Here is a 55,242-nt window from a genome sequence, read left to right as displayed (position 1 = left end):
AAGTGGCTAAGTTTTTTTTTAAGATATAAAAATCATAAGAAAAATCTACCAACTTAATTTCTTCATTATAAAAGGTTCAAAGGTAAACGAAGTGTAAAAAACTTTGTCCCTTTGAACCTTTCTTGCTTCCTACCTTCAAAAAAACTTAGCCACTTAGAACCTTAGCCACTTTGTACCTCCAAAAAAAAAACTTAGCCACTTAGCACCTCAGTCCCTTAGATTTTACTAAATTTATAAAACCATACCAAAAACCTTTTTTACATCATTACCAAGTGTATCTTAAAATGTAATCACTAGAAAGTAAACCATAACCAATGTTTATACGATCGAAATTATTAATTTTAAAAATATAATCCATGAGTAAAATAGTTGCAGAACAATTAGTTGATATGTTGGTAGAGGCTGGAGTAAAACGCGTTTATGCGGTTACCGGTGATAGTTTAAATCATTTTAATGATGCGATACGCAGAAACGGAAAAATAAAATGGATTCATGTTCGCCATGAAGAAGTTGGTGCTTATGCGGCAGCGGCAGAAGCTGAATTGGACGGTTTTGCCGTTTGTGCCGGAAGTTGCGGACCGGGACACGTACATTTAATCAACGGATTATATGATGCGCATAAGTCACATGTGCCTTTATTAGCAATTGCTTCTACCATAAATACAGGCGAAATGGGAATGGATTATTTTCAGGAAACCAACACCATCAAACTTTTTGATGATTGCAGTTGTTATAATCAGATGATTATGACTGCTGAGCAAGCTCCCCGAATTATACAAACGGCGATACAACATGCTTTAGGCAAAAAAGGTGTTGCGGTAATTGGTTTACCCGGTGATGTATCTGAATTGAAAGCGGTTGAAAGCAATATCTCGACCCAATATTTTCATTGCAATCCGGTTATCAGACCTTCTGATACTGAATTACAACATTTAGCGAAAGCTATCAATGAGAGTACCAAAATCACTTTATTCTGCGGAATTGGCGCCGAAAAAGCACACGATCAGGTGGTACAATTATCCCAACATATCAAAGCTCCCGTAGGATACTCGTTTAGAGGAAAAATGAGTATACAACCCAATAATCCTAACGAAATAGGGATGACGGGTTTGCTTGGACAACCTTCTGCTTATCATAGTATGCACGAATCACATCTGGTTTTATTGTTGGGAACTGATTTTCCGTATGATAAATTTATGCCTACAGCTAATAAAATCATTCAGATCGATACCAGTACAGAACGTTTAGGCCGAAGAGCCAATCTCTATATGGGCTTATGCGGTGATGTTGCCAACACGATAGAAGCTCTACTACCGCTGCTAGAAACAAAAACAGATGATAGTTTTTTTACAGGCACAACTTAAATTTTATGCCAGTGTAAAAGAAAACATGAACATCTATATCAAGGATAACGGCAGCGAAGACACTATACAGCCTGAATATCTGGCACATATCATCGATAAATTGGCCAATAAAGACGCCATTTTTACGGTAGATACGGGAATGACCTGTGTTTGGGGAGCACGTTTTATCAAGGGAACAGGCGAACGAAAAATGCTGGGTTCTTTTAATCACGGATCTATGGCAAATGCAATGCCAATGGCTATTGGAGCGGCTCTGGCACATCCTGAACGTCAGGTTATTGCCCTGTGTGGCGATGGTGGTCTGTCGATGCTTTTAGGCGATTTGGCGACTATTAATCAATACAATATTCCTATCAAAATTATTGTTTTTAATAATCGTGCTTTGGGGATGGTAAAACTGGAAATGGAAGTGAATGGTTTGCCGGATAACGAAACAGATATGGTAAATCCAGACTTTGGTTTAATCGCACAGGCAATGGGTTTTCAGGGCGTAAACGTTCATAAACCTGAAGAAGTTGAAGGAGCAATTGAAAATGCATTCCGCCATAATGGTCCCGTTTTACTCAATGTATTTACGAACCCAAATGCTCTTGCAATGCCCCCAAAAGTAGAATGGGAACAAGTGCTGGGTATGGCAAAATCAATGACCAGATTAATGCTTGGCGGAAAAATGGAAGAGGTTTTAGACACTGTCAAATCTAATTACAAACATCTAAAGGAAGGTATCTAAAAACAAACACGAATTGCACGAATTTGCACAAATTCTTTCGTGAAATTAATTTCGCAAACTAAAATACTCCTTAAAAATTTGTGCTAATTCGTGTAATTGGTGTTACTGTAATTTAAGCTCAATTAAACAACAACCTTATGGATATAAACAGTAATAAATCGTATACCAAATACTATGTGATCGCATGGGTATTTGGTTTGATTTTCTATTTTTTGGATTATGTTATACGTTCTGCTCCGGCAGTAATGTTTCCGGAACTTTCACAAAGTTTTTCTGTAAACGAAATCAGACTGGTAGAGATTGTGGGCATGTATTATTATACCTACTCAACCTGTAGTTTAATTGCGGGAATTGCCCTGGATCGGTTTGGTGCAAAATACTCACTCTTTACCGGAGCCCTCATTTTAGGAATTGGCTGTTTATTCTTTATGGTTTCCAGTCAGTTTAGCGGAGTTTTTGGCAGGCTGTTTCAAGGTGCCGGATGTGCCTTTGCGTTTCCGGGTTGCGTATATCTTGCCAGTAAAGGATTTTCGGCAAAATCATTGGCAACAGCAATAGGATTCACACAATGTCTTGGAATGCTTGGCGGTTCTGCCGGACAATTTATTGTAGGTCCATTAATCGAAAAAGGAATGGATATCAATACCTTTTGGTTGTTTATTGGAATTTTTACTATAATCGTTGCTTTTGGGCTTTGGTTTATAACTCCGGCAAACATCGTTGGTAAAAAAGCCGAAAGTATCGAAAAGAAACAAAGTTTGCTCAATCCTTATAAAATCGTTTTTAGCAACCCGCAATCATGGTTGTGTGGTATTGTTTCGGGATTATTATTTGCCCCAACAACTATATTTGCTATGACATGGGCGGTTGACTTTTTCCAGAAAGATCGTGCTTTCGATTTTCATACCGCAACCATTTCGAGTGCAATGGTCGCTTTTGGCTGGGTATTTGGATGTCCGCTTTTAGGATATTTTACAGACAAAATAAAAAAACGAAAACCTGTTCTTATATTAGGTGCAGCGTTGATGATTGTAGCCTTAATTCAATTGTTGTACTTTCCGGATCTCCTGCCTACTAAATTTAGCATGTTTTTATTAGGTGTAGCTTCCGGAGCAGCTATGATTCCATATTCAATAATAAAAGAAGCAAATCCGGATAATGTAAAAGGAAGCGCAACCGGAGCAATTAATTTTATAACTTTTGGAGTAACAACGCTTTTAAGTCCTTTATTTAGTAATTTATTTGGAAAAACGCTTCAAGATACTACTGATAAAGCACTGCATTTTCAGCAAGCGGGTTTATTTTGGATTATCGGAATTTCGATTGCTATTCTGATAAGTTTAATGCTCAAAGAAACAGGTCAGGAAAAAGTAAGTAATTTGGAAAACTAACCCTAACATACTTTAAAATCCAGTATGTAATTTTCCAACACATAGAAACATAGCTTTTGATGGCACAAAAAAGGTGTTTCACTTATTAATAAAACACATAGCTATGTTAAGAAACGTATTTTTTTCCATCTCCTTTTTACACATAAAACCTATGTTTCTATATGTTAAATATTTTTTTTTTACAATCCGGAGTAGATTAAGTAAAACAATATTCGAAGTTACCTCTATTCTTCTTTAGTAACAATAATAGAAGCTTTGAATCCTGCTGCAAGATTATCCCAATAATCATTGGTAACTAATTGCCCTTTATCATCGTAAACCTGAATTTCGGCAGTATTACCTCCCAAAGTACCAATATTTAAGGCTTCAAAATCTAATTTATTAAAGCCATTTGCAAGGTCAATTTTTACATCTTTAAAATTAGCTTCCAAAAGCAATTGATCGCGTATCACTTTATCATTGGAAGATACTTTTACCAAATCGCCATCGATTGCACCAAAATCGCGAAATTTTACAATAAAATATTTAGATTTTGTTCTAAAGTCACCTAACGAAATATTATGTTTTACCAGAGGACCGCGACCTTCTTTTAGTCCGGCATCTTTTAGGGCTTTGTCCAGATCTTTCTCCATTTTAGGCACATAACGATCACCGGGATTCGCAAAATCAGTCTCGGTAGACATGGTAAATTTGCTTTTTTCGACCCCTATTTGCAGCTGTGATTTTGGTGTGATACTCGTATTGTCAAAAACATTTGGTGTTTTTATACTTGGCATATCCATATTATCAGCCTGTGGGTCTTTTACTTCAGGAAGTGGCGTCTTTTTGGGTTTTGCGCCAAACTTTGGTGCTGGAATACTCTTGAATTTAGTACCAAATTCAGTTTGAGCTGATGCAGTTACAGCTGTAAAAAGTAATATGAAAAATAAAATGTGCTTCATTGAAAAAGTATTAACGAATCGGCTTTTATAATTTTTATAAAATCAGAGTATAGCATCACAAAAATAGCATAATTTAGTTAGGCGCTACAACTTTAAGACTATTATAACAATATATTAGGCTAATTTTTGGAATCAAAAAACCTGCCAATTATAATCATTTCATCAAAAATAAATTCCAAAAACAATCCCGAAGCTTTGGGATCAAATTCTACGACAATCTAAATCATACGTTATTTTTTTGTTTAAAAAAGATACACCATTTTGATAATTAGCAACTTATTCCTAACTTCAGTATTTTAATTTACCTTTATTAAAAATACAAGCAAATGGACTACATTGACTATTATAAAGTATTAGAAATTACAAAATCAGCCACAGAAGCTGAAATCAAAAAAGCATATCGAAAATTAGCGCGAAAGTATCATCCTGACCTGAATCCGAATGATAAAGAATCGGAGAAAAAATTCAAGGAAATCAATGAAGCCAATGAAGTTTTAAGCAATCCTGATAATCGCAAAAAATACGATAAATACGGAAAAGACTGGAAACATGCAGATGAGTTCGAAAAAGCTGGTTATGATCCTAACCAGCAACAAAACCAGAGACAACAACAAAACAATCAAGGGTATTCTGATTTTAACGGAGGGGATTTTGCAGGAAGTGATTTCTCTGATTTCTTTAATTCTATGTACGGCTCCGCAGGAAGAAGCTCCAGAAGTCAGGCTAAATACAGAGGACAGGATTTTAATGCCGAGTTGCAACTTGATCTCGCCTCAGCCTACACTACTCACAAGCAAAATCTGACTGTAAACGGGAAAAATATTCGAATTACAATTCCAGCAGGAGTCGAAAACGGACAGATTATAAAAATCCCAAATCATGGTGCACCAGGAGCAAACGGTGGTCCAAATGGTGATTTGTATATTACTTTTTTAATCGATAACAACTCCGATTTTAAACGTGAAGGCAATAATCTATATGCCAATGTTGATCTTGATTTATATACCGCAATCTTGGGAGGAGAAATTTATGTGAATACTTTTGACGGAAAAGTAAAGATAAAAGTACCTGCCGAAACACAACCCGGAACAAAAGTAAAACTAAAAGGCAAAGGCTTCCCTGTTTATAAAAAAGACAATCAGTTTGGTGATTTGTACATTGCCTACACTTTAAAAGTTCCGACAAAATTATCTGCAAAAGAAAAAGAATTATTCGAAGAATTAGCTAAATTAAGAAATCATGAATAGCAAAAACTTAATTCAAATAAAACAGTTTTGTTTGTATCACGAAATTGAAAATACTTTTATAACAGAGTTGCACAATTATGGTTTGGTAGAAATTATTATCCTCGAAGAAGATGAATTTTTGCAACCCGAACAATTGCCAACGGTCGAAAAAATGATACGCCTGCATTATGATCTAAAAATTAATATGGAAGGTATCGATGTCATTGCAAACCTATTAGACAAAATCGAAGTCTTGCAACAAAATCTTACGACAACTCAGAATAAACTCAGACTTTATGAACACCATCAAATTGAATAAAGTTTTTTTTGCCACAGATTAAAGTGATTTTAATGATTATTTAATTGTTGCCACGAATTACACTAATTCGCACTAATTTTAATTGCTTAATTTGTAAAATTCATAGTAAAAAAACATCTACAGCATTAATCATTTTAATCCGTGAATCCCGATAGCTATCGGGAGTGGCAAAAAAAAAATCTACTCCTAAAAATATCACAAAAAAGAAAATTTAGCCAAATGATTTCAATCAAATTCTATTCGTTTTCATTTGCATATTTTATAAATTGCAACGAAATTAACGAACCCGAATTTGATTTTAAACTGAAGAACCAAATTCAATAAAATATAAAGTAATGAAAAGAGAAAACATCTTAACAGGATCTCCTTGGGAAGACAAAATGGGATATTGTCGTGCCGTACGAATTGGCAATATCATCGAAGTTTCAGGAACTGTAGCAATTGTTGATGGCGAAAAAGTAAAAGCTGATGACGCTTATGCCCAAACCAACAACATTCTGGAACGTGTCGAAAAAGTTTTGGAAGATCTGAATGTTGGAATGAAAGATGTGATCAGAACCCGTATTTTTACGACTGACATTACTTCTTTTGAAGAAGTTGCAAGAGCACATTCTGCTTTTTTTAAAGATGTAAAGCCTACAACGGGTTTTTATGAAATCAGTAAACTTGTTGCTCCTGAATATTTGGTCGAAATTGAATTTACGGCTGTAGTGCAGTAATATTTTATAGCCCCAAATATTTTTTGCCACTAATTACACGAATTTTCTCGAATTATTTTTTTTTAGCCACTCCCGATAGCGATCGGGATTCACGGATTTTTGCTGATTTTTTTGCCACAGATTAAAAGGATTAAAAAAGATTATTTTTGATGAAGATTTTTTAATCCGAATAATGGTTTAAAATTCGTGTAAATTCGTGAAATTTGTGGCAACCTTTTTTTTAATGACTCAAAACCCAAAACAAATACTTTTTACAATACTCAAATGGATTTTCATTTGCGTTTTGATTGGTATTTTGTCCGGATCTGCGTCTGCATTTTTCCTGGTTGCTCTGGAATTTGTTACAAAATACAGAATTCAGCACGACTGGATCATCTGGCTTTTGCCTTTTGGAGGTTTATTAGTAGGATTGAGTTACTATTATTGGGGAGAATCGGTCGTGAAAGGCAATAATTTATTACTCGAAGAATACGAAAACCCAAGTAAAGTCATTCCGCTTAAAATGGCCCCTTTAGTTCTTTTAGGAACCTTACTTACCCATTTATTTGGCGGTTCTGCCGGTCGCGAAGGTACAGCTGTACAAATGGGCGGCGCAATTGCAGATCAATTTACAAAGCTCTTTAACTTAGATAATAGTGAACGTAAAATTTTAATTATCCTGGGAATCAGTGCAGGTTTTGCATCGGTTTTTGGAACTCCGCTCGCAGGTGCTATTTTTGCTCTGGAAGTTTTATATTTTAGCAAAATTAATCTCAAAAGTGTCCTTCTTTCTTTTTTGGTCGCCTATGTTGCTTATTTTACGGTAGAATTCTGGCAGGTAAAACACACACCTTACAGTATTCCTGTTGTTCCAGAAATTAGTATTCGAACCTTATTTTATGTTTTTGTAATCGGAATTCTATCCGGTTTTGCTGCTTTACTATTTTCGAGAAGTACACATTTCTGGGGTTCCGTTTTTTCAAAAATTAAATACCCTCCTTTACGTCCTTTTTTGGGCGGAATCGTTCTGGCGATTGCACTTGCAGGATTTGGCTTAACAAAGTTCTCCGGATTAGGTGTTCCTGTAATTGTAGATTCCTTTTCGAATGCAAACGCCTGGTATGATTTTTTGATTAAAATTTTGTTTACCGGTTTTACCTTAGGAGCAGGTTTTAAAGGCGGCGAAGTAACTCCGTTATTTTTTGTTGGTGCAACTTTAGGAAGTGCATTGTCTCTAATAATTCCGTTGCCAATTGCCTTTCTGGCAGGTTTAGGATTTGTAGCGGTATTTTCGGGTGCTACCCACACCCCTATTGCCTGTACTATTATGGGTATGGAACTTTTTGGAATTCAATCCGGTATTTTTATCGCAATCGCCTGCACAATTGCTTACTTCTCATCAGGTCCTTTAGGAATTTACAAATCGCAAATTGTAAAAGGAGCAAAATATAAGTTATATCAAAAGTGGCTTTAAATTAGTCACAGTCACAGTTTTCAGGCACAGTCTGTACTGAAAACTGCGACCGAATACTGACAACTAATAAAAGTGTGTTAATCTGTAAAATGATTTCAACATTACATTAAAAAAATGTAAATTCGCACACTATGAAAATACAAGATATTCAAGCGATACAATTGTTACTCGCAACCCCAAAGAAAATCGCCATAATTCCGCATAGAGGTCCTGATGGTGATGCTATGGGTTCAACATTAGGTTTATACCATTTTTTATTAAAAAACAATCACGATGCAACAGTGATTGCTCCAAACGATTTCCCTGATTTTCTAGCTTGGTTACCAGGTTCTAAAACGGTAAAAATCTTTGAAAAAGATACTGAAAACTGTACCAAAATATTAGAAGAAGCTGAGCTGATTTTTACACTCGACTTTAATGCTTTTCACCGTACGGGCGAAATGGAACATACACTAGCCAGGCTAACGGCTCCATTTATCATGATCGATCACCATCAAAAACCGGATGATTATGCTGCTTATACGTACTCTGATACTTCGTTTGGATCTACATGCGAAATGGTCTATAACTTTATTTCTTTTTTAGGAAAAAAAGAAGATCTGGATAAAACGATTGCTACTTGCATCTATACAGGAATACTAACAGATTCCGGCTCGTTTCGCTTTCCGGGCACAACAGGAAATACACACCGAATCATTGCTGAGCTAATTGATCTGGGAGTCGAAAATACACAAATCCCAATTTTATTATTTGATAATAGTTCTTACAGCCGTTTGCAATTATTGGGACGCGCTTTGCAGAATATGAAGGTCCTTGAAGCCCATAAAACATCGTATACTTCGCTTACACAAACTGAACTGGATTCGTTTGATTACGTAAAAGGTGATACTGAAGGAATTGTTAATTACGGGTTAAGTATAAAAGGTATTGTTTTTACTGCTATTTTTATCGAAAATAAAGACGAGAAAATTATCAAGATATCTTTCCGTTCGCAAGGAGGATTTGACGTAAACCAATTTGCCAGAGATCACTTTAATGGTGGCGGACATAGCAATGCAGCTGGCGGAAGATCTGAAGTTTCGATGGAAGAAACACTAACGAAATTTGAAAATTTAGTAACCAAACTAAAAATATAACCTAAAATGAACTACTTAAAACTAAGCATTTATTCCCTACTTTTTGCTGTTTTATTTGTAAGCTGTAAACAACACGAAGATGCGAGAAGACCGATTTCTCAGGCTTCGGGTTCTTTTATGAAAAAATCAGTTGATCGAAATAAAAAACTGGTGGCCAACGAAGAGGATGTTATTAAAAAAATAATCAAAAGCAATCCTAAAATAAAATATTACGCTACAAGAAAAGGATATTGGTTGTATTATGATGAACAAAATACAACAGATCCTTCGACACCTAAAAAAGGAGATATTGCTTATTTTAACCTGGAAGTAAAAGATATAAATGGTAAAATTATTTACTCTGAAGCTGATCTTGGACCGCAAACTTATTATGTAGACAAACAGGATATCATGATGGGTTTACGCGATGCCATTAAAATGATGCATAAAAATGAAACCGTAACTTTTTTATTTCCATCACATATTGCCTATGGATATCATGGAGACAATAAAAAAATAGGACCTAATCAATCCTTGATTTGTACGGTAACACTTCGCAACTTTGTGCCGGATGCAACGGCCAAAACTGCAGTTGTAGCGGGACAAACACAAAAAACTACAGCACCAAAAGCTGTAACTCAAACTAAAAAAGATACAATAAACCCATAAAAACAACATTTTAAAAATGAAAAAGAGTATTTTATTATTACTAGCTGTTACCGTTAGCTCATTATATTCTTGCAAAGACGAGCACAGCAATTTACCTGATGGTTTGTATGCCGATATTGAAACCAATAAAGGACATATTATTGTTGAATTAGATTATAAAAAAGCACCGGTTACGGTAGCGAATTTTGTAACGCTTGCTGAAGGTAAAAATGAGTTTGTAACAAAAGATTATCTAAAGAATAAACCTTTTTATAACGGGTTAAAATTTCACAGAGTTATAGAAGATTTCATGATTCAGACCGGAGATCCTGAAGGAACCGGTTCCGGAGATACAGGATATAAATTTAAAGATGAAATCACTGATTTAAAATTTGACAAAGCGGGTGTTCTTGCAATGGCTAATAACGGACCGGGAACCAACAGCAGTCAATTTTTTATCACGCATGTCGAAACGCCATGGTTAGACGGGAAACATACTATTTTTGGTCACGTTGTCGAAAAAGGTCAGGAAGTTGTCAATCAGGTAAAACAAGGAGATACTATTGTTGCCGTAACCATTATTAGAAATGGTGAAGCAGCTAAAAAGTTTGATGCTGTAAAAACATTTCACGATTACTTCTCTGAAATTGCTAAAGAAAAAAGCAAATTTACAGGCGTTCAAAAAGAAAAAGTAGACTATTTTGCATCTGTTAAACCAAAAACAACTAAAACGAGTTCAGGTTTACAATATTTAATTACTGAAAAAGGAACTGGTAAAAAACCAGCTACAGGAGCTCAAATATACATTCATTATTCTGGTTTCCTGGAAGACGGAACTTTATTTGACTCAAGTGTAGAAGAGGTTAACAAAGCTTTTGGAAAGTTTGATGCAGCAAGGGCAGAACAAAAAGGATATCAGCCAATTCCGTTTAAGGCAGGTCGTAAAGATGGTATGATCCCGGGATTTATTGAAGGAATCGAACAACTTTCATTTGGAGATAAAGCTATTCTTTTTATCCCGTCTCATTTAGCTTACGGAGCAACAGGCGCCGGAGGGGTGATTCCGCCAAATGCAAATATCATTTTCGAAATCCAATTATTAGAGAAACCGTAATAATATTCTTATCTTTAAAACGTTATTACAGACTTAAATTCTAAACACTATGAAGTTTAAATTTCTATTTTTATTTTGCTTGGCAGTAGTAAACCTCCAGGCTCAGACAAAAAAGCCAGCGGCAAAATCAAAACCAAAAGCTACCGCTACAAAAGTAGTGGCAAAAACAGATCCTAATGATGGTATTTTTGCTACAATAGCAACTACAAAAGGAGATATTGTTGTATCCTTAGAATACGTAAAAACACCTGTAACAGTGGCAAACTTTGTTTCTTTGGCAGAAGGAAACAATCCTAATGTTAAGGTAGAAAGACTTAAAGGAAAACCATTTTATGACGGATTAAAATTTCACAGAGTAATCAATGATTTTATGATTCAGGGTGGTGATCCGGACGGAAACGGTTCGGGAGGTCCCGGATACGCTTTTAAAGATGAATTTGTAGAAGAACTAAAATTTGAAAAAGGCGGTGTTCTTGCCATGGCAAATTCAGGTCCTGCTACAAACGGAAGCCAATTTTTTATTACGCATAAAGAAACGCCGTGGTTAAACGGAAAACATACTATTTTTGGTCATGTGGTTTCAGGAATGGACAATGTAAATAAAATTGTTCAGGATGATATCATGACAAAAATTACGATTACCCGCAAAGGTGATGCCGCTAAAAAGTTTAACGCTGTAAAAGTTTTGGCTGATGATGTAAAAAAACAAGAGGCTAAAAAAGGGGAATCTCAAAAAGTAGTAACACAAAAAGCAGCTTACTTTGCAGCTACAAAAGCAAAAGCAACTACAACTGCATCAGGTTTAAAATACGTTGTAACAAAACCCGGAACAGGAGTTAAAGGGGCTGAAGGATCTGCAATTTACTTTCACTACGCTGGATATTTTGAAGATGGAAATCTTTTTGACAGTAGTATGGCTACTGTAGCAAAAGCTTATGGCAAATACGATGCAAACCGTGATGCACAAAAAGGATATCAGGCATTCCCGTTTACAGTAGGTAAAAAAGACGGAATGATTCCCGGATTTATCGAAGCATTAGACATGATGACTGACGGAGAAAAAGCAATTTTCTTTCTTCCTGCCAATTTAGCTTACGGAGAAAAAGGTGCCGGAGGAGTAATCCCGCCAAATTCGACTTTGATTTTCGAAATCGAAACGTATAAAACTCAGCCTGTAGTAAAATAAAAAAATATTTATCTGCTATAAACAAACCCATCAAAATAAAGATTTTGATGGGTTTGTTATTTTAACCTAATACTATCAAATTCATAATTTTAGAATAAAAATTACGACTGAAACTATATTGAAATCAATGTTTCTTATATTTTTCTATTAAATCCCAAACAAAATAGCTTACCTTTGCCGGCTTTAATTTTTTAATCAAACAAGTTAAGATGTCACAAAACAACGTATTAAAGGGAGTATTTTTGGTCGCAATAGGCGCTACAACTTACGGAATGTTAGCCACTTTTGTAAAAATGGCCTATTCAGAAGGATATACTACTGCCGAAGTAACCACATCTCAATTTATACTGGGAATTATTGGTATTTTACTAATCAATGTTTTCCAGAAAATTAAACTTAAAGACAATGTTGTAAAAGCAACTCCCAAAAACATCTTTAGCTTAATGGTAGCAGGAACTTCGTTAGGAATGACGAGTTTGTTCTATTATTTAGCTGTAAAATATATTCCGGTTTCTATTGGTATCGTTTTATTAATGCAAACAGTCTGGATGGGCGTTTTGCTTGAAATGATCTTAGAAAAAAAATTACCTTCAAAACAAAAAGTTTTTGCTGTATTTATTGTACTTATTGGTACCGTTTTGGCAACCAATATTATGCACAATGATATAAAATTAGATTGGAGAGGTCTGGCTTGGGGAATTTTGGCTGCTGCATCTTTTACGACAACCATGTTTACCGCAAATCGTGTTGCTACTGAAATTTCATCAGCACAAAGAAGTTTATACATGCTTTTAGGCGGATCTATAATTGTGTTTGCCTTTGCCTTTGCCACTCAGGTTACTCCTTTTAACTTTGAAATCTTCCTGAAATGGGGGATCATCCTGGCTCTTTTTGGAACTATTATTCCTCCAATGCTTATGACGGCAGGTTTTCCTCTAACCGGAATTGGATTAGGAAGTATTGTTTCGGCACTTGAACTTCCTGTTTCCGTAATGATGGCTTATGTACTGCTAGATGAAAAAGTTATCTTCCTGCAATGGGTTGGGATCGTTTTAATTATTCTTGCCATAATTATTATGAATGTAAATTTCAAGCGCAAAAATTAACTTATTTTGCATTGCCTTAAAAAAAAGTGCTTTGTAATGTAATAATTGTTAATTTTTTTATAAATTCGTGATAAACTATTCCCTATCATGAATTTACCCTGGCATTTATATTTAATGGCTGTGCTTTATATTATTGCCGGATTAAACCATTTTCGAAACCCCGGAATGTACATCAGAATCATTCCACCCTTTTTTTCTAAGCCTAAATTAATAAATATTTTAAGCGGAGTTGCCGAGATTGTCTTTGGCATACTCCTAATTGTTCCTGTTACTTCGCATTTTGGCGCATGGGGAATTGTATCGCTTTTAATTGCTGTATTTCCTGCAAATCTTTTCATGTATCAAAATAAAAAAGCAAGTTTTGGTTTACCAAAGTGGATTTTATTTGTACGTTTGCCCTTACAAGTCGTGTTGATTTTTTGGGCTTACCAATATACCCTTTAACAATCAACTATTAATTAAAATTATTTTATTATGAAAAAATTATTTGCAGAGTTCTTCGGAACTTATTGGCTAGTTTTTGGAGGTTGTGGAAGCGCAATTTTTGCTGCCGGCATTCCTAATTTAGGAATTGGATTTGCAGGGGTTGCATTAGCTTTTGGTTTAACTGTTTTAACAATGGCATACGCCGTAGGACACATTTCAGGCGGGCATTTTAATCCTGCAGTTTCATTTGGTTTATGGGCAGGCGGAAGATTTCCGGCAAAAGATTTAATCCCGTACATCCTTGCACAATGTGTTGGGGCAATTGCTGCGGCAGGAACTCTATACACTATCGCATCAGGAAAAGCAGGTTTTGCAATTGACAATACCAGAGCGGGTGCCTTTGCATCAAACGGTTTTGGAGCATTCTCCCCTGATGGATATTCCTTATCATCTGCTTTTATAGCTGAATTTGTTTTGACTCTATTCTTTTTATTAGTTATTCTTGGAGCTACAGATAAATTTGCAAACGGAAGATTTGCCGGTATAGCAATTGGTCTGGCATTAACATTAATTCACTTAATCAGTATTCCAATTACCAATACATCTGTAAACCCTGCAAGATCTTTATCACAAGCTATTTTTGTTGGCGGAGAACCATTATCGCAAGTATGGTTGTTTTGGGCGGCTCCAATATTAGGTGCTATCGCAGCAGGATTTATATACAAGACGTTGCTACAAAATCACGACGCAGCTTAATCAGATTTAATTATAATTATAACTTTAAAAAAATTAGATATGCAATTTTTATATTTTTTACTTATAGGTGCAATTTCCGGATGGTTGGCAGGTCAGATCTGGAAAGGTGCAGGTTTTGGACTTCTTGGTAATATTATCGTCGGAATTATTGGCGGAATTATTGGTGGCTGGATTGCCGGTAAACTTGGTATTGGCGGTGGCGGACTACTTTGGCAAATTTTAATTGCCGTAGGAGGAGCATGGGTTTTGCTGTTTATTATCAGCTTAATCAAAAAATAATAACAATAATAGACACATAACTTACTTATAAAGAGAAAATCAGATATCGCTATATTTGGTTTTCTCTTTTTTTTAGCTACTTTAATTACAAATTCCGTTTCAAAAATCAAGATCTGCAAAAAACCGTTAAAATCGCTAAAAAAAATGCACCAGATCGAACCAACTAATTATTTTTTTTATTAATATTGATACTTAAATTGAAAATCAATCTATTAATCATTAACCCCTATTTTGAATTAATTTTCACGTGATGAAAAAGAGTAACCGCAAAGAATTGAATTGGGAACAAACCGAAAAACTTGTTTCGCTAGCCTTAGAAGAAAAAAATCCATTTGAGATCATAAAAAAGGAGTTTGGATTGGCAGAAAAAGAAGTTCTGGAAATCATGAAAAAGAAGATGCCACTTGAAAAATTTGAGATGTGGAAAAAGAAGGCAATTGCAAATAAACCAAAACCAAAGCCCGTTAAAATAGATGATTTTGATGAAGATTTGGATGGTAAATACTATATAAAAAATAAACTAGACTAAAATAGAACTCCTGAAATTCAGGAGTTTTTTTATATTTTGAATCGCATTGTAACTTTTTTACAATTTATATGTCCAATACAAATAACTAAACTCAAATAAATGAAAAAAATACTTTACACCTTAGCCCTTGCAGCTACTCTTTGGAGCTGTAAAACAGGAAGCTCGACAGGTGCTGCAAAAAGTAATGTTGTAGATGTTACCATTAATCTTATTGATGTAAAAGACGATAAAGTTTTGGTAACAGTTACCCCTCCGCAAATAAAAACTGACGAAATTGTTTATAGTATCCCAAAAACAGTTCCGGGAACTTATTCTACAGATAACTACGGTAAATATTCTGATGATTTTAAAGCTTTTGATGCTAAAGGAAATCCATTGACTGTAAAAAGAATTAACGACAATTCATGGTCAATTTCTAATGCAAAGACCTTAAAAAAAGTAACTTATTTGGTAGGAGACACTTTTGATACTGAAAAAGGAACAGGATTTGGTAATGATGACATTTTTTCGCCAGCCGGAACTAATATTAATGCCGGAATCAATTTCCTGGTTAACACACATGGTTTTGTAGGTTATTTTCAGGATAAACTAGATGTTCCGTACAAAGTTACCATCACACATCCTGAAACACTTTGGGGAGCAACTTCTATGAATGACGAAGATGCCAGCAAAACAAGCGATGTTTTTACAACACCACGTTACGCTGTTTTAGTCGAAAATCCAATCATGTATTCTAAACCGGATTACACTACTTTTAATGTAAACGGAATGGATATTTTGATCGCAGTTTACTCTCCTACCGGAAAATTTACGGCTGAAAGCATTACTCCGGAAATGAAAACTATGATGACGGCGCAAAAAAACTTTTTAGGCAAAGTAAATGCGACTAAAAAATATACGGTTCTATTGTATCTGTCAAGTATGGCCAAAGATGATGCTCATGGTTTTGGAGCTTTAGAACATCCTACAGCAACTACGGTTGTATTACCGGAGTCAATGCCAAAAGAAAAATTGGTAGAGTCAATGAAAGATGTCGTTTCGCATGAGTTCTTTCATATCGTAACACCACTTACCATACACTCAAAAGAAATTCAGTATTTTGATTACAATGCACCAAAAATGTCAGAACATTTATGGATGTATGAAGGTGTTACAGAATATTTTGCAAATCTATTCCAGATCAATCAGGGATTAATTAACGAAACTGAATTCTATACGCGTATTGCAGGTAAAATCGAAGAAGCAAAAAGCTTAAACGATACCATGTCCTTTACCAAAATGAGTGCAAATGTATTAGAACAGCCTTATAAAGACCAATACTTAAATGTATATCAAAAAGGAGCTTTGATTGGTATGTGCATCGATATTATCATTAGAGAAAAAAGCAATGGCGAAAGAGGAATTCTTGATTTAATGCACAAATTGGCTAATGAATATGGTGTCGAAAAACCATTTAATGACAGTGAACTTTTTGCTAAAATTACGCAGTTGACTTATCCTGAAGTGGGTGATTTTTTAAATAAATATGTTGCCGGAACAACCCCAATTCCTTACGACTTTTATCTGGCAAAAGTGGGTGTGACAAAAGCATCTGAAAAAACTCCGGGATCGATTTTTATCAAAGGACAAACTCCTTATATTGGTGTTGATAAAACAACTAAAGTAATAAGTGTTCGCTCTGATGTAGATTTAAATGTATTTTTTACTACTCTAAATCTTAAAGCAGGAGATGTTATCGTTGCTGTAAACAATAAAACATATAACTTAGACAACATTTATGATTTGATTTCAGAAAGTGAAAACTGGAAGGAAAATGATCCAATTACAATAAAAATAAAACGTGCCGGTGCAGAGCAAACCATCAAAGGAACTGTAAAAGTGCCATACGAAGAAAAAGAAACTTTTAAAGCAACAGATGCTTCAAAAGAAAAGCTTAAAAACGCATGGTTAAAAGGGTAATTTTCTTTTGACTTAAAAAAAAACCGACAAATGATTGTCGGTTTTTTTATGCTCTCGCCTTATTTCTTAGCTGAAAATTTCCAGTCAAATTCGTCTTTTTCATTGATGATTGCTCCAACTTCGAACTTTACAACCTCATCAAATTCAGTTTGAAGGATAAACCAATTGTCTTCGTTGAAATAATTCTCGAAAGTATCAAAAGTTTCCTGAGTGTATTTTGTAATTCCTTTTGTTGCCAAATCTTTCTTTACTTCTGCAATTTTTCTTCCGATTAGCTTGAAGCCAAAAACTTCCAGATCATTGCTTGAAGCCACCAAATAACCTAATTTCAAGTCTTCTTCCTGATAAAATGTCAATCTGATTTTATGTGCATTGTATACAAAAATTACATTATCATCTTCGTCTGTATAATTTTTATCAGGCTTTCCTAAAGCAGCCGTTACATCATTTTGCTTCATTCCGAAAAGCAATTTATCAATTCCTGATTTTAGATTTATTTTCATGTTTTTTATCTTTATTTAAAGTGCAAATTTCGTGAAGTTTTTTGTTGTTCTGCCACGAATTGCACAAATTTTCTCAAATTAATAATGTTGATTTTTGTCAGGCTTAGTGTCCCGAGACTTCGGGAGAAGTCTTTTCCTTTTTGCCACAGATGAAAAAGGATTAAAAAGATTTTTTTTAAATCTGCTGAGATCTGTAAAATTTGCGTGAAACTTTTCTATACAATTTCACTCACAAATACAAAAAAACCGTGTAAACCCGTCTCATCCGCAAAATCCGTGGGCAAATTTTAGTTCACATAATTCTTTTTATTTGGTTTACTACTCATATAAAAAGTAATTTTTCCGCCGTTTATTACATCCGCATGTTTCAGAAACGGCTTGTCTAATTGTTTTCCGTTTAAAAGCACCTTACTCACAAATACATTTTTATCGGATTGATTTACGGTTTCAACTTCAAAATTCTTTCCGTTTTCTAAGTTAAAAACTGCTTTTTTAACTAGCGGACTTCCCAAAGCATATTCATCAGAACCTGGTGCAACCGGATAAAATCCTAAGCTGCTAAAAATATACCACGCACTCATTTGCCCAAAATCATCATTTCCGCCTAAACCGTCAGCACCATTACGGTACATTTTTTTCAGGATCATTCTAATTTTATCTTGGGCTTTCCAGGGAGAATTTGTCCAATTGTAAAGATAAACTACATGATGCGAAGGTTCGTTTCCGTGAACATAATTCCCTATGATTCCGTCTCTGGTAATATCTTCTGTATTTTCAAAATATTTATCGGGTAAATGCATGCTGAATAACGAATCTAATCTGACATTGAATTTCTCATTTCCGCCCATCATTTTAATCATATCTGCCGGATCTTGCGGAACGTATAAACTATAGTTCCATGAATTGCCTTCGATAAATCCCTGCCCATGCGTATCCAGAGGATCAAATTCTTTCTTAAAAGTTCCGTCGTTTAGTTTAGGACGCATGAAACCTGTTTTAGCATCGTAAACGTTTTTATAATTTTTAGATCTTTCTATGAATTCATTATAAATAGCTGTTTTGCCTAATTTTTTGGCTGCCTGAGCAATTGCCCAATCATCATAAGCATATTCTAAAGTTTTAGATACTGATGCTCCGTTTTTATCTTCGGGAACATAACCCATTTTCATATAATATTCCAATCCGTCATAATAAGGTACTTTTGCTGTATTGACACAAGCCTGAAGTGCTTTTTCAGGATCAAAATTGGTATTGCCTTTTACAATTGCATCGGCAATTACAGAAACGGAATGATACCCAATCATACACCAGTTTTCATTGGCATAATGCGACCAGATTGGCAACATTTTATGCACACTCTGATCAGAATGTGCCAACATCGAACTAATCATATCCGAATTTCGGGTGGGCTGCACCAAATTGAATAAGGGATGCAATGCTCTGTAAGTATCCCACAAAGAATAGCTGGTATAATTTTTAAAATTCTCGGCTTTATGAACATTCATATCCAATCCTTTATAGTTTCCGTCTAAATCCATATATTCTGTTGGACCTAAAAAAGCATGATACATAGAGGTATAAAAATTTACCAAATCTTCTTTCCGGATCGTTTCAATCTGAATTTTATTCAATTCATTATTCCAAACTTCCTGACTTTGTTTTTTTACTTTTTCGAAATCCCATCCCGGAACTTCTTTTTTCATGTTTTCCAGTGCTCCGGCAGAACTCACTGGTGATAGTGCCATTTTTATTTTAATTTTTTCTCCTTCTTGGGTACTAAAATCAAAAAATAGTTTTAAGTTTTGCCCCGCCATTTCAGGAAAATTTTTAGTTTGATCAAACCTTCCCCAAAAACCTCTGTAAACACTTTTTTCTAATGCTGCCTGTCCGTAGCTTTTTATAGGTTTGCTAAATGACATGGCAAAATAAACAGTTCTGGTTCTCGCCCAGCCGTTTGTCTGGCGATAACCTGTGATTAATGTATCGTTTTCTATACGAACAAATGTCCACACATTTTTTTTATCATAATTGTAAATTCCGGAAGTCAGATCAAGGATAATGTGTGCTTCATCAGATTTTGGAAACGTATATTGATGCATTCCAACACGCGTTGTTGCCGTTAGTTCGGCTTTGATATTATGATCTTCCAGAAGTACACTGTAATATGCGGGTTCTGCTTTTTCTGTGCTATGAGAAAACGCTGATCGATATCCTGATAATGGTTTTGATGCAACTCCGGGATTCAATTGCAATTTTCCGGTTGTAGGCATAATCAAAAAATCACCCAGATCAGAATGTCCTGTCCCGCTAAAATGTGTATGACTAAAACCTACAATCGTTTTGTCTTCATATTGATATCCTGCGCAATATTTATAGACTTCACCGTTATATTTTCCGTTTAAACCATAAGCAATTGTATCAGTTTCAGGACTTAATTGCACACTCCCAAACGGAACTGTTGCACCAGGATAGGTATGTCCCATTTTGGCAGTTCCAATCATTGGGTCAACATACTGAATTAGATTTCGTTTTTCAACTCCTTTATTTTGTGCCTTTATTTCATTGGCTAAACCAAGCATCAAAATGGATAATCCTAAGAGAAAACTTTTGCTTTTTACACTATTCATGAGATAATTTTTAATCATTATTTTATGTTTACAACACGATTAGTTATTTACTAAAACGATTTAATAACTTTTCAGGTTAGAAAATTACAATAAAATATGCTTTTTAAAAAATATAAAAAAATTTAGGCTCAAAAAGGTTTTGAATATCTTTGAATGATTCAAAAATGCAATTCATACATGAAAAATTATATTTTATTTCTGGTTCTTTCTTTCTCTACATTTGGTTTTTCGCAAAAAACAGACAGCTACAGATTAACCAAGGAAGAAATAACACAGAGAGAATTAAACGAAGTTCCGGATTTCCCGATCTACAAAGCATTCGAATGTTCTGATAAAGGTGGCGTTTATGACTTGCTGTTATGCGAAAACCGAAAAAATATTTCTAAAAAAGATACTTTAAATACCAAGATTCAGGCTATTTGTACGATGAGTGATCACGGTGGCTTTCTTGAAAAATGGCGCATTAATGATTTGCTTGAAGATTATGTTCCTAAAGAAACGACAATCTGGTTCTGGACAAAATATTGCAGTACGAAAGATCTTGATGGGGATGGATATATTGATCCCGTAATTGTATACGGAACAAAAACAGAATATGGTGAAGTAAGACGCGTAAAAATTATTACTGTCTACAAAAACAAAAAATACGCCATTCGGGCTGTCGAATGTGACCTAGACGATTGCAGGAGTTTTAAAAAAGATAAAGAATGGAATGTACTCCCCCAAAAAATAAAAACTTATCTGGATCAATTAGTGGTTAAACTAAGAAAGGAACAGGGTTTGTTGTTGAAAGATGGGTAAGAATTCCAGATGTTGGATTGTAGACTATGGCCCTTTCTTTAAAGTTTTTGCTTTAAATTTTCTTTTACGGCATCAAACCATTCGTTTTTTAGAATGCTTAAAACGATCGAATCGCGTCGTGTTTCGCCATCTACGGTTGGCATGTGACTTCGCAAAACACCTTCGACCTTGCAGCCAATGCTTTTCATTGCGGCAATACTTCGCTCGTTATTATTATCTGCACGAAATTCTACACGCTCCATTCCCAGAGTTTCAAAGGCAAATTGCAGTAATAAAAATTTACAATGCTTGTTAAGTCCCGTTCCTCTAAAAGCAGAACCATACCAGGTATATCCTAATTGTAAGGTTTTGTAATCTGGCTGAACATCGTAAAAACGTGTTGATCCTGCGTATTTTTGAGTTCTTTTATCGAAAACAATAAACGGAATTTCTCTTTGATTCTCTCGGTTTTTTATCGCAGATTGAATGTATTTGACCAAATTCTCTTTTCCGTCTGCTCCTACCAAAGAATATTTCCAGGTTTCCGGTTCGTTAATCGAAATTTCTAATAAATTATCAACGTCAGTTTCTTCTAATGAGCGTAATAAAACCAAATCGTCTTCTAAAATTATGGGATTAGAAAAATTGAAATTTGAAGTTGTATTCATGTTTTTTTTGTTTTTTTTACTACAGCGTAATTTGATTATAAAGATTAAAAAAAATCTTTATATAATTATCCTTTTCTGTTTGAAAATGTAGTCCCTACGGGACAAATGTAGAATTGGTAAATATATAATTCTACCAACATATAATCTCTACGAGATATTACTTGAATTCCTATTACATACTCCGTTAGGAGTTAAATATTGGTAGAAGAAATATTGGTACAAAGAAGCGAAAAGAAAAATTAAAAATGCTTTTGTGAAGTTTTCATTCATTTTGTAACGCTTAATATATCTCGTTCCTATGGAACTTTATGTTGGTTTTTATTTTCAATCAACGGATTAAAATCCGTTGCTACAAGATAGCTATTCCTACGGAATTTTTGAGAGCCTTCGGCTCGGATTATTTTGTAGGGACGGATTTTAATCCGTCCAAAATGATCCAAATATTCAAACATCCAAATATCTCGTTTAACGGTTTAACGTGAGGAATAGAAACAAATGTAGAATTGGTAAATATATAATTCTACCAACATATAATCTCTACGAGATATTACTTTGATTCCTATTACAGACTCCGTTAGGAATTAAATATTGGTAGAAGAAATATTGGTAGAAGAAATATTGGTAGAAAGAAGCGAAAAGAAAAATTAAAAAATGCTTTTGTGAAGTTTTCATTCATTTTGTAACGCTTAATATATGTCGTTCCTATGGAACTTTATGTTGGTTTTTATTTTCAATCAACGGATTAAAATCCGTTGCTACAAGATAGCTCATTCCTATGGAATTTTTTGAGAGCCTTCGGCTCGGATTATTTTGTAGGGACGGATTTTAATCCGTCCAAAATGATCCAAATATTCAAACATCCAAATATCTTGTTTAAAGGTTTCACGTGAGGAATAGAAACAAATGTAGAATTGGTAAATATATAATTCTACCAACATATAATCTCTACGAGATATTACTTTGATTCCTATTACATACTCCGTTAGGAATTAAATATTGATAGAAGAAATATTGGTAGAAAGAAGCGAAAAGAAAAATTAAAAATCCTTTTGTGAAGTTTTCATTCATTTTGTAACGCTTAATATATGTCGTTCCTATCGAACTTTATGTTGGTTTTTATTTTCAATCAACGGATTAAAATCCGTTGCTACAAGATAGCTCATTCCTATGGAATTTTTTGAGAGCCTTCGGCTCGGATTATTTTGTAGGGACGGATTTTAATCCGTCCAAAATGATCCAAATATTCAAACATCCAAATATCTTGTTTAAAGGTTTCACGTGAGGGATAGAAACAAATGTAGAATTGGTAAATATATAATTCTACCAACATATAATCTCTACGAGATATTACTTTGATTCCTATTACATATTCCGTTAGGAATTAAATATTGGTAGAAGAAATATTGGTAGAAAGAAGCGAAAAGAAAAATTAAAAAATGCTTTTGTGAAGTTTTCATTCATTTTGTAACGCTTAATATATGTCGTTCCTATGGAACTTTATGTTGGTTTTTATTTTCAATCAACGGATTAAAATCCGCTGCTACAAGATAGCTCATTCCTACGGAATTTGAGAGCCTTCGGCTCGGATTATTTTATAGGGACGGATTAAAATCCGTCCCTATAAAATAATCCAAATATTCAAACGTCCAAATATCTCGTTTAACGGTTTCGCGTGAGGGATAGAAACAAATGTCATTACGTTAAGAAAAAACAGATAAAATGATATTACGAACAAATCTCTCGCAAAGTCTCAAAGCCGCAAAGTTTTTTTGAATTGGCTTCAGCTTTAGCTGGAGTTTATATAAAATCAATCAAATGGGCTTTAGCCAAAATGTCTGATTCGGCCAAAGCCCTATTATTGTATGACTTAAACACCTCCAACTGAAGCAGGAGGCTATTCAATTTAAAGAATAATAAATTCTATTACTCACTCATTTCATCGTAACGTTCCGGAACTTGTGGGTCGTACAACGGACATTTGAATTCTTCCATTAAGGCTACCAGCTTATTCATAGTTTTGCCTTCGGTTCCGTAACAATCGATTTTGATGCTTTGCGGTGTTGAGATTACCTGAAAAGCCCCTTTTCCTGTATTATTTTGCCAGCTATTTTCGTCGACTTTTTCCCATTGCGAGAATACTGAAGTGATTCTGTTCATGATTACCTCAATCGGAAGTATCTCGAGTCCTTCGACGTTTTCTTTTTCTGTAAGAGCTTCATAAACTTCGTGATGGTTCAGGTAAACTTCTTCTAAATATCTCCAAAAAAGTAATTCGTACATAACTGGTGTTTTTTAGCCCCGATAGTAGTGAAAATCCTTTTGTTTTTTTCTTTAAAAAATAAAAGATTGTAACGGATAGCGGGATTAGCTCCTAAAAAAGCTAATGGTTATTATATTTATAAAATTTTATTCTTTGTGAAGTTGAAATCTTGCAAATTGGAACAGGCTTCGACTTCGCTCAGCCTGACAATCGACTTTCAAAAGGATGTCTAACTTTACGGGAGACGCACTACTGTGCGCCTCTACGTTGTACTTCTTGACATTGTGCGCCTTGACGTTGTACGTCTAAACACATTATATGCTGAATAAATTTTAATATTTACTTCTAATATTAAGCTCAGAATCTTAGCAACTCAGAACCTTAGTACCTCAAAAAAAATTAATATTCGAATGTTCCGTATTCGCTGCTGATCGTTAATTTCTTTGTATCTGCTGCTTCTACTCTACCTATGATTTGTGCATCGACATTGAACGATTTTGAAATCGCAATAATATCTTGTGCAATGTTTTCAGGAACATAAATTTCCATACGGTGACCACAATTAAAAACCTGATACATTTCTTTCCAGTCGGTTTTTGATTGTTCCTGAATTAACCGGAACAATGGCGGAACCGGAAATAAATTATCTTTTATGATGTGTAAATTCTGAACGAAGTGTAAAATTTTAGTTTGCGCTCCTCCACTACAATGCACCATTCCGTGAATTTCGTTTGGGGTGTAGGTATCTAAAATTTTCTTGATAATTGGGGCGTAGGTTCTGGTTGGAGAAAGTACTAACTGACCTGCATTTATTGGACTATTTTCGACCTCATCTGTTAGATTTACCTGCCCTGAATAAATTAATTCTTCGGGAACAAGTGCGTCGTAACTTTCCGGATATTTTTTGGCTAAATATTTGCCAAAAACATCATGACGTGCAGATGTTAATCCGTTACTTCCCATTCCGCCATTATAGCTTTTTTCGTAAGTTGCCTGACCAAAAGAAGTTAAACCTACAATTACGTCACCGGCTTTGATGTTTGCATTATCTACAACATCGCTGCGTTTCATGCGAGCCGTTACGGTAGAATCTACAATTATGGTACGTACAACGTCGCCAACATCAGCGGTTTCGCCTCCTGTTGAATGAATGGTTACGCCAAAAGTTTTTAATTCGTTGATTAATTCTTCGGTTCCGTTAATGATTGCCGAAATAACTTCTGCGGGAATTAAGTTTTTATTTCTTCCTATTGTCGATGAAAGTAAAATATTATCTGTTGCGCCAACACATAATAAATCATCGATATTCATGATTAAAGCGTCCTGAGCAATTCCTTTCCAAACCGAAATATCTCCTGTTTCTTTCCAGTACATATACGCCAATGACGATTTTGTACCTGCACCATCTGCGTGCATAATCAAGCAGTACTCTGAATCCTGTGTCAAATAATCAGGAACAATTTTGCAGAATGCCTGTGGAAATAAACCTTTATCAATATTTTTTATGGCGTTGTGTACGTCTTCTTTTGATGCCGAAACACCTCTTTGTGCGTACCTTTTGCTAGAATCTGAACTCATGAAATTTAGTTTGTGTTGATGTGGTGCAAAGATAATCCCTTTTTTTAATTCTTGAGGTTATACCATTTAAAATTGAATTATTTTGATACACAAAAAATTCGGCAGGTTTGATAACACTACCGAATTTCTGGCTTGAAATTGGTTTGAAAATTCTGGCTTATATTCTTTTATCGCCAATCCGGCATTGATGCATTCTGAAATAAAGTGGTCCTCGTTGTATTATCTGTTATGCTTGCGGTCTGAATGTTTTTGGCAGACAGGCCATCGTTGGATGTATTGACAAAAATGACTTTTGCTTCATTAGGAGAGAATTTGACATCTAAATCATTAAAGCCATTTTCTTTTTTGGTATCTAATTCAGCCGAAGTATTTGTTGCTACTGTATAGATAAATATTCTGGAATCTAATCTGCGGTAACTTGAGTTTTCGAATCCGGAAACGTCTCTTGTATAGGCAATTTTCGAATTATCAAGTGTTATACTAATACCGCTTGCTGCTCCTGTTACTCCTGAAAGTACCTGATAAAGAATGTTTCCGCTCGTATTTATTACATAAATTTCGACATTATATCCTGAAACATCATTGACCTTTAATACGATCTGGCTTCCGTCCTGACTCCAATCACATTCTGAAATAAACTTGCCATTTGGTGTGCTAAAGAGCTGAACTAATCCTGAACCATCAGAATCTATGCGATAGAGTTTATCAAAATTGGGATAGATAATCTGTTTTCCGTTGGCACTCCAGCAATAATTTACATGATCCATATTAAAGCCGGCTATAGGCACAAAGTTTGTAATTTTTTTGACATCTGTACCATCCGGATTCATACTATAAATTTGATTTAGAGATCCGTCAGAACTTATATACGCTATCCTGTTGATGCTTAAATTTTTTCTTGGTCTGTAACTGTTTACTTCTGCCGAAGATAATTGCAGTTCGTTTCCGGCATCATCGGCTGTATAGATAACATTGTTGTTTTTTACCTTTTTGACATACAGATATCTCGGATTTGGAAATGCCAACGTGGTAAAAGAATTTGTTAGACTGTTTGTAGGTTTATTGATTCCGTCATCTGCAGATACCTGCCAATAGTATTTTGTACTAAAGCTCAGACCCGTAATGTTTAATGTTGTAGCGGTAAGATTAGGGTAGGTTTTAATTTCGTCTGTAGTTCCGTTTTTGACTGTAACGGTATAGGTCAAAGGGTCTGATTCAGGATCTTTGGCTGTCCAGGTCAGATTTAAACTCTGAGCTTGCCCCACAGCATTATCTATAGGTGCTGTAAGTACCGGAATTTCAGGCGGTTTATTGGCAGCTGTGGACACTTCTAATTCAAAGATAATTTGAACTTCGTTATCTTTTTCGATAGTAGCAGGCTCAAATCGGGCTGTAAAACCATCTTTTTGGGCTTGAAAAGAATATTTGCCAACTGGTACTTTTTCGATCACAAAATACCCATCTTTATCTGAGAATACTGTACTGGTTGTTGGACTCGAAGAAATACGGGCATTTTCCAGTCCTTCTGAGTTTCGTTTGTCTACAACTCTTCCTTTAATTGTTCCTGTTCCTGTATCATCTATCTGTTCCTCACTGCAGGAAATCAATAGAAGAATGCACGCTAAAATTTTTAATCCTATTTTCATTTGAGAGATTTTTTATTAGAATTACATTGATTTTACTTCTACAATCATTTTGAAAAACGGGCTCTTTGGGAGTCCTTATTTTTTCTTGTTTTTATAGCTTTTTGGAAAATAATAGGTCAATCCTAAACCAAATCTCGAATAATAATCATCTCGTTTACCATTGACTACATAATCGACATTATCACTAAATGTGACATTATATTCTCCGTATAGTTTTATTCCTAAACTGCTTGTGACGAGATATTCTATTCCTGTTCCAAACTGAACTTTACTGTGCATATTTTCATATCCCTTATTAAATTCAAATCCACCACCGGCATAAACAAAGGGAGTAAAAATATCCCGCGGTAATATGATACATTCCAGATTTAGGTCCAGAGAAATGTATCCGCGCTCGAATCTGCCTTTGTTGGCAACCTGAAATGCATTTGACGAAGCGCTTATATCAAAGGATGGTGAAAGAAAATACTTCAATGCTCCTCTTACCATTGGTTTTGGTTCCGGATTGGGATAATCGCCGTTCATGATTGCGACTCCTCCGGAGGCTTCGATACCAATGCGCCCTCTTTTTTCGTCCAGATTTCTATTGTACAATTGTGCTAGATCGGCTTCATCCTTTTCTTTATCGTATGAAGCAACAAAATCATCAATTTGTTTTTGAGGTGCATTTACTTCCCAGATTTTATCTTTTATCCCATCAACGATTAAACCTTCTACCGCTTTTTCGATGGCTTCGGTTACGGCTAACTGAATTGGTTCGTTTCGGGTAAAACCTGTTTCTACTTCCAGAAGTCTATTGAGGTTAACGTATCGAAATAAGCTGGCATCAATACTTTGTGATAAAATGGTTTTAGAAACATAAACCGTATTTAAAATTTTTCCGTTTGAGGTTGAAACTAATCTTAAATATACCGTCACACGATCTTGTCTGTAACGTGTTGACCCTCCGGCTCCAAAATATCTTGCTCCAAAACCACCCGTAATAATATTAGTATCGTACGAAATAATACCACCTTCGAGCAAAACTCCGGCAAATAAAAGCGGCGTTAAAACGGCTTCATTGGGTTCTGCTTTTGCTGCATATTCCTGACGGGTAGACCGTATAATGTTTCGCTCGTTTAATAGGTTTCCCAGATTCTCACGTTCTATAGGTATAAACCATTTAGAATCTTCCAGGGCTTTGATTAAAATAGAAGTAGCACCTTGCGTAACGGCAGTACTAAATGTACTTCCCGCCTCGGTTGGTTTATATTGCCCGGTCTGGTCTTTGAATTTATAAACCCCAACCACAATTTGTTCTTTGGGTTTTGGCAAATCTACTAATGCTGTTGTAGCAGGAGTATTTTCTCCAAACACTGCTTTCTGGACTCCAACAGGCTGATTAAAATAAGCTCCGCATCCTGAGAACAGACTAGTTACTAGAAATAGAAAAAGGTAACTTTTTTTCATAATTATTTGCTTTTATACTTACAATAAAACATGAACCTTACTTTTCGTCAAAATAGATTTTAAGATCTATTGCGCTGGTATAATTACTTGTGTCTGCTCACCAGTTTCTGTATCCAGAATATCTACAACCATTCCTAAATTAGAGTTATAAATATCTACGGAGAGTGTTCCAAAAACATAAGTTCCCGGAGAAAGACCTCCACCCGTTCCTGTACCTGTACCACCGCCAGTTCCTGTGCCTGTACCAGTTCCGGTTCCGGTTCCTCCAAATTGATCCTGAAATAATGAATTCGAAAGTCTGTTGAGCAATTGATTGTTCAAAGTGCTTTTGAAACGTTCCAAATCTGTTTGCTGCTTAAATCCTGAAGTTGGATCTTCTTTATAATCATTCTGTGCCTGAGCAGAACTCAGCAGCCATGGATAATTAAATGTATCTCCTCCAAAAGCTGGATTAATAGGCTTATACGCTAAATCTTGTGCGACTGAAACCGTACTAAAACCAAAAACACAAACAAAAAAAGCTATTGTTTTCATATTGATATAGTTTTAATTCCGACATTAAAAAAAAGTAAATTCTCCCAAAAAACACCTCTCAGTTTAGTACTGAGTTATAATCTTATTTTGCTTTTCGATATCTTTAAAATATTTAAACGCTTTTGAAGCAGCGTCATCTGCCATATATTTTAAAAAATCTTCATCCGGACGTGAAATAAATTCTTGTATTATTTCTCCATCAATAAGAATTGTAATTTTTGTGGTACGGCCAAAAGTCAATTCTTCCTGAACGGTAACAATTTTATTTGTATTAATTTTTAGCTTTGAATATTGAGCATAAAAAATATCATAAAAATCATTTCCTAATTTTGTCTTGGTATCATTAGAAACAATTCCGAGCATTTCGATTCCGTCCTTCGAAACCAATTTTCCTGTATCTGATTGGGTTTCTTCTCCAAAAACAATTCTGTCTTTGCCAATAATCGTATTATGCTCGTCATAGATGAGTAGTAGTATTATGATCTCATCCTCTTTTGTAAAATTGACCTGTGTTTTCGAAAGTTCAACTTTTTGAATGGGCTCTAACGTAACTCTTCCATCCTGTGCATTATTTGATTTGTTAGAATTTTGTTTGTCTTTTTTAAAAACTGTCAACTTGTATGATATATTTTTAAATTCTGACTTTAGATTTTCTACGGTTCCTGTAATAGCCAATAAATTCTCTATTTCCTTTACTTCGATTTTTGCTTTTACTTCTTTGTAAACGACTTGCGAAAAACCTGATTCAGAAAAAAAAGCAGTAAAAACAAGAAGTACTATGTTCAAATACGTTTTCATAATTCTAGTGATTGAATACGTAAATGGTGCCCGAATTTCCAGATTGATTAATGATCAGGTCTTTAGAAATTGAATTTGAACCGGTACTTATTACGGATAAATTATTGCCTTGCTGATTGATTGCCATCGAAGTGATTCCGCCAGAGTACAATGCAAAATCACTTATATAATTATTATTGCCGGTTTGTGTATAGGATTGGTTGATTTCTTCGGCTTTTTTATAGACATTCATATAATTATTATTGCCCGTTTGCTGTGCAGTTACATAAGCGTTCTTACTTACAATAGTTAAATTGGCCTGATTATAATTTCCAATTTGTGTAACTAGTACAATATTCCGGCTTTTCATGTATTGATTGATTGTTTGATTTTGATTGTTTGTTTCATCCTTATTCAAAACGTAGTCCCTTATATTTTCATCAATTACAGATTGAGAAAACATAATTCCGGTCAGGAGTAAAAAAATAATGGAGACGAAACGTTTCATGATTTTTTGCAATAAAAAAAGAAGGAAGAACTGAATGTATCAAGTTCTTCCTTCTCCTGGTTTGTTCTTAGTTAGATTGTATTACAATGCTTCCGTTTAGGAATCCGTTTTGAGTAACGGTACTTATATGATCGTTTCCAAATTGAGTAGTAGACGCAAAGTTACCAATTCCATTTTGTTCGATGCTAGAGTAGTTATCCCATCCTAATTGCAATGTAGCAGCAGTATTAAACCATCCGTCCTGATCTGTTATTGCTGTGTTAGTATTTCCAAATTGAATTGTAGTGGCATCATTTGCTAAACCTAATTGGTTCGTTAAAGCAGTATTAAAGCCACCTACTTGTAATACATCAGAGTCATTGTAAGCTCCAATTTGTGTGGTTACAGCAACGTTTCCAAATAATACTTGTGAAATACTTGAGTCATTGTGGCTTCCAATTTGAGTTACCAAAGCAAAATTTCCTGCTCCTAATTGTGCAACGGTTGACTCATTATCAGCTCCATATTGCCCAACAATTGCCACATTGGCAATACCAATCTGATCCACATCTGAATCATTTGATGATCCCACCTGAACCACTAATGCACCGTTCAAAAATCCTGTTTGGTCAACATCGCTGACATTGCCCTGAGCAAAAGCTGCACCTACAAAAAGCATCGCGGAGATACTTAAAATTACTTTTTTCATAATAAATATATTTAATTGGTTATTAATACAAATTATTATGTAGGTCAATATGATTAGGGGAAATCAATCTCAAAATGTCATTTGAAAATAAATGTTAAACTTTTATTCTCTCTTTTGCATAACCAAAATTAGAAAACTTATCGAAATCAAAATAAAGTACAAACAGCTATTTTTCAACCAATTAACAACTTTCCGATAAACTGTAAAACTATGTCGATAAACTACTAAAATCCTCAAAAATTTTCATACGAAATAGATTACTTATTAAAAATTCTCTGTAATTACCTCTTTTCATTTAGAAAAATAATAGTCCTGAGCGCTTATTTTAATTTAATGATAAAAAAAAGCCTGTCTTTTTGAGACAGGCTTTAACGAATATTTTGTAATCGCTATTTTGTAAACAACAATTCTCTGTATTTTGTCAATGTCCAGCTTTCGTCATCTACCAATAATTCTAATTTATCGCAGTGGTTACGAATGTCTTCAAAGTAGGGTTTTACTTTGTTACAATAAGCTTCGGCCATTTTTTGAGCATCGGTCAAATGGTTTGCAGTTCTTCTTTCATCTGTCATTGCCAATACTTTAGAATTGATTCCTTCGATATGACCTGAAATTTCTTTGATCAAAACAATTTGCTCTTTTGCAATGGTTTCAAACGCTGCACCAAAAATTTCTTTAAGGCCTTTTACATTTTCAATTAGAGTATTCTGGTATCGAATTGCCGTAGGGATTACATGGTTTCTTGCAATATCTCCTAAAACTCTTCCTTCGATCTGGATTTTCTTGGTGTATTCTTCCAGTTCTATTTCGTAACGTGCTTCGGCTTCGACATGATTTAAAATTCCTAATTCAGAAAATAAATCCAATGCTTGTTTCGAAACTTTGGCTTTTATAGCTTCCGGAGTGGTTTTAAAATTACTCAAACCTCTTTTTGCTGCTTCTTTCTCCCACGCTTCGCTATATCCGTCGCCTTCAAAAAGTATTTTTTTAGATTGTTTGATGTATTCTCTTAAAACATTAAAAATCGCATCGTCTTTTTTCATGTCTTTCGACTCGATCAGAGAATCTACTGCTATTTTAAAATCTTTTAATTGTTTTGCCACAATCGCATTCAGAGTAGTCATTGCGTTTGAGCAGTTTGCATTTGACCCAACTGCCCTAAACTCAAATTTATTTCCTGTAAAGGCAAAAGGCGAGGTTCTGTTTCTGTCTGTATTATCTAATAGTACATCCGGAATTTTACCTACTACGTTTAGTTTTAAATCTGTTTTTTCTTCCGGAGATAATTTGCCTGTTGTTACGCTTTCTAACTCTGATAAAACTTTGGTCAATTGTGCACCAATAAAAACGGATATAATTGCTGGTGGCGCTTCGTTTGCTCCCAGCCTATGATCGTTACTTGCTGTTGCGATCGACGCTCTTAGTAAAGTTTCGTAATCATTGACTGCTTTTATGGTATTGATAAAGAAGGTCAGGAATTGCAAATTGCTCATTGGGGTTTTGCTGGGACTCAATAAGTTAACTCCTGTATCTGTTGCCAGCGACCAGTTGTTGTGTTTTCCGGAACCGTTTACACCTTTGAAAGGTTTTTCGTGAAATAAAACTTTAAAATCATGACGTTCTGCTACTCTTTGCATTACATCCATCAATAAGGAGTTATGATCTACGGCTAGATTGGTTTCTTCAAAAATAGGTGCCAACTCAAACTGGTTTGGCGCTACTTCGTTATGACGTGTTTTTACCGGAATGCCCAGTAACATACATTCTTGCTCTAAATCCCGCATATAGGTTAAGGCACGTGTAGGGATTGAGCCAAAATAATGATCGTCTAATTGTTGTCCCTTTGCAGAGGTATGCCCTAATAAGGTTCGTCCGGTCATCATTAAGTCCGGGCGCGAGTTTGCCAAAGCTTTATCAATCAGGAAATATTCCTGCTCCCAACCTAATGTTGCTGTTACTTTTTTTACATTTTTATCAAAATATTTACATACTTCTGTTGCTGCTTCATCCATGGCAGATAAAGCTCTTAATAGCGGAATTTTATTGTCCAGTGCTTCTCCTGTATAGGCTATAAATACAGTTGGTATACATAAAGTGGTTCCGTAAATAAATGCCGGAGAGGTTGGATCCCATGCGGTATATCCTCTGGCTTCGAATGTGTTTCTGATTCCGCCATTCGGGAAACTTGACGCATCCGGCTCTTGTTGTACCAATTGTGCTCCGCCAAATTTTTCTACAGGATCGCTACCGTCATAAGAAGTTTCAAAAAAAGCATCATGTTTTTCGGCTGTTGTTCCTGTAAGGGGCTGAAACCAGTGGGTATAATGGGTAACACCTTTTGATAACGCCCATTCTTTCATTCCCATGGCGATATAATCTGCCAGTTTTCTGTCTATTTTAGTTCCATGCTGAATGGCGTCTCTAACTCCTTTTAAAGCATCAGAAGTTAAGAATTGCTTCATTGCTTTTTCATTAAAAACATTTGAACCAAAAATGTTAGATTTTCTGTCTATTTCTTCAAAATGTACCGGCTTTCTTGTAGAAGCTTCTTTTAAAGCTTGGAAACGTAATGTTGACATGTATATAATTTTAAAAATTCGTACTGATTTTCACTAAAAAAAGAGCAACAAATATAAGCAAATTAACCCCCTGATCTAAAGATAAATATTTGATTTTTATTCGATGATTTTTCAACAGAAGAAGCTTTTTTCAGAGAATAATGAATTTGATTTAAAGAAATGTAACAAAATACAGCAGTATTATTCATTAAATAAACATTTTTTCATAATTCCTTAACCTTAAAACGTGCAAAAGATCCCTAATTTTTACGAATTTATTTTTTAATAGGGATAAAAATTGCTTTTTTAAAAGTATACCCCTCAGAAAATTGCGCTTATCCAAAAAATTATACTCAGCTAAACAAAACAGCCCCCTAATTTTTACGGCTAAAAAAATAAATCTATATTTGACCCAACGAAAAAAAACAAAAAAATTAATTTATATTATTATGGCTAAAATTAAGTTAGAGTATATTTGGTTAGATGGATATGAACCAACTCAAAATCTTAGAAGTAAAACTAAAGTTGAAGATCACGAAAATTTTAAAGGAACGATAGAAGAACTTGGAAATTGGTCATTTGATGGTTCCTCTACAAAACAAGCCGAAGGTGGATCTTCAGACTGTCTGTTAGTTCCTGTTGCAATTTATCCGGATCCTACCCGCATCAACGGATACTTAGTAATGTCAGAGGTTATGTATGCTGACGGAACTCCTCACCCTTCTAACGGTAGAGCTACAATTGATGATGATAATGATGATTTTTGGTTTGGTTTCGAACAAGAGTATTTCATCATGGATACTAAAACTTTATTGCCATTAGGTTTCCCTGTTGGAGGATATCCTGCTCCACAAGGTATGTACTACTGCTCTGTAGGTGGAAAAAACACTCACGGAAGAAAATTAGTAGAAGAACATGCTGATTTATGTATTGCTGCCGGACTTAACTTTGAAGGAATCAATCAAGAAGTTGCTTGTGGACAATGGGAATTTCAATTATTCGCTAAAGGTGCTAAAAAAGCCGGAGACGAAATTTGGGTTGCCCGTTACTTATTAGATCGTTTGACTGAAAAATATGGTTACTATATCGAATATCACCCAAAACCACTGGGAGATACTGACTGGAATGGTTCTGGTATGCATGCCAACTTCTCTAACGAAGTTTTAAGAACATGTGGCGACAAGGCTACTTACGAAAAAATATGCGAAGCTTTCCGTCCTGTTGTCGAAGAACATATTGCGGTTTACGGAGCTTACAACGAACAACGTTTAACCGGTAAACACGAAACTGCTTCTATCCATGATTTCTCTTATGGAGTGTCTGATAGAGGAGCTTCAATCAGAATTCCTTTATACACTGTTCAAAAAGGATGGAAAGGATATCTTGAAGACAGAAGACCAGCTTCAAACGGTGATCCATACAAAATTGCTGCAAGAATTATCAAAACTGTAAAATCAGCGCTATAATTCAAGCTTAGATTATATTCTAAAAGTGCCCTCTTGAACGATGGCACTTTTTTTTTTATTCAATTTCTCAGTTCGAACGCAGTCAAGAACCTTTGAGGCATTTCGACTTTACTTAATGTGACAAACTATCTCAAATTTGAAAGTTATTTTCTATAATAAATTTTTAAGTTAAACTTCAAAAACTATCTTTGTAAATCATTTAAAAAAAGTATTATGATAGTCTGGATTTTGTTTTTATTAGCCGTAGTTTTTATCCTTGCTTTAGACTTGGGTGTTTTTAATAAAAACCCTCATATTATAAGTACTAAAGAAGCAAGCAAATGGACTCTTATCTGGGTTACATTGTCGTTCTTGTTTTCAGGGGTTATTTACTGGCTTTATACTACAGATTATATTGCAAATCCTGATAATCTTAAACCTGCCGTGGCTTCTATGAAGTTTATTACAGGATATTTGATCGAACTTTCATTAAGTGTTGATAATATTTTTGTAATTGCGATTATTTTTGCATCGTTCAAAATACCGCAAAAATACCAACATCGCGTTTTATTCTGGGGAATCCTTGGTGCGGTAGTATTTCGTGGATTAATGATTTTCTTTGGTGTTATGCTAATCAATAAATTTACCTGGACTACTTATTTATTTGGTGCGTTCCTGATCTTTACTGCTATAAAAATGCTGTTCTCCGGAGAAGATGATGATTTCCAGCCAAAAGATTCTTTTGTATACAAAACACTAGGAAAAGTTATTCCGATTACGTCTGAAATGGACGGTCAGAAGTTTTTTATTTCTACCAAAACAGCAAAAAAAGCAGCTACTCCGCTATTTGTAGCTTTGATCGTGATCGAAGTTATGGACGTTCTTTTTGCTGTAGACAGTGTTCCTGCAATCTTAGCCATTACTTCTGATCCGTTTTTGGTATTTAGCTCTAATATTTTTGCTATTTTAGGATTGCGTTCTATGTACTTTTTCTTAGCCAATATGCTGGCAAAATTCAGTTTCCTGGAATACAGTCTGGTGGCAATACTAGGTTTTGTGGGATTAAAAATGATTCTTCACGATTATGTTCATGTACCTGAATGGACATCACTTGCATTTATAGCTCTTTCGCTTTTAGTGGGAATTTTGGTTTCTTTAAAATATGGCAAAAGCGCAGAAGAAACTTCAACAATAGAGGAATAAACTTTTGAACATCTATTTTATAAAAAGGAGATCTTTTACGATCTCCTTTTTCGTTGTACAATATCATATAAAATAAACATAATCTTACAATTTAACATAAAAAATAAGACTATATACTTATATTAGATACATTTACCTCATTATAAACTATTTAAACCATTTATTATGAGAAGAATTTCCCTTTATTTAGTATTCATTTTTATTATCACTGGTTGTGACAATAAATAAGAGTTGACTTCAAAAACTCAGTCACTCAATAACCCAATGCAATTATATATTATTAATGGAGATATAGAATATTACTCTGAAATTACCGACGGGTCAAAACCAAAAAAGTCCATATTTGTATACGATATTCCGGAAAAAACAGAAAAAGCAAACGATTTAACTTCGAAAACTTCAGAACAATCAACTTTCATAAATTTTAATTACGGTGTCGCCAGTTCTACAAAGAGTGGTTGTACAGTTACAAGGTATATGGAATCCGGAAAAACCTACGAAACAGATGCTGGAGTTTACGGACCTAACCCTGCCCCACAAAATAACGGATATCTTGTAAGAGGCTATGGAGTACCTCATCAGAATCCTTATTATGGAGCATTAGTACTAATGTCAAGCAATAGAGGAAAAAAAGTCAACGTTGCAAGAGGAGTATTTCACCAAAATGAAAAAAGAGGTTCCGCAATTTCGATTGAATATCCTTTTAAAAGAAATACAACTTATGAAATAACTATTAAAGCTAAATTTCATGATAACCGCCATTCCTTAGATAAAATATATAGTAGTGGATATCCAACGCTTTATGCACAATTAAAAGATAATGGAATTATCATTCCTCCGGGTCGTACGGGTGGTGAAACTCAAGATTCTTGCGAAAGAGAAGATTTAAATGATATAAAAGATTTTATCAATGATTATGTCAATTACATAAGAGCATATACTCTGGATAGTAATATTGAAGTAACAAAAGAAGTGTCTTTTCAATTTTCTCCAATAAATGAAAAAAAAGCATTATTACTATCATTACATCCAACAATGGCTACTGAAGGTTATGGATTACCAATACCAACAAATAGTCACACAATGATTTTATATTCTATAACATTAACAGAAAAAACATTTGATCCTTCTTTAAATGTAAGTGTGCCTGATAATTCTGGTGGTGGTCGTCGCTAGCTAAATTTTTAAAATAAACATAAAAAAAGGAGATCTCACGATCTCCTTTTTTATTTCTAATCGAAATGATTAGTTTAATTTCTTAACATTACTATCATCAATATTATATTTCTTGATAACTGCATTATAATCTGAATAATCAGGTTTACTAACTGATTTTTTAGTATTAAATCCATCATCGCCAGGAACAATCACAATACGAAATGTTTGATTAGATTTTAGATTAGCTGGAATAGTATTCAATTCAAAACCATCAAGATATATTTCAAAATCGTCTTGAGTAAAATTGAATTTATAAGTAAAATGTACTGTACCATTATCATAATAATACGATTCAGGAATTGGTCTCCATACATCACGACCATTTATAACATCAACTAATCTATAAACCAAAATTACATCACCTGAATAAATTGAAGTATTAAATTTTTGTAATATTCCATCTCCATTGTTAGCAAAATTAACATTGTTTACTTCAAAAACGTAACTAATTGTATCATTATCTACATCATTATCCTTTGAACATCCCGAAAATGCTAGCAGTCCAACAACTGCAAAAAGTGTAAGTATCTTTTTCATAATATTTATTTTTTTAAGATTTATAAAGATATTCCAAAAACCAAACCAAAAAAAGTATTTTAATAACTTCTTGTTAAAATATTCTGCTATTTTTTTGTAATCTGCTGGTTTTTAAGCAATATTTTATTAAAAAATAACACATGATAAGGCAAAGAATTTTCCCAATACTCCCAGGTATGAGCTCCGGGACGTTCTGTATAATCGTGCTCTACTTTATTATACACCAATCTACGGTGTAATTCTCTATTAGGTTCTATCAAAAAATCATCAACGCCACAGTCTATAATCAATGGTAACTTATTTGCCTTTAGTTTGTCCAGCATTCCCATAACGGCATATTGCGCATACATCTCTGAACTGTCGCTTTTGTCACCAAAAACCGGCTGCATCAATTTTACTACCTGTGCAGATGATTCCCGATTAAGCATCGTACTCATATCTACTGCGCCGCTCATGCTTCCGGCGGCACAAAACAAATCAGGATGTTTGGCAGACAGATACAAAGCACCATGCCCTCCCATCGAAAGTCCGGTAATTACTCTTCCGCTCCTATTGCTTATCGTGCGATATGTTTTATCGACTTTCTGGATGACTTCTTGTGTTATAAAAGTTTCGAACTGACTTCCTTTATTTACGGGACTATCCAGGTAAAAACTAAACGTTTCTCCTTCGGGCATTACAATAATAATATTGTACTGATCTGACAGACCTTGAACTAATTTTTTGTTTGGCGTATTTTTTAACCAATCGCCAAAATGTCCGTAAGCACCATGCAATAAATACAGAACCGGAAATGCCGATTTGCTTTTTGCATACGAATTAGGTAAAACAACTGCAGCTTTGTAGGTTTTGCTCATGGCTGCACTTGCAACTTGTAAAGTATCTACTTTTGCGGCATAACTCATCGAAGAAGCGCATAAAAGAACGGTAAATACTAAAATTCTAAAGTTTTTCATAGTTATCTTTTTTCTGATTAGGGATTGTAAATATACCTTTTTCCAAATAAATCATCTGAAAAATCTCACTTGTTTTTTTGATAGTCAGATTATGTATTTGTTTTATTGTTTCCAGGGGATTTTAAAAAAAGGGAGCCACGAATTGCACTAATTTTCACTAATTGTATTGTGGGTTATTTGTGATGAAAAAAATAGCTACAGATTAAGATGATTTTAAAAAAAGGTGCCACGAATTGCACTAATTTTCACTAATTGTATTGTGGGTTACTTATGATGAAAAAAATAGCCACAGATTAAGATGATTAAAAAAAAAGGTGTCACTAATTACACTAATTTTCACTAATTGTATTGTGGGTTATTTGTGATGAAAAAAATAGCCATAGATTAAAGATGATTTTAAAAAAAGGTGCCACGAATTACACTAATTTTCATTAATTGTATTGTGGGTTATTTGTAATGAAAAAATAGCCATAGATTAAGATGATTTTAAAAAAAGGTGCCACGAATTACACTAATTTTCACTAATTGTATTGTGGGTTATTTGTGATGAGAAAAAAGGTGTCACAACCCAAAAGACAGTAAGCTAATAAAGCAATTTCATGAGTTAGCACGAATTTAATTAGCGAAAATTCGTGAAATTCGTGGCTAAAAAAACTTTTATCCCAATAGCTCTACAGAATGGCAAAAAAAAACCATCAGCCGCAGCTGATGGTTTTTAATTGAATTAAATTTTATTTCTTACCAGATTACGACTCTTAAACTATCGGCTTGGTACATTTTGTCTCCTTTTTTGACATTGAATGCCTTATAAAATTCCGGAATATTACTCAATGGTCCATTTACCCTGAATTGTTCCGGCGAATGCACATCGGTCATGATTTGATTAATTTTCGATTCGTCTCTTCTGTTAATCATCCAGGAATACGCATACGCCAGAAAATAACGCTGATCGGGAGTTAATCCGCTAATTTTTTCGTTATTCTTAAATTGTGTTGTTTTTTGAAACGCTTCGTAGCCCATAATTACTCCGCCCAAATCGGCAATATTTTCTCCTTGCGTTGCATCACCATTTACATGTTTCCCCAATACCGTAAATTTATTATACCGCTCTACGATTAGCTGTGTTTTACTTTTAAACTTTTTCAAATCCTCTGCTGTCCACCAATTGTTCAGGTTTCCTTTTTCGTCATATTGACTTCCCTGATCATCAAAACCGTGTGTAATTTCGTGTCCAAAGAAAGAGCCACCAATTATCCCGTACAATACCGCATCGTCCGGCAAACGACCTTCGTAACCCGGTACAATAATATTACAGGCCGGAATTACAATTTCGTTATTACTCGGATTATAATAAGCATTGTAGGTTTGGGGCTGCATTACCCATTCGTTTCTGTCAACAGGTTTACCATATTTGTTGATCATAAATTTGTACTCCCAAACTTTGGCTTTCATTACATTTGCGCAATATGATTTTCGATCTACAGAAAGCTGGCTCATATCTTTCCATTTGTCCGGATAGCCCAATTTCATAACCATTTTACTCAACTTGTATAATGCTTTTTGCTTGGTTGCTTCACTCATCCAATCCAGTTTTTTAATATGCGAAGCAAATACATCTCTAATATTGTTGCCTATTTCAAGTAACTTTTCTTTTACGCCTTTTGGCATATAATCCGTAACATACACCTGACCTACCAGTTCTCCCAAAGATTCATCTGTTTGTTGTACTACTCTTTTCCATCGTGGTTTTTGGGCAGACACGCCATTCATGATGGTATAATAGAATTTAAAATTTTCTTTTTCGATAGCTGCATTCAAATATGGCGCATAAGCACTTACAACATTCCACTTAAGGTAGGTTTTCCACTCTTCTAGGGTATAATTTTTTATGGTTGTATTTAATGCTTTAAAGAATTCCGGCTGTCCTACGATTACAGAATCTGCTTTTGTAACTCCTAAAATTGGCAGTACTTTTTTCCAATCGATATCTGGTGTGATAGCGTTGAACTGATCTACTGTAAGTTTGTTGTAGTTTTTTACAGGATCACGTAGTAATTCTAATTTTCGGGATGATCTTGCCAGTTCTGTTTCGAGTTTCATAACCGTTGCGGCACTTTTTGCAGCAACTGCTTCATCTTCGCCTGTAAACTGCATGATCGTTTTAAGATGTGATAAATAAGCAGAACGAATTTCGACATTACGTTTATCCGAGTCCAGATAATAATCTCTTTGTTTCATCCCTAAACCGCCTTGTCCAAAAAACAAAGCATATTTTGTACTGATTTTATCATCTTGTGCTACATAAAATGAAAATGCAGGCTCTGCTCCTACAGTTTGCAAATGTGCAATGGTATTGATTAATCCTGAAATATCTTTGATTTCATTGATCTTTTTAATCTCCGTATTTAAAGGAGACAATCCTGCTTTTTCGATCGCAATTGTATCCATTCCTGAAGCATAAAAATCACCAATCTTTTGCTTGTTGCTTCCTTTTGGAGCCGATTCATCTTTGGCTGAATTTTCGCAAATACTTTTAATTTGTCCGTTAATAGTATCCATAACAGTTCTCATTATTCCGTTATTACTGTCTGTAGACAAAATAGGATTTTTTTTGAACCAGCCATTATTGGCATAAGTAAAGAAATCATTTGCAGGATTTACCGTTGTGTCACGGTTGGTTATTAACGGATCTGAAAATGCTGCTTCTTTTTTATTACAGCTAAAAAAAGTCATTCCGATAAGGAGGAATGCGATTGGTTTTCTAAATAAATTCATTTGGTTATAAAATTTGTTCCTGTAAATATAATTTTTATAACTCAGGAATGAAAAAAAATTCAAATTTTAAATACCAAAAAAAAGTTGCCATTAATTGCACAAATTAGCACTAATTTTTTCTAAGCAAATGAAAAATATTAATTCGTAATAATTGGTGTAATTCGTGGCAAAAATTTTAAAGCCTTTGACTATACTCAAGCCTAGTCAATTTTTTTAGCTTATAATGATTTTGTGTTCGTGACGGTATTGCGAAGCGCTTTTACCGGTATACTGTTTAAATGATTTACTAAAGTGACTAAAATTGTTAAATCCGCTTTCGTAGCATACTTCATTTATACTTATTGGTTTTTCTGCCAATAGTTTTGAGGCATGTACCAAACGATATTCATTGACGAACTCTGTAAATGTTTTATTCGAAATCTTTTTAAAATAACGACAGAAAGAAGGCGTCGTCATACTCACCAGACTTGAAACTTCGTCTATCGCGATTGATTCCTGAAAGTGATCTTTGACATAATTAAAAATAACATTGATACGGTCATTATCCTGTGTTTGCAATTCAAGCGAAAAACCATCAGCATTAAGTACCGTATATTCTTCAGAAGAATCCAGCTCATCTAAAATACTCAGGAGAGTGAGCAAACGTTCAAATGGAAGTTGGTTTTCCATCATCTCGATCTTCCTGCCAATTTGTTTTTTTGTTTCACCACCAAAAGCAATTCCTCCTTTTGATTGCTTCAAAATATTTTGAACCTTTTTCATTTCAGGCGCTACAAAAAATTCATTTCCTAAAAATTCAGGTTTAATATGTATCACCGTTTCGTTTGTGTTCCCGGTTTGTTCGTTTGTAAAACCACAATGTGGCAAATTTGCACCTATCAAAATCAAACTCCCGTTGGTATAATAAGAAACGTGACTTCCTATTTGTCTTTTACCGGCGCCTCCGTTTATATAAACCAACTCGATTTCAGGATGATAATGCCATAAATGAGATTTAATATTAGTCTTTTCGGCATGTTTGGTATAGGTAAAAGAACTTCCGTATGAGTTAGATATCACTTCAAGAGCGGGGGCGATTGTCTTCATGATAAAATCTTTAAAAAATAATAGCAAATTTAACAAAATCACCTATTATAATTTAAAATTTAACCTATAACGGTTTCGCAATTGAGGATTTTGTATAATAATGAGCATGATATCAATACCTAAATTATCATAATTGAGGTATTTTTTATACGACTACTATTTTTATGATTGATTTTTTCAGGATATCATATTTAATCTACTGTTTTTATATAGATTTGGTATTTATGTAAGAATTTTAGATGTTTCTAAAAATATTAACATTTATAAATAATTGAAAAATAATAACCTAATTAACAAAAACACCTCATATAATTCAAATTTTAACCTATAACGGTTTCGTAAATGAGAATACAGCATCGAAATAGGAAAATAGAGTTGTGTAAAAAAATTGATCTTCAGAGTAATTTAGCATCAGAAAATTAGAACTAACAATTTAAAACAGAGCCCTATGAAAAAGATTTTAAAATTAAGTTTAGTATGTGCAGTACTTTTATCAGGAATGAGCACTTATGCAATTGATGGAGATGGAAATACTGATTTTAACCTTCATGTATTAAAAGCGAATGGAAAGCTAATTACGTTTGCTCTAAATCAGATACAAAAAGCGAGTTTAAGTATTTATGATAAAGATGGTACTTTAATCTATTCTGAAAATGCTTCAGGTAAAGAAGGAATCTTAAGAACTTTTAGTTTAGAAGAGTTTCCGGCAGGAACTTACTTCTTAGAAGTTGAGGACAGTGTTAAAAAAGTAAGACACGAAATTACAATTACTGATGATGCCTCTGTATTATCATCAAAAGCAGTTTCGTCAGCATATAAAGCAGGTTCATCTGCTCAAAATTCAAGCGTAGCAGTACGATAAAAAGTTTATACTCTCATAAAGTATAAAAATGAGGTTAGATAGTTAGTAAAGTTAAAAACGTGATTGTTTTAAAACAGCTCTTTGTGGTTATTGAGCTGTTTTTTTTTGTGCCTTATTTTAATTTAAAATTAACCGTAAAAAGTGCCAAGGATTTTTATTCGGATTATGCCTTATAAACACAAAGTTCGCAAAGCTATATCAATTATGAGCTCTGCGAACTTTGTGTTTATATAAGCATTAAAAAATTTGTGTGTTTTATTTTTAAATTTTTATCAAAACGCACTTTTGTAAGAAAGCAGGATTAATTTACATTATGCTAATATTTACAAAAAATTGAAAAATAACAACTGAATTAACAAAATATCAAAAAATAATTCAAACTTTAACCTATAACGCTTTCGTAAATGAGAATACAGCATCGAAATTAGAAAATAGAGTTGTGAAAAAAAATCAATATCCGAAGTAATTTAGCATCAGAGAATTAGAACTATTAATCTAAAAAACAAAGGTCATGAAAAAGATTTTAAAATTAAGTTTAGTATGTGCAGTGCTTTTTACAGGAATGAGTACGTATGCAATTGACGGGAATGAAGATTTTAATCTTCATGTATTAAAAGCGAATGGAAAGCTTATTACGTTTGCTCTTAATAAGGTGCAAAAAGCTACCCTGGCGATTTATGATAAAGACGGTAGTTTAATCTATTCTGAAAATGCCTCAGGTAAAGAAGGGATATTAAGAACTTTTAATCTGCAAGAATTTCCAGAAGGAACTTACTTCCTTGAAGTTGAAGATAATGTAAAAACAGTAAGACATGAAATTACAATAACAGATGATGCTACAAAATTATCATCAAAAGCGGTTTCATCAGTTTACAAAGCAGGTTTTTCTGCAAAAAATACAAGCGTAGCCGTACGCTAAAAAAGTTATACTGCATACCGTATAAAAATCGAGTTAGATAGTTAGTAAAGTTTAAAACGAATAATCGTTTTTAGAACAGCTCATTGTGGTTATTGAGCTGTTTTTTTATGCCTAAAATTTTACTAAACATTTTAGTAATTTGCTTTTCGAAAACTATTCTTAATAAATATAACAGTATGATTTTTAAACCCTTAAAAAAAAGCAGTTCAAAAACATCCAAGAGCCCAGTATTTACGTACATAGTTCAGATAAAACACAGAAACATCTTTAATTCAGCAATTTAGATACGAAAAAAAGTGATTTTTTTGCATAAAATTAAATTTCAATTTGTAGTTTTGGGCGTTCCAAAAATAGTAATTAACAATTAAAAAAAACATGACAAAATTTACCAAAATGGGCTTAGTTGTTGCCGTATTTTTAACAACAATCTTTACGTATGCAATTGATGGAAAAGGGGATTATATTTTGAATATAAAAACCGGGAATGGAAAAGTAGTTAGTTTTACTTTGAACACAATCCAGAAATCAGTTTTTACTATCTACAACGAAAATAATAATTTAGTTTACACAGGAGAATCTGCTACAAACGAATTAGAGATTTCGAAAACAATAAGTTTAGAAGGATTACCATCAGGAACTTATGTTTTAGAGGTAAAAGAAAATGGTAAAGTTGCGAAACACGAAATTGCGGTTTCTGCCAAAAAATTAAAAAGTGTCAAGCTAGACGAATCAGTAAACGAAAGTCCTTCATTTCGCCGTTAATCTTCACCCTTTTTTGCCCAAAAAAATTAAAAGCATTCGCCGCCGCGAATGCTTTTTTTTATTCTAGTTACTTTTAATGCATTTTTCTTTTTCTGTCATCATTGGGCTGCATACCAAACCAATCTCTGTTTGATGACCAATGCAAATACTCATTTCTTAATTGGCGCAGCATTTTTTGAGAATTAGAGGACATAACATTAACCTCACTCAATTCTGTAGGTTCTAATTCGTTTTTTTGTCCAGTAATTTCTTGAGGCATTTTAAGTGTACCAAAATCTATTTTAGGTTCATACTGTTTTACCCTTAAGTTGTCGGTTACTTTTTTTAGACCTTCATATTCGTAGGTATGCTCTTTTAGCTTTTGGTCTATGCTTTTTATCTCCGTTTCTAATTTTTGTCTTTCGCTCTTTGCGATTCTTTGTTTTTCAATTTCTTCATCAGTAATAAAATCCCATTCTTGAATCCGGTTTGTTTCATCGAGAGCATAAGGCATTAAATAATTCTCGACATTGGTTAGAAAACTATCCAACGGAAATTTTATACTCGATTGCTCTATAAAGTGCTCTTTCATTGATGTACTTCTGGCATAGGTTTCCATAAAATGCAGCGGGATATAACTGTATTCTTTTTTAAGACCTTCATACTGATCGTCAGTTCCTTTTATTTTATTACCACGGGTTCCTACCAGTTTTTCATAAACAACAGGAAAACTTTTCCATTGTGTTTTTACCTTAATCTGTTGTTCTGTATACCAATATTGTCTCATTAAATCTTTTCTCAAAAGGTCAAGTCCCTCTATTTCTTTTAAAAAAATACTTCCTTTAGGAAAAACAGATACATAATATTTATCTTTTAAACTTGTTCCTATTTCATCAATCTCTTCTTTTTCGGTCATATAAGCACCTCCAATATCACAATGTACACCCGGAAAGTTTTTTTCGATACATCTGCCTTCTACTTGTTTAATTCGGGTGAGGGCAAAATTTTCGCGATGTTCATCTTTGGCAGTAAAATGCACTACTTTCTGGCAGTACAGATTGTTTAGCGTTGGGCTAATTGTAGCGTCTGCACTTTTTATCCGGGTTAGATCATTAAGATGTAGCTCCTTTATATCATCATTAAAATACTTTTGTTGAAATTTAAAAAACTTAAATCCTTCGTCTTTTACATTTCCGTAAGCATCATAATGATCCCAAATACCGTTTTGCTCATAATAAGACGAAACTGTATCATAAATCCCCACAAACCGAATTGTTATTTCGATATTTTTCAAATCCTCAAAACTAAGTTTAGTTTTTTTAAGTAAACTATAACCTAAATGTCCCATTTTGGGTAATTGCCCATTTTTTAAAAGAGTATTGTCTATCTCATAATTATCAACATCGACATAGGAGGTTCTCATTTTTTGAACACGGCGCATTCTGGTCGATGCAGAACCCTGCATTTCCCGATATTCTATCCCACACGGAATTTCTTTTCGCACTGCCTCCTGATAACCAGAGTCCAGATTAAGCTCATAAACCAGATTTCTGGCAGTCGCAGCACCACGACTAAAGCCAAGGATATCGACTGTAATTTTGGTTAGTTTTACTTTTTGATCATTCTCTTTTATTTTATCCAATACTTTATCCGCAATTTGCTCACAAGCATAGCGTACTCTGGCACGTATGCCGGTTTGTCCGGACCCAAAAGCAAAACCATCTGTGCTGTCTCGCATCAGGTTATCTGTACCCATACCCGGTACATAAATAGCATATTCTTCCTGCTCGCAACATTGCCACATGCGTGCCACATTGGTATAATCGTTGCTATAACTGTTGTCTGTACCCATGCGATCGAGACCAAACTCGTTTAGCGGTACTCTGTAAGACGCCACGAGATATTTTATTTTTTCATCAATAGCAGCAAACTCTCTTTGCTCCTCAGGAGTTTTGTCACGCTTCGAGAGTAGTTGCTCTATTCGACCTTTGTTTTTTATTTTTTTATATTCTTTTTTATCGTCACTCTCCAGTTCCTCATTCCCTTTCGAGTAATCTATTTTACCCTCTTTATCAGTACGGCTGTAAATAGTACGCATATCCGTATTGTCCTTATTGTTTAGTGTACCATCTATAAAGATCCCAAAAGTAAGATGTAAGTCTTCTACTTTTATCTCATCTTCATTGCCCCCTGTATTGTATGCAAATGATCTCTCCATACTTATTCTTTTTTATATTCTCTAGTAACCATTGTTGACTCAAAAACTACAGTTTTAAATTTCTTAAGCGGTGTAGCTCTAACTTCGTTTTTTAGAGTTGCGACTAAATATTCACTTCCTGGCGTTATTTTGACTTCAAGATCTATATTACTCTCAGGATTCTTTTGATACAATTCCTTAAAATCAGCAAAAATTTCTTTTTCATCAAAAATAAAAGAACCACTATAACCCTGTCCATTTTCATCCCAATAACCAATACCTAAACTTTTAGGTATTGCTCTTTCTTGATATTTATTTTGAGTGAACTCATCGTCTAACAAAGTTTCTCTTTCCCCGTTAAACAGCGTAAATGATAATTCATCCTGTATTTTGCCTTCATTCAAAAGCACATAAGTAGGTCGCCAGCAGTATTTTATACGGTAGCTATCCCAAATTCCGTAAGGGATGGGTTTATTTTTATTGGCTTCCTGTACTTCTGGCGGTATAATTTTAGGATTTTTCAGGGTGCGTGCCCAATCGGCAGGATCAAACAACAAACGTTCGTGACTGTCCAGCGAAGCTATTTCTTTGGGGCTTATAACTGTTTTATACCCTTGGTAACGTCCGATTTCTACATTTTTCTGACCTCCTTTTAACCAAACCACTACCACACCTCCAGGAGCAAAACCTATAGTAATATGGTTATAAGTAGCCATTACTTTTCCTCTTTTCCGATTACTGTCTAGAAAGCCTTCATTAAAGAGTTTAACCATTTTGGTATAATCGAGTTCAGTATCTATTTCGTACATAATATTTTCGACATACGAGTACCAGATACAGTAAAGACTTTGGGGGATTGGTTTTTCACCCATACTCATACCTGAAGAGTTTTTTCCCCAATCGCCCATACCTGTAGTTGTACCAAAGCCATAAATACTCGTACTGCTGTTAGGTCTCTCGGTTACTCCGTTTGATACTTTTGGTCCTTCCAGCCATCCTCTGTATACTTGTATAGGATATCCTAACGGGCAACTCAAGCCTTCTTGCCATTCAAAATTTGTTTTCATATAAAGTGTGTCTTTTGCCTCCTGTTTTACAGCATAATTAGTTTCTTTTTTTTCCTGACAGGAAATTGTCAGAGTATTTGTTGCCAGAAATAACAGTATATATAGTGCTCTTTTTTTCATGTTTTTTGTTTTTATAGCTATTGGTTCTATCCTAATTTTTTATTGCATCCTTTATAGACATACCAACAGCAAGGTGTAAGTCTTCTGCTTTTATCTCATCTTGACTGCTCCCATCATTGTATGCAAGTGATCTCTCCATAGTTATTATTCTTTAACGTATTTCTTTGTTAATGAACGTGATTCAAAAACTTCCAATTTACTTTTCTTTAGGTCTATAGCCTTAATTCCGTTTTTAAGTGTTATTCCTAAATTTTTACTACCAGCATTTATTTTGATTTCTAAGTCAATATTTACTTCTGGATTTTTTTTGTGTAGCTCATTAAAAGCTTCAAAAATTTCTTTCTCGTCAAAGTAAATATTTCCTCCATAACCTTGCCCTGTTTTATCCCACCAGCCTGTATATAAACCTTTTGAAATTGCTCTTTCAAGGTATTGATTCTCTATAATTTCATTATCTAACAATGTTTCTCTTTCACCATTGAACATATCAAACGATAAAGTATTATTCATTTTTCCTTCTCTCATAAATGCAAAAGTAGGTCGCCAGCAATATTTTTTACGATAACTATCCCAAAGTCCGTACGGGATGGGTTTGTTTTTATTGGCCACCTGTATTTCCGGCGGTATAATTTTAGGATTTTTCAGGGTGCGTGCCCAATCGGCAGGATCAAACAGCAAGCGTTCGTGACTGTCCAGCGAAGCTATTTCTTTGGGGCTTATTACCGTTTTATACCCCTGATAACGTCCGATTTCTACTTGCTTTTCAGCTCCCTGCAACCAAACCACTACCACACCACCAGGAGCAAAACCTATGGTAATATGATTATAAGTAATCATTACTTTTCCTCTTTTTCGATTAGTATCTTGAAAACCTTCATTAAAGAGTTTAACCATTTTAGTATAATCGAGTTCAGTATCTATTTGGTACATAATATTTTCGACATACGAGTACCAGATACAATAAAGACTTTGGGGGATTGGTTTTTCGCCCATACTCATGCCTGAAGAATTTTCTCCCCAATCGCCCATACCTGTAGTTGTGCCAAAGCCATAAATACTCGTACTGCTATTAGGTCTCTCGGTTACTCCGTTTGATACTTTTGGGCCTTCCAGCCATCCTCTGTATACTTGTATAGGATATCCTAACGGGCAGCTTAAGCCTTCTTGCCATTCAAAATTTGTTTTCATATAAAGTGTGTCTTTTGCCTCCTGTTTTACAGCATAATTAGTTTCTTTTTTTTCCTGACAGGAAATCGTCAGGGTATTTATTGCCAGAAGTAACAGCAGATATAGTTCTCTTTTTTTCATGATTTTGGATTTTATAGCTGTTTATTAGCAATTTTTATCACTAAGCTATTTGTACTGCTTTTTAAGATTTAAAAAATCCGTTATTCTATTTTTTATCGAATATATTGACGAGGTAAAAAAATAAATTGCGAAGAAGGTTTAGTAAATTAAAACCAATGTGAGCCTAAAAACAGCCACAATAAGTTTTTATAACAATACAATAAGACATTCTGCTCTTTAGTTTCTTATAAAATCTATTGTAATAACTACCCTGTTTTTGTCTTTTTAAACTCTTAAACTAAATCAAAATTTTGAGTATTTATTCTTGTACTATTTCAGTTTACTTCAAAAAAAAACCTCTCAAAATCTGAGAGGTTTCTGCTATTAAAAGTGTATGATTTAAATTTTATTTCTTTATAATTTTCTTTGAAATTTCAGTTCCATTAACTTTGACTTTAAAAATGTACGCTCCTTGATTTAAACTGGTTATATCAATTTTATTATCATTAAAATCAGCTTTATTACTTAGTAATTTTCCATTCAAATCAAAGATCTGTACACTTTCAACTTCATTATTATTTTCAGTCTGTATATTTACAAAAGCATTTGAAGGATTTGGAAAGAATACTAAAGGTGATTTACTTTCAATTAATGGATTACTTAAATTTCTGCTATATTTCCAAAGTTTACCATCTTTAGTATAGTACAAATAATTATTAAATTCAAAAGGTAATCGAACATTATCCAGATTACTAATATTTTCTAAAGTTTTCAGATTCAAATCATATATCCAGCCTTTTCTATTGTTATCCTTATCTATTCCAGCATGAATAAAATATTGATTTTCATTAAATTTTATGGTCGATGCCAGAGTAGTACTTAGAGCAAGCCCGGGTGCCTGTAAATCATTTGCTGCTGCCATCTGTCCGATATTAGAAACTACATTATCAGCTAAATTTAAAGAAACCAACTCTGTTCCTTCAGTTGCATTTGAAGTAGTAAAAACTAGAGAATTACCTATTCTGGTTAGATTTGAGGCAAAAAAATATTTATCGATATTTTTCTCATAAACTGAAACAATTGTATTGTTTGTTGTGTCAAACTTTAGTATGCTTATATTTCCTATACTATTTATAAAAGATTTCTGAGAAACAAACATTAAATACAAACTATTATCTACAACTATAACATCATCATAATCAACTAACCCACCTAAAAACGTATTTCTTACAGTTGCAACTTTTTTTGTGTTTCCTACTGTTCCGTCAGTTTCAAATAAAAAATATCTACTGGCAAAATAAAGTTTATTATTATACGTGATAAACTGAGTTAAAATACTAGTTCCTCCTATACCTCCCACCAATCCTGAACCATTACCATCCATTTCTTCGCTTACTGGAAACGTGCCTGCAGAAGTTCCGTCACTCCTCCATACTCTTGAATTGCCTGTCCAGGCTGGCTGAATTGAAAACATAAACATATTATTGCATTGTCCTTCAAAAGAAGGAATATTCCATATAGATGAAATTTCTTTAACCAATACAGTTCCTGAATCTGTTCCATCCGTTTTCCAAACATCCAACTTATCGTCTTCTTTTGTTATTAAAAAATATATAAAATTTCCTACCACTGTTAGTGTTTTAACACGCCCGTTAAGAAAATTTGTAACTTTTACAGTTCCTTCATCAGTTCCGTTTGTCTTCCATATTTCACCTGCAGAATTTTCATCAGACGCAATAAAATAAAAGGTATTATTCATAACAGCAGATCCCGTTTTTATTGTAGAAATATTATCATTTCGATCATGCGTATCTTTGAATAAAAAAGTATTATCCGTAGTTCCGTCACTTTGCCATAATGCTCTTCCATTATTTGTATCATATCCTTCAAAATAAATTTTCTGATCAAATTTTTTAAACGATTGAGCAATTCCAGGCGAAAAATCATAAATCATCTGCTGTGCGTTGATTTTTGAAATAAAAAAAGCAAAAAGAAATAAAAGTAGTTTTGTTTTCATTAAATAAGTTTAGATTTTATTAATAGTTTCTCTTGATTTGTAATATTAATATTAAATATTTGAAATAAAAAAATTAAATAAAAAAAAAGCATGCTACATATTCCTTCTATACTGCCCGCCAACTTCAAACAATGCCGAAGTAATCTGACCAAGCGAACAAACCTTTGTAGCTTCCATTAAATGGTCGAATAAGTTTTCTTTGTGGATTATGAGGGCGGGGTCGCAAATCGGTAAACGAAAATCCTTCGTTTTGTGGTTAATTATTTTTTGCTTAAAAACGAAAAGCCATGGAAACAAATGAAATTGAAAAATTAGCAAGATTTAAAAAATTAACCTCCCAATATTTTACAACCCTAAAACCAACAAAGGATAAAAATACTTACACAGTTCAATTTAAGATTGTCAATTATCTAGAACTAGGTTGCGTCATTACCGATATGATAAAATTGTGCATTTTGGCGCTAGATCACGATATGCATAAAATCGAAGAGAAAAAAAGTGATTCTATAAATGTAAGTTTGATTCTTGAAACTGTTGTACAGATGTTTCCTTTGGATGAATTTGAGTTTTTGAGTTATGTTGGGGAAATGGTTAATGAATAATCTTCTGATGATTTTTGGTGGCTCAAATGAATTTTATTTTGATTATGGAATTTCTTTGCCATGGACGGATTAAAATCCATCCCTACAATATATTTAGTTCCTTCGGAACTTTTATAGAACTTTATTAAAAATAACCACAATATTGTCATTTCGACAAAGGAGAAATCTTCGCAAGAAACTCCGCAACGAAAGTTCAATCTTTATCGAGCTTCTCGTGGGGATTTCTCCTTCGTCGAAATGACAAATAGCATGAAATTTTATTGTTCTGCTGGCGCGAGCGTCCCGCTCGTGCGCGTCAACTTGATTTTTTTTTATTATATATCTGGTATAAACTCCTTTTTTTAATTATTAAATGGTTTGATATCAGTAAAAAATTCAATCGGTAAATAATATTCGCTAAATTTATTATTTATAGGATTAAACCATTTAATTTTAACCGATTCTGTAGAAACCAATCTTTTATTACTTCCATCCTTATAATGTAAATCTTTGTGTTCTTCTATTTTAAAGCCACATATAACAAAGTCCGGTGTAGCATAATTTACAACATATTGAATTATCTCTTTTACACTTATCTTGTCTTTATTACTTTTATCTTTAGTAATTTTAATCGAAGATCTTTTTTTCAAAATCTCCAACTTTTTAGTTTTAAAATATAATATTTGACCGTAAACATATTCTGGTTTTTCAGGATAATTTGAAATTTCAGTTATAACGTCAGAAGTATCATCTCCATTGTTACTATTAATATTACTAAATTTAAGTTTTTTAAAACTCTCAAGCATTTTCTCATAAAGATGTACTTCTAAAAACTCACTCTTATTATCATCAAAATAAATGCAAACATATTTGATTAATTCTGCAATTTCCTTTTTACTAGCTTCGTCAAAAGTTTTCTTTTTCTTATTCTCAAAAAAAACTTCTTTAATCATCATTATAGGAGGAACATATTTACCATCACCTTTAATATAAGAATTATAGAACAAAGGATGTGTTTTAAAGGTTACAATATCCCCTACTTTGAAAGCATTAATTAATTTAACCATTCAGATGTATTTTTTAGTAAAAATATTAATAAATTATTATATTTACCCAAGAGTAAGAAGTTCTTTAGTTAAAAAAATAAAACATTTGTTGCGAACTATTGTAAACATAAGTTTCAATTAATCCAGACCTCAGGGGAATAAATCAAATATGTGGATTAGTAAATTGGAACAATTTCTGAATTATCAGTAAAGAAATCAATTTAATTACTGATAATCTCAGAAATTGGAATATGGTATCGTACCAGGAGCATCTAGAAATTCTATGTTTCCCTTTAGAGAAAGCGAGTGAGATTAAGTTCATAATTACTTTGTGAATTATATATATTACGAGTTCAGATTCTATAGATAAATATACGTACAAGTACAGCGGGAGTCGAGAATCGGCTAATGGTTCAATCTTTAATATAAGAGATGTAAGTTTTATTTTGTTATAAAATCCGCGCGAGAACTTTTTACTCTACTTTTTATATGACAACAAAAGATTGGTTTAAAGATCGAGGATATCCTCACTTTTCAAATAGAACACCTTTATCAGTAAGAAAAAATTGTGAGACATATGTATCTAACAAATCAAAAGTTGCAAAACACTCGTTTTTACCACTCATTTTCAAAGAAATTAAACAAAGAAGATACAAAAAAAGTAAAATAAAAGGTATCATTAGACGCTCTCATAAAAGCGAAAAGGATAATGAAATTGTTTCAAATACAAAAATTAGAAAAATACTGTATTCAAGTCATTTAGATTCACATATTTTTTCTTATTACGCGCAAAAAATAATAACACCTGAATATGAAAAAATATTAAGAAACAATACGAACCTTTCTCAAGCGATTTCAGGTTACAGACAAATTCCAACAGACGATAATTTAAAATTTAAAAATAATGTCCATTTTGCAAAAGATATCTTTGATGAAGTAAAAAAAAGAGGACATTGCGTAGTTTTAGCTTATGATATCGAAAATTTTTTTCCCAGCTTAAATCATAAACTTCTAAAATTAGTTTGGGCTCGAATTATTGGATGTAAATCTTTACCTAAAGATCATTACAATATTTTTAAAGCAACTACCAATTTTTCATATGTAAAACTTAATGATTTAAAAACCTGCAAAAATCATTTTGACGAAAAAAAATTATCGAAGTATAAAAAACTTGGGAAAAATACCTTTTTTGAAAATATTAATGAACTTATAGATTCTAATATTGTAATTTATAAAAACCAAAAACATAAAGATGGAAAGCTAATTGGAATCCCTCAAGGATTACCTATTAGTGCTTTATTAGCGAATATTTATATGTTACCATTTGATGAAGCAGTAATTACAGAAC

45 protein-coding genes and 2 pseudogenes are annotated in these 55,242 nt (G+C 33.8%); 25 read left to right on the top strand and 22 right to left on the bottom strand.

Annotated features, from left to right (window positions below):
- Positions 1-356: 356 nt before the first annotated feature.
- Positions 357-2,094: pseudogene (locus B0A64_RS12335) on the top strand (thiamine pyrophosphate-dependent enzyme).
- Between the two features lie 137 nt (positions 2,095-2,231).
- Positions 2,232-3,485 (top strand): MFS transporter, encoded by a 1,254-nt coding sequence (locus B0A64_RS12330; RefSeq protein ID WP_089479822.1) that lies wholly within the window; start codon positions 2,232-2,234, stop codon positions 3,483-3,485.
- Between the two features lie 224 nt (positions 3,486-3,709).
- On the opposite strand, the gene B0A64_RS12325 is transcribed toward B0A64_RS12330, so the two are convergent.
- Positions 3,710-4,426 carry a hypothetical protein gene (locus tag B0A64_RS12325; protein ID WP_089479821.1) on the bottom strand — a complete coding sequence of 239 codons (717 nt, stop codon included), beginning with the start codon at positions 4,424-4,426 and terminating at the stop codon, positions 3,710-3,712.
- A gap of 326 nt (positions 4,427-4,752) precedes the next feature.
- Between B0A64_RS12325 and B0A64_RS12320 the strand changes: the two genes are divergently transcribed.
- The 14 genes from B0A64_RS12320 (at position 4,753) to B0A64_RS12255 (ending at position 17,261) form a co-directional block, all read left to right on the top strand.
- Positions 4,753-5,673, top strand: a complete 921-nt coding sequence (locus B0A64_RS12320) for a DnaJ C-terminal domain-containing protein (protein ID WP_089479820.1) — start codon at positions 4,753-4,755, stop codon at positions 5,671-5,673.
- Complete coding sequence (locus tag B0A64_RS12315; protein WP_089479819.1) at positions 5,666-5,971, top strand: chaperone modulator CbpM; 306 nt, start codon at positions 5,666-5,668, stop codon at positions 5,969-5,971. The genes B0A64_RS12320 and B0A64_RS12315 overlap by 8 nt, the downstream gene beginning before the upstream one ends.
- 335 nt (positions 5,972-6,306) lie before the next feature.
- A complete protein-coding gene (locus tag B0A64_RS12310) occupies positions 6,307-6,690 on the top strand; it encodes a RidA family protein (RefSeq protein ID WP_089479818.1) in 384 nt (127 codons plus the stop codon).
- A 223-nt stretch (positions 6,691-6,913) separates the two neighbouring features.
- Positions 6,914-8,143, top strand: coding sequence for a voltage-gated chloride channel family protein (locus B0A64_RS12305; RefSeq protein WP_089479817.1), 1,230 nt, complete (start codon positions 6,914-6,916; stop codon positions 8,141-8,143).
- A gap of 131 nt (positions 8,144-8,274) precedes the next feature.
- Positions 8,275-9,279: a DHH family phosphoesterase gene (locus B0A64_RS12300; protein ID WP_089479816.1), complete on the top strand. Its 1,005-nt coding sequence runs from the start codon at positions 8,275-8,277 to the stop codon at positions 9,277-9,279.
- A 6-nt stretch (positions 9,280-9,285) separates the two neighbouring features.
- Entirely contained in the window at positions 9,286-9,927 is a 642-nt protein-coding gene (gldI, locus tag B0A64_RS12295; protein WP_089479815.1) for a gliding motility-associated peptidyl-prolyl isomerase GldI, read from the top strand.
- Between the two features lie 16 nt (positions 9,928-9,943).
- The gene (locus tag B0A64_RS12290; protein WP_089479814.1) at positions 9,944-11,020 is read left to right on the top strand and encodes a peptidylprolyl isomerase; all 1,077 of its coding nucleotides are present in this window, start codon (positions 9,944-9,946) and stop codon (positions 11,018-11,020) included.
- Positions 11,021-11,069: 49 nt separating this feature from the next.
- On the top strand, positions 11,070-12,206 hold the full coding sequence (locus B0A64_RS12285) for a peptidylprolyl isomerase (protein ID WP_089479813.1): 1,137 nt from the start codon (positions 11,070-11,072) through the stop codon (positions 12,204-12,206).
- 209 nt (positions 12,207-12,415) lie between these two features.
- On the top strand, positions 12,416-13,312 hold the full coding sequence (locus B0A64_RS12280) for an EamA family transporter (protein ID WP_089479812.1): 897 nt from the start codon (positions 12,416-12,418) through the stop codon (positions 13,310-13,312).
- An 87-nt stretch (positions 13,313-13,399) separates the two neighbouring features.
- Positions 13,400-13,756, top strand: a complete 357-nt coding sequence (locus B0A64_RS12275) for a DoxX family protein (protein WP_089479811.1) — start codon at positions 13,400-13,402, stop codon at positions 13,754-13,756.
- A 30-nt stretch (positions 13,757-13,786) separates the two neighbouring features.
- The gene (gene aqpZ, locus B0A64_RS12270) at positions 13,787-14,494 is read left to right on the top strand and encodes an aquaporin Z (RefSeq protein ID WP_089479810.1); all 708 of its coding nucleotides are present in this window, start codon (positions 13,787-13,789) and stop codon (positions 14,492-14,494) included.
- 39 nt (positions 14,495-14,533) lie between these two features.
- A complete protein-coding gene (locus B0A64_RS12265; RefSeq protein WP_089479809.1) occupies positions 14,534-14,773 on the top strand; it encodes a GlsB/YeaQ/YmgE family stress response membrane protein in 240 nt (79 codons plus the stop codon).
- Between the two features lie 250 nt (positions 14,774-15,023).
- Complete coding sequence (locus B0A64_RS12260) at positions 15,024-15,302, top strand: DUF2805 domain-containing protein (RefSeq protein ID WP_055098339.1); 279 nt, start codon at positions 15,024-15,026, stop codon at positions 15,300-15,302.
- Between the two features lie 99 nt (positions 15,303-15,401).
- The gene (locus tag B0A64_RS12255; protein WP_089479808.1) at positions 15,402-17,261 is read left to right on the top strand and encodes a M61 family metallopeptidase; all 1,860 of its coding nucleotides are present in this window, start codon (positions 15,402-15,404) and stop codon (positions 17,259-17,261) included.
- A 59-nt stretch (positions 17,262-17,320) separates the two neighbouring features.
- Here B0A64_RS12255 and B0A64_RS12250 read toward each other — a convergent pair whose 3' ends face one another.
- Together B0A64_RS12250 and B0A64_RS12245 are read right to left on the bottom strand one after the other, a co-directional pair.
- Positions 17,321-17,764, bottom strand: a complete 444-nt coding sequence (locus tag B0A64_RS12250) for a hypothetical protein (RefSeq protein WP_089479807.1) — start codon at positions 17,762-17,764, stop codon at positions 17,321-17,323.
- A gap of 287 nt (positions 17,765-18,051) precedes the next feature.
- Positions 18,052-20,391: a GH92 family glycosyl hydrolase gene (locus B0A64_RS12245; RefSeq protein WP_394338347.1), complete on the bottom strand. Its 2,340-nt coding sequence runs from the start codon at positions 20,389-20,391 to the stop codon at positions 18,052-18,054.
- A 177-nt stretch (positions 20,392-20,568) separates the two neighbouring features.
- Here B0A64_RS12245 and B0A64_RS12240 point away from each other — a divergent pair, with 177 nt between their 5' ends.
- The gene (locus B0A64_RS12240) at positions 20,569-21,192 is read left to right on the top strand and encodes a M949_RS01915 family surface polysaccharide biosynthesis protein (protein ID WP_089479805.1); all 624 of its coding nucleotides are present in this window, start codon (positions 20,569-20,571) and stop codon (positions 21,190-21,192) included.
- A gap of 38 nt (positions 21,193-21,230) precedes the next feature.
- On the opposite strand, the gene B0A64_RS12235 is transcribed toward B0A64_RS12240, so the two are convergent.
- The 10 genes from B0A64_RS12235 to B0A64_RS12190 form a co-directional block, all read right to left on the bottom strand.
- Positions 21,231-21,839, bottom strand: a complete 609-nt coding sequence (locus B0A64_RS12235) for a GNAT family N-acetyltransferase (protein WP_089479804.1) — start codon at positions 21,837-21,839, stop codon at positions 21,231-21,233.
- 1,923 nt (positions 21,840-23,762) lie between these two features.
- Positions 23,763-24,119 carry a hypothetical protein gene (locus B0A64_RS12230; RefSeq protein WP_089479803.1) on the bottom strand — a complete coding sequence of 119 codons (357 nt, stop codon included), beginning with the start codon at positions 24,117-24,119 and terminating at the stop codon, positions 23,763-23,765.
- A gap of 379 nt (positions 24,120-24,498) precedes the next feature.
- Positions 24,499-25,677: an AIR synthase related protein gene (locus tag B0A64_RS12225; protein WP_089479802.1), complete on the bottom strand. Its 1,179-nt coding sequence runs from the start codon at positions 25,675-25,677 to the stop codon at positions 24,499-24,501.
- A gap of 167 nt (positions 25,678-25,844) precedes the next feature.
- A complete protein-coding gene (locus B0A64_RS12220; RefSeq protein WP_089479801.1) occupies positions 25,845-27,323 on the bottom strand; it encodes a carboxypeptidase regulatory-like domain-containing protein in 1,479 nt (492 codons plus the stop codon).
- A 75-nt stretch (positions 27,324-27,398) separates the two neighbouring features.
- Positions 27,399-28,772, bottom strand: coding sequence for a CsgG/HfaB family protein (locus B0A64_RS12215; RefSeq protein ID WP_089479800.1), 1,374 nt, complete (start codon positions 28,770-28,772; stop codon positions 27,399-27,401).
- 66 nt (positions 28,773-28,838) lie between these two features.
- Positions 28,839-29,306: a curli assembly protein CsgF gene (locus B0A64_RS12210; protein ID WP_089479799.1), complete on the bottom strand. Its 468-nt coding sequence runs from the start codon at positions 29,304-29,306 to the stop codon at positions 28,839-28,841.
- Positions 29,307-29,369: 63 nt separating this feature from the next.
- Positions 29,370-30,104 carry a curli production assembly/transport protein CsgE gene (locus B0A64_RS25530; protein WP_244285400.1) on the bottom strand — a complete coding sequence of 245 codons (735 nt, stop codon included), beginning with the start codon at positions 30,102-30,104 and terminating at the stop codon, positions 29,370-29,372.
- A gap of 4 nt (positions 30,105-30,108) precedes the next feature.
- Positions 30,109-30,591, bottom strand: coding sequence for a hypothetical protein (locus tag B0A64_RS12200; RefSeq protein ID WP_089479798.1), 483 nt, complete (start codon positions 30,589-30,591; stop codon positions 30,109-30,111).
- Between the two features lie 67 nt (positions 30,592-30,658).
- On the bottom strand, positions 30,659-31,279 hold the full coding sequence (locus B0A64_RS12195) for a hypothetical protein (protein WP_089479797.1): 621 nt from the start codon (positions 31,277-31,279) through the stop codon (positions 30,659-30,661).
- 389 nt (positions 31,280-31,668) lie between these two features.
- The gene (locus B0A64_RS12190) at positions 31,669-33,858 is read right to left on the bottom strand and encodes a glutamine synthetase III family protein (protein WP_089479796.1); all 2,190 of its coding nucleotides are present in this window, start codon (positions 33,856-33,858) and stop codon (positions 31,669-31,671) included.
- Between the two features lie 428 nt (positions 33,859-34,286).
- Between B0A64_RS12190 and B0A64_RS12185 the strand changes: the two genes are divergently transcribed.
- The 3 genes from B0A64_RS12185 (at position 34,287) to B0A64_RS12175 (ending at position 37,661) form a co-directional block, all read left to right on the top strand.
- The gene (locus tag B0A64_RS12185; protein WP_089479823.1) at positions 34,287-35,303 is read left to right on the top strand and encodes a glutamine synthetase beta-grasp domain-containing protein; all 1,017 of its coding nucleotides are present in this window, start codon (positions 34,287-34,289) and stop codon (positions 35,301-35,303) included.
- A 213-nt stretch (positions 35,304-35,516) separates the two neighbouring features.
- Positions 35,517-36,485, top strand: coding sequence for a TerC family protein (locus B0A64_RS12180; protein ID WP_089479795.1), 969 nt, complete (start codon positions 35,517-35,519; stop codon positions 36,483-36,485).
- Between the two features lie 264 nt (positions 36,486-36,749).
- A complete protein-coding gene (locus B0A64_RS12175) occupies positions 36,750-37,661 on the top strand; it encodes a hypothetical protein (protein ID WP_109746165.1) in 912 nt (303 codons plus the stop codon).
- Positions 37,662-37,730: 69 nt separating this feature from the next.
- Here B0A64_RS12175 and B0A64_RS12170 read toward each other — a convergent pair whose 3' ends face one another.
- The 4 genes from B0A64_RS12170 to B0A64_RS12155 all read right to left on the bottom strand — a co-directional run bounded on the left by B0A64_RS12170 (position 37,731) and on the right by B0A64_RS12155 (position 43,057).
- Positions 37,731-38,240: a hypothetical protein gene (locus B0A64_RS12170; protein ID WP_244285399.1), complete on the bottom strand. Its 510-nt coding sequence runs from the start codon at positions 38,238-38,240 to the stop codon at positions 37,731-37,733.
- 86 nt (positions 38,241-38,326) lie between these two features.
- The gene (locus B0A64_RS12165; protein ID WP_089479792.1) at positions 38,327-39,196 is read right to left on the bottom strand and encodes an alpha/beta hydrolase; all 870 of its coding nucleotides are present in this window, start codon (positions 39,194-39,196) and stop codon (positions 38,327-38,329) included.
- 738 nt (positions 39,197-39,934) lie between these two features.
- The gene (locus tag B0A64_RS12160) at positions 39,935-41,971 is read right to left on the bottom strand and encodes a M13 family metallopeptidase (protein WP_089479791.1); all 2,037 of its coding nucleotides are present in this window, start codon (positions 41,969-41,971) and stop codon (positions 39,935-39,937) included.
- 213 nt (positions 41,972-42,184) lie between these two features.
- A complete protein-coding gene (locus tag B0A64_RS12155; protein ID WP_089479790.1) occupies positions 42,185-43,057 on the bottom strand; it encodes an AraC family transcriptional regulator in 873 nt (290 codons plus the stop codon).
- Positions 43,058-43,505: 448 nt separating this feature from the next.
- On the opposite strand from B0A64_RS12155, the gene B0A64_RS12150 reads away from it, so the two are divergent.
- From B0A64_RS12150 to B0A64_RS12140, 3 genes are all read left to right on the top strand, one after another.
- Positions 43,506-43,919, top strand: coding sequence for a T9SS type A sorting domain-containing protein (locus B0A64_RS12150; RefSeq protein ID WP_089479789.1), 414 nt, complete (start codon positions 43,506-43,508; stop codon positions 43,917-43,919).
- A gap of 511 nt (positions 43,920-44,430) precedes the next feature.
- Positions 44,431-44,838, top strand: a complete 408-nt coding sequence (locus B0A64_RS12145; protein WP_089479788.1) for a T9SS type A sorting domain-containing protein — start codon at positions 44,431-44,433, stop codon at positions 44,836-44,838.
- 375 nt (positions 44,839-45,213) lie between these two features.
- Positions 45,214-45,600, top strand: a complete 387-nt coding sequence (locus B0A64_RS12140; protein ID WP_089479787.1) for a secretion protein — start codon at positions 45,214-45,216, stop codon at positions 45,598-45,600.
- A gap of 73 nt (positions 45,601-45,673) precedes the next feature.
- On the opposite strand, the gene B0A64_RS12135 is transcribed toward B0A64_RS12140, so the two are convergent.
- The 4 genes from B0A64_RS12135 to B0A64_RS12120 form a co-directional block, all read right to left on the bottom strand.
- A complete protein-coding gene (locus tag B0A64_RS12135) occupies positions 45,674-47,797 on the bottom strand; it encodes a phospholipase effector Tle1 domain-containing protein (RefSeq protein WP_089479786.1) in 2,124 nt (707 codons plus the stop codon).
- Positions 47,798-47,799: 2 nt separating this feature from the next.
- Complete coding sequence (locus B0A64_RS12130) at positions 47,800-48,963, bottom strand: DUF2931 family protein (RefSeq protein WP_089479785.1); 1,164 nt, start codon at positions 48,961-48,963, stop codon at positions 47,800-47,802.
- Between the two features lie 144 nt (positions 48,964-49,107).
- Positions 49,108-50,271, bottom strand: coding sequence for a DUF2931 family protein (locus B0A64_RS12125; protein WP_089479784.1), 1,164 nt, complete (start codon positions 50,269-50,271; stop codon positions 49,108-49,110).
- A gap of 385 nt (positions 50,272-50,656) precedes the next feature.
- On the bottom strand, positions 50,657-52,267 hold the full coding sequence (locus B0A64_RS12120) for a T9SS type A sorting domain-containing protein (protein WP_089479783.1): 1,611 nt from the start codon (positions 52,265-52,267) through the stop codon (positions 50,657-50,659).
- A 287-nt stretch (positions 52,268-52,554) separates the two neighbouring features.
- On the opposite strand from B0A64_RS12120, the gene B0A64_RS12110 reads away from it, so the two are divergent.
- A complete protein-coding gene (locus tag B0A64_RS12110; protein WP_089479781.1) occupies positions 52,555-52,869 on the top strand; it encodes a hypothetical protein in 315 nt (104 codons plus the stop codon).
- A 341-nt stretch (positions 52,870-53,210) separates the two neighbouring features.
- On the opposite strand, the gene B0A64_RS12105 is transcribed toward B0A64_RS12110, so the two are convergent.
- Positions 53,211-53,915, bottom strand: a complete 705-nt coding sequence (locus B0A64_RS12105; protein WP_089479780.1) for a DEAD/DEAH box helicase family protein — start codon at positions 53,913-53,915, stop codon at positions 53,211-53,213.
- A gap of 468 nt (positions 53,916-54,383) precedes the next feature.
- On the opposite strand from B0A64_RS12105, the pseudogene B0A64_RS12100 reads away from it, so the two are divergent.
- A pseudogene (locus tag B0A64_RS12100) lies at positions 54,384-55,242 on the top strand (reverse transcriptase domain-containing protein); the annotation flags it as partial.

It is taken from the genome of Flavobacterium araucananum (assembly GCF_002222055.1).
In the GTDB taxonomy this organism is placed as follows: Bacteria; Bacteroidota; Bacteroidia; order Flavobacteriales; family Flavobacteriaceae; genus Flavobacterium; species Flavobacterium araucananum.
This window is presented reverse-complemented; position numbering and strand designations above follow the sequence as displayed.

Excerpts from the sequence above, each read along its gene's own strand:
- B0A64_RS12330 (WP_089479822.1), top strand. The coding sequence starts at position 2,232 with ATGGATATAAACAGTAATAAATCGTATACCAAATACTATGTGATCGCA.
- B0A64_RS12325 (WP_089479821.1), bottom strand. The coding sequence starts at position 4,426 with ATGAAGCACATTTTATTTTTCATATTACTTTTTACAGCTGTAACTGCA.
- B0A64_RS12320 (WP_089479820.1), top strand. The coding sequence starts at position 4,753 with ATGGACTACATTGACTATTATAAAGTATTAGAAATTACAAAATCAGCC.
- B0A64_RS12315 (WP_089479819.1), top strand. The coding sequence starts at position 5,666 with ATGAATAGCAAAAACTTAATTCAAATAAAACAGTTTTGTTTGTATCAC.
- B0A64_RS12310 (WP_089479818.1), top strand. The coding sequence starts at position 6,307 with ATGAAAAGAGAAAACATCTTAACAGGATCTCCTTGGGAAGACAAAATG.
- B0A64_RS12305 (WP_089479817.1), top strand. The coding sequence starts at position 6,914 with ATGACTCAAAACCCAAAACAAATACTTTTTACAATACTCAAATGGATT.
- B0A64_RS12300 (WP_089479816.1), top strand. The coding sequence starts at position 8,275 with ATGAAAATACAAGATATTCAAGCGATACAATTGTTACTCGCAACCCCA.
- gldI (WP_089479815.1), top strand. The coding sequence starts at position 9,286 with ATGAACTACTTAAAACTAAGCATTTATTCCCTACTTTTTGCTGTTTTA.
- B0A64_RS12290 (WP_089479814.1), top strand. The coding sequence starts at position 9,944 with ATGAAAAAGAGTATTTTATTATTACTAGCTGTTACCGTTAGCTCATTA.
- B0A64_RS12285 (WP_089479813.1), top strand. The coding sequence starts at position 11,070 with ATGAAGTTTAAATTTCTATTTTTATTTTGCTTGGCAGTAGTAAACCTC.
- B0A64_RS12280 (WP_089479812.1), top strand. The coding sequence starts at position 12,416 with ATGTCACAAAACAACGTATTAAAGGGAGTATTTTTGGTCGCAATAGGC.
- B0A64_RS12275 (WP_089479811.1), top strand. The coding sequence starts at position 13,400 with ATGAATTTACCCTGGCATTTATATTTAATGGCTGTGCTTTATATTATT.
- aqpZ (WP_089479810.1), top strand. The coding sequence starts at position 13,787 with ATGAAAAAATTATTTGCAGAGTTCTTCGGAACTTATTGGCTAGTTTTT.
- B0A64_RS12265 (WP_089479809.1), top strand. The coding sequence starts at position 14,534 with ATGCAATTTTTATATTTTTTACTTATAGGTGCAATTTCCGGATGGTTG.
- B0A64_RS12260 (WP_055098339.1), top strand. The coding sequence starts at position 15,024 with ATGAAAAAGAGTAACCGCAAAGAATTGAATTGGGAACAAACCGAAAAA.
- B0A64_RS12255 (WP_089479808.1), top strand. The coding sequence starts at position 15,402 with ATGAAAAAAATACTTTACACCTTAGCCCTTGCAGCTACTCTTTGGAGC.
- B0A64_RS12250 (WP_089479807.1), bottom strand. The coding sequence starts at position 17,764 with ATGAAAATAAATCTAAAATCAGGAATTGATAAATTGCTTTTCGGAATG.
- B0A64_RS12245 (WP_394338347.1), bottom strand. The coding sequence starts at position 20,391 with ATGAATAGTGTAAAAAGCAAAAGTTTTCTCTTAGGATTATCCATTTTG.
- B0A64_RS12240 (WP_089479805.1), top strand. The coding sequence starts at position 20,569 with ATGAAAAATTATATTTTATTTCTGGTTCTTTCTTTCTCTACATTTGGT.
- B0A64_RS12235 (WP_089479804.1), bottom strand. The coding sequence starts at position 21,839 with ATGAATACAACTTCAAATTTCAATTTTTCTAATCCCATAATTTTAGAA.
- B0A64_RS12230 (WP_089479803.1), bottom strand. The coding sequence starts at position 24,119 with ATGTACGAATTACTTTTTTGGAGATATTTAGAAGAAGTTTACCTGAAC.
- B0A64_RS12225 (WP_089479802.1), bottom strand. The coding sequence starts at position 25,677 with ATGAGTTCAGATTCTAGCAAAAGGTACGCACAAAGAGGTGTTTCGGCA.
- B0A64_RS12220 (WP_089479801.1), bottom strand. The coding sequence starts at position 27,323 with ATGAAAATAGGATTAAAAATTTTAGCGTGCATTCTTCTATTGATTTCC.
- B0A64_RS12215 (WP_089479800.1), bottom strand. The coding sequence starts at position 28,772 with ATGAAAAAAAGTTACCTTTTTCTATTTCTAGTAACTAGTCTGTTCTCA.
- B0A64_RS12210 (WP_089479799.1), bottom strand. The coding sequence starts at position 29,306 with ATGAAAACAATAGCTTTTTTTGTTTGTGTTTTTGGTTTTAGTACGGTT.
- B0A64_RS25530 (WP_244285400.1), bottom strand. The coding sequence starts at position 30,104 with ATGAAAACGTATTTGAACATAGTACTTCTTGTTTTTACTGCTTTTTTT.
- B0A64_RS12200 (WP_089479798.1), bottom strand. The coding sequence starts at position 30,591 with ATGAAACGTTTCGTCTCCATTATTTTTTTACTCCTGACCGGAATTATG.
- B0A64_RS12195 (WP_089479797.1), bottom strand. The coding sequence starts at position 31,279 with ATGAAAAAAGTAATTTTAAGTATCTCCGCGATGCTTTTTGTAGGTGCA.
- B0A64_RS12190 (WP_089479796.1), bottom strand. The coding sequence starts at position 33,858 with ATGTCAACATTACGTTTCCAAGCTTTAAAAGAAGCTTCTACAAGAAAG.
- B0A64_RS12185 (WP_089479823.1), top strand. The coding sequence starts at position 34,287 with ATGGCTAAAATTAAGTTAGAGTATATTTGGTTAGATGGATATGAACCA.
- B0A64_RS12180 (WP_089479795.1), top strand. The coding sequence starts at position 35,517 with ATGATAGTCTGGATTTTGTTTTTATTAGCCGTAGTTTTTATCCTTGCT.
- B0A64_RS12175 (WP_109746165.1), top strand. The coding sequence starts at position 36,750 with ATGCAATTATATATTATTAATGGAGATATAGAATATTACTCTGAAATT.
- B0A64_RS12170 (WP_244285399.1), bottom strand. The coding sequence starts at position 38,240 with ATGAAAAAGATACTTACACTTTTTGCAGTTGTTGGACTGCTAGCATTT.
- B0A64_RS12165 (WP_089479792.1), bottom strand. The coding sequence starts at position 39,196 with ATGAAAAACTTTAGAATTTTAGTATTTACCGTTCTTTTATGCGCTTCT.
- B0A64_RS12160 (WP_089479791.1), bottom strand. The coding sequence starts at position 41,971 with ATGAATTTATTTAGAAAACCAATCGCATTCCTCCTTATCGGAATGACT.
- B0A64_RS12155 (WP_089479790.1), bottom strand. The coding sequence starts at position 43,057 with ATGAAGACAATCGCCCCCGCTCTTGAAGTGATATCTAACTCATACGGA.
- B0A64_RS12150 (WP_089479789.1), top strand. The coding sequence starts at position 43,506 with ATGAAAAAGATTTTAAAATTAAGTTTAGTATGTGCAGTACTTTTATCA.
- B0A64_RS12145 (WP_089479788.1), top strand. The coding sequence starts at position 44,431 with ATGAAAAAGATTTTAAAATTAAGTTTAGTATGTGCAGTGCTTTTTACA.
- B0A64_RS12140 (WP_089479787.1), top strand. The coding sequence starts at position 45,214 with ATGACAAAATTTACCAAAATGGGCTTAGTTGTTGCCGTATTTTTAACA.
- B0A64_RS12135 (WP_089479786.1), bottom strand. The coding sequence starts at position 47,797 with ATGGAGAGATCATTTGCATACAATACAGGGGGCAATGAAGATGAGATA.
- B0A64_RS12130 (WP_089479785.1), bottom strand. The coding sequence starts at position 48,963 with ATGAAAAAAAGAGCACTATATATACTGTTATTTCTGGCAACAAATACT.
- B0A64_RS12125 (WP_089479784.1), bottom strand. The coding sequence starts at position 50,271 with ATGAAAAAAAGAGAACTATATCTGCTGTTACTTCTGGCAATAAATACC.
- B0A64_RS12120 (WP_089479783.1), bottom strand. The coding sequence starts at position 52,267 with ATGAAAACAAAACTACTTTTATTTCTTTTTGCTTTTTTTATTTCAAAA.
- B0A64_RS12110 (WP_089479781.1), top strand. The coding sequence starts at position 52,555 with ATGGAAACAAATGAAATTGAAAAATTAGCAAGATTTAAAAAATTAACC.
- B0A64_RS12105 (WP_089479780.1), bottom strand. The coding sequence starts at position 53,915 with ATGGTTAAATTAATTAATGCTTTCAAAGTAGGGGATATTGTAACCTTT.